Source organism: Syntrophomonas zehnderi OL-4 (assembly GCF_000983115.1).
GTDB lineage: Bacteria > Bacillota > Syntrophomonadia > Syntrophomonadales > Syntrophomonadaceae > Syntrophomonas_B > Syntrophomonas_B zehnderi.
Map to the genome: position 1 here is coordinate 1 of NZ_CGIH01000040.1, position 43,571 is coordinate 43,571.

The following is a 43,571-nucleotide window of genomic DNA, read 5'->3' on the forward strand; positions in this document are numbered from 1 at the left end:
GAGATCGGGCGGGCACAGGCAGTACAAGCCCAAGCCGCAGGGGTAGAATCTTCAGTATATATGAACCCCATTTTATTAAAACCCAAAGCAGACAGCCAAGCACAGGTGATCGTTTTAGGAGCACCGCTCGGCGATATGTCGGCTCGGGAATACCGGGATAATTACCTGCCCCAGGCGCTGCCTGTGGTGCGGGACTGTATCAATAAACTTAAGCATGAATACGAAGTACTGGTAATCGAAGGGGCCGGCAGCCCCGCCGAAATAAATCTTAAAGACCGCGATATCGTCAATATGAAAACCGCTGAATTAGCTGATGCACCGGTTTTGCTGGTCGCAGATATTGACCGAGGCGGGGTGTTTGCCTTTTTGATTGGTACCCTGGATTTGTTGGAACCCCATGAAAGACAGCGTATCAAGGGTTTTATAATCAACAAGTTCCGTGGTGATCTGAGTCTGCTTAAGCCGGGACTGGATTACCTGACAGAGCGTACCGGTATTCCGGTAGTAGGGGTCATACCTTATCTGCATGAACACGGCATAGACGAAGAAGATTCCGTATGTCTGGCCGAAATGCAGGCAGGTAAGGAGATTACTGCTCCCATAAAGATAGCGGTTATTAACCTGCCTCGTATAGCTAACTTTACTGATTTTACTGTGTTCTCTAACCTGCCCGATACCAGCCTGCGTTTCATAAACCCGGGAGAAAAGATTGCGGCAGCAGATGTAGTAATTATTCCCGGCAGCAAAAACACCATTCTGGATCTGCTCTATCTGCAGGAAGCAGGCTACGCAAAGGAAATAAGACTTTTGGCTGAACAGGGAAAGTATATTATCGGCATCTGTGGGGGGTATCAGATGCTGGGACAGGAGTTGATTGATCCTGAGCGCAGTGAGGCGGACGTTGGTTCGTTGCCGGGATTGGGACTGCTGCCGGTGATAACCGTTTATGACCAGAAGAAAACCACCCACCAGGTCGATGCCCGTCTCCTTAGCCAAAGGGGTTTCTGCTCAGGTTTAGCCGGTAGACACGTTCGGGGATACGAAATTCACCATGGAAGAACCGAATTATTGGACAAAGATGCCGGTTTGTGTATGATTTTACATCGCTCCGGGGCAGAAGTAGAAATAGTGGATGGAGCCATAAACGAGTCCGGGAATGTTTTCGGTACCCACCTGCATGGCTGGTTTGATAATATTGAGGTCTTAAAAACATTTATAAATGAGGTGCGCCGCAGTAAGGATTTGCCCGCTTTAGATGATCTAGACGTACCTGTAATACAAGACCGCTATGATCAACTGGCAGCCCAGGTGAGAGCTGCTTTAGATATGGAAAAGATATACGCGATCATGGGGTTGAATCCTCCGGGTCAAAGCAATTGCCGGCTTGGTTATGAGGTTGGTTGAATGGAAATCATCATTATTGGGGCGGTAATCCTGGATATTATGCTGGGTGATCCTCGTTTTATCCCTCATCCGGTGATTTTGATAGGTAAGGTGACCGGTTGGGGTGAATCCATAATTCTCAGCCGCTTCAGCAGTGCTAAGGCTTTAAAATGGGCCGGGGTCATTCTAACTGTGCTAATTGTAATGGGGAGCTACGGCCTGGTCAGTCTTATACTGTGGGCAGCTTATAAAATCAGCTTTTTATTGGGGGGGCTGGCAAGTGTTTTTCTAATGAGTCAATCGTTGGCCTTAAACAGCCTGTATAAGCATGCTCAGGCCGTGTTGCGCCCTTTGTCCGGGGGTGATCGGCGGGATGCCCGTCAGGCTCTGGGTATGATGGTGGGGCGCGATACTGATAATCTGGATGAGGAAGCAATTATTCGGGGTACAGTTGAAAGCATCGCCGAAAATACAGTGGATGGCCTGACCGCTCCCCTGCTGTATGGTTTTTTAGGTGGCCCGGCTCTGGCCTGGGCCTATAAAGCCGTTAATACCCTGGATTCAATGATAGGCTACCAGGATGAAAGATATGTTAATTTAGGCTGGGCCGCGGCCCGGCTGGATGATCTGGCTAATTATTTACCGGCCCGTATTACAGCCGGACTATATTTAAGCGTGGCTCCTTTTACCGCGGGTGGCTGGGTCGGGGTGTATAACGCACTGCGCCGGGATGCACGCCGTCATCAAAGCCCTAACAGCGGCTTTCCTGAAGCCGCAGTAGCTGGAGCTCTGGGTGTTCAATTGGGGGGATTAAACTATTATCAGGGGGTTCCCTCTTATGGAGCTTTGATGGGGGAAAAAAAACGTTGCCTGCGCTTTGACGACATCAGAGTCAGTTTAATATTAACTATGGCTGTATATGGGGAAACAGTTTTGCTGGGGCTGGCGGCAATGCAACTGCTAAAAGGTTTTTAAAATGAACCCACGCAGAGTTATAAGGTTTTATTAATAATAGACACAGATAGCACAGAAAAGAAACAGCACAGGATAGAAGGATTCACACAGATTTGCTTGTAGTTTTTATTTGGCAGGTGAGAGTCACTGGAATCCGTTGAGAGTTATCTTCGACTCTGAAGATGTGATTGCCCGTGTGGAATCTGCCTTTTATAAAAACCTTTCAGGGAGGTGATGGTTTGATACAAATCTATACCGGGGATGGCAAAGGCAAAACCACGGCTGCTTTTGGACTGGCTATGCGTGCTGCCGGGCATGGCTTTAAGGTCAGGGTGATTCAGTTTTTAAAAGGGAGTACCTATAGCGGAGAACTGGCAGCAGCAGACAGATTAGGTATAGAAGTATATCAGTTCGGGCGCACCTGTCCACATGCCGCAGTAATAAAAACCGGTTTTATGAACTGCCAAAGATGCGGACAATGCTGGGTAGGGCTGCACGAGATAAGTGATCTGGATAGGCATAAAACCCAAATGGCCTGGGATTTAGCCCGGGATACTGTCCGGGCTGGGCAATGTGACCTGTTGATCCTGGATGAGATTTTAAATGCGGTAAAAAAAGATTTGGTTTCATTAAGCGATTTGTCAACCTGGCTTAGCGGTATTCCTCCCCGGCCGGAAGTGGTTTTAACCGGCAGAAATGCACCGCCTGAATTAATCGAGATTGCCGATCTGGTATCCGAGGTAAAAAAAATCAAGCACCCTTATCAAGCAGATATAAAAGCCCGGCGGGGAATTGAATATTAATAGACGCGGATAACGCGGAAATTCACGCGGATTTACGCGGCAACCTTAATTATGAACGAAGTTCATATCAGTACCCGATAGGGTGCAACCTTAATTGCGACCGTAAGGGAGCATCAGTAGTGCCCGATAGGGTGCAACCTAAATTGCGACCGTAAGGGAGCATCAGTAGTGCCCGAAAGGGTGAAGCTTTAGCTTCCGCAGGGAAGCCCATTATAAGAGGTGTATTGGAACAAAACAACATAAGATTATCTGCCCTGGTAGCGGAAGCTTTAGCTTCCGGTGGGAAGCAGAGCTTCCCCATCCGTATCACGCTATATTTTCATAGGTGGCTGTACCTACGGGTACTACACATGTTACCTTACGGCAAATATTAAGGCCATGGTCTGTGGGCGGGGGTTAATTCAGAAATTATTGCAAGGAGGAAACCGTGCGTAAGTTATTATTGGCAATCAGTTTTTTAACCATAATCCCCGCTTATGGCAACCGTCTGGCTGATGAGAAGGAACTGGCCGGATCATTGGCTTTTTATCCTTTGGTGGGCTTTCTTATAGGCAGCCTGCTGGCAGGGCTGGCTGCTTTGCACTACCGGTTGGCTTTGGGATTAAGTGGTGATGCCCTGATAATTGTAGTGTGGATAATCACAACCGCCGGTCTGCATCTGGATGGCTTGATGGATACTGCCGATGGGCTGTTCTGTGGCCAGGATCGGGAAGGCAAATTGGAAGTTATGCGGGATAGCCGGGTAGGAGCCATGGGAGTCATTACCCTGATGGCCGTTTTGATTTTAAAACTGGCTTTTCTGAATTCATTAAGCTATGCGGATAAGATGTGGATACTGGCTATTTGTCCGGCATTTGGCCGGGGCATGATGGTGCTGGCGATTTACATTTTTCCCTATGCCCGTTCAGGGGGCGGTTTGGGCAGATCATTTGCTGAGCAGGCCCATTGGGTTCATATCCTGATAGCCTTGCTTACTCTGGCAGCAGTAACATTCGGGCTGGGGGGAAGCACCGGCCTGATACTGTTAGGTCTGGCCATTATACCGGTTGCCATTGTAGCTGGTTGGACAGCTCGCCAACTAGGAGGCCTGACCGGAGACAACTATGGAGCCATAGGCGAGCTGTCCGAAACCATCTGGCTGATAACCGCAGTAATATGGAAGGCTTTGGCTTAAAAAGGGCCGCTATTTAATCATATGGCAATGGGAGGTGGGGAAAATGATATACCCTGCGGATGATTTTAGGATAAATAATAATAGCCTTCCCCCGGCATCCCATGGGGGGAACCGCTGGGCTGCGCAAGAAAAATGGGGGATAGCGGCGGAAAGTTTCTTGGATTTTAGTGCCAGTATTAATCCACTGGGCCCTCCGCCTATGTCACTGCAGGCGATACAGGATAATCTGCCGGCCTTGGAGTATTACCCCGAGCCGGGCGGAGCAGAATTAAAAAAGGCTTTGGCAGAGTATCTTCAGATAGGGGAGCAGGGTATTGTTCTGGGCAATGGCTCCACAGAACTTATATATCTATGCACCAGGTTGTTCTGCCGCCGCCGGGTGGTGGTTCTGGCTCCCAGCTTTTCAGAATATGGCCAGGGGGTTGATAACCCTCGGTTGGTCAAGGTAGATATTGATCTTAAAAGTTTAAAGCTGCCTATAACGGAAATAGCAACGGTACTCAAGGAAGGCGATGTGCTTTTTATTGCCAATCCCAACAACCCTACCGGCAATCTATTTGCCCGTTGGGAATTGCTGCTGGTTCTGGAGCTGGTTAAGGATAGGCAGGCTACGTTGGTGGTGGATGAAGCATTTATAGATTTTGCTGAGGATAAATCAGCCTCCCTGCGTGATGTCTGCAGTCAGGTACCTAATCTGGTCGTGTTGGGCTCACTGACCAAGTTTTTTGCTCTGCCGGGTTTGAGAATCGGCTATGCCCTTAGCAACGATGCCCACAACCGAAAAATGGAGCGGCTGCTGCCGCCCTGGAGAATTAACAGCCTGGCTTTGGCAGCCGGCTCAGCCGCCTTAAAGGATCAAGACTATATCCAAAGCACCTTGAGGTTGATTGCTAGGGAGAGGGATTTTCTTGACTATAGTTTAAATCAAATCCCAGGTTTATCGGTATATCCGGCTCAGGCCAACTTTATTTTAATTGATGCCAAAGACCTGGGGATTACGGCCGATCAACTGCAAGATTTATTAGGGCCTCAGGGCATTTTAATCAGGGATTGCAGTAATTTTGACAATCTTTCTCCTTACCACCTGCGCGTAGCTGTACGCAGCCACCCGGAAAATGAGATCCTAGTGGCGGCCTTAAAGGAAGCGTTAATAAGGAAATAGTTTTAATAGACGCGGATAACGCGGATTTCCGCGGCAACCTTAATTATGAACGAAGTTCATATCAGTAGTGCCCGCAGGGTGCAACCTTAATTATGAACGAAGTTCATATCAGTAGTGCCCGCAGGGTGCAACCTTAATTATGAACGAAGTTCATATCAGTAGTATCCGATAGGGTGATGCTTTAGCTTCCGCTGGCAACCCCATTATCAGGTAGGCAATAAAAAGCGGTAATCTGCCCCGGTAGCGGAAGCTTTAGCTTCCGGTGGGAAGCAGAGCTTCCCCATCTGTATCATGCAACCATTTTCAGAGATGGTTGCACCCTACAGGTACTACCGATGCTCCTAACGGTCGCTAAGGTAGTGGCCTGCGGGTATGGGGGGGTAGTTAGAAGTTTTTCAAAATTAATGGAAAGAGCGATCGCTTCATCATGGGGCTAATTTCAGGGAGGATTTAAACTATGAAAGTAATCTTGTTAAGGCATGGGCAGACTGAATGGAATGCCCTGCAGAAATATCAAGGTCATACCGACATTCCCTTAAACCCAACCGGACGCGAACAGGCCGAAAAAATAGCTGGTTACCTAAGGGATAATGAAGAGGTTGAAGCCATATACTGCAGTGATTTATCCAGAGGCCGGGAAACTGCTGCAATAATAGCAGAAAAACTGCAGCTTACGGCCACATGTGACAGCCGCTGGCGGGAGCTTTGTTTTGGCGATTGGGAAGGTCTTACCTTTACCGAGGTTTATGAAAAGTATCCCCGGGAATTTGACGACTGGTTTAACAGTACCCGTACCATTAAAGTGCCCGGCGGGGAATCCTTCGCTGATGTATTAGGTAGGGCTTTGCCGGCTCTGGATGAAATCGCTGCCTTGCATACGGGAACGGTTGTGGTGATAAGTCATGGAGGATTGATTAAAGCTGTCCTGGATCATCTGCAGGGTAGCAACGGAATGTGGGAGACATCGTTACAGCCCGGTTCAATGACTATTTTAGAGCGGCGAGGAGGTGAGTATGTTCCGGTTAAAATAGGTTTTAATCTATAAATTGATAAGGGGGATTTATTATGACTGTTACAGGAATTATTGTGGGAATGCATATTATGGAGGGGTTCTTACCGGTGGGATGGGCCGCTTTCTGGCTGCTGGCGGCATTGCCCTTTGTGATAATCAGTATCCGGGCTATAGACAGGCTGGTTAAGGATAATTCCAAAGCCCTTTTACTGCTGGGGTTTGCGGGAGCATTTACGTTTGTCCTGTCAGCCCTTAAACTACCTTCAGTAACGGGCAGTTGCTCTCACCCAACCGGTATGGGATTAGGGGCGATTTTGCTAGGCCCGGCGGTTATGGTGGCAGTGGCCGTAATCGTCTTGCTTTTTCAAGCTCTGCTCCTGGCGCATGGTGGGATTACTACCCTAGGTGCCAATGTGTTCTCCATGGGGATAGTAGGCCCTTTTGTAAGCTATGGCATATATGTGCTCTGCCAAAAAACCAAAATGCATCAGGGGGTGGCCGTCTTTTTAGCTGCTACCCTGGGTAGTCTGGCAACGTATGTTTTGACTGCCCTGCAACTGGCATTGGCGCATCCGGGGGTTGATGGGGTTATGGTTTCTTTTGCTAAATTCTCAACCGTATTTGCCGTCACCCAGGTGCCAATTTCTATTGCCGAAGGAATTTTGACCATCTTGGTGATTAATCTGCTGCTGACATACAGCCGGGAGGAAATACACAGCTTACGGCTAGGCAAAAGTTTAGGAGGGGAGTAATCTTGAAAACTAGAAGAACAAATATAATATTGCTGGTGGTTTTTTTGGGTTTGATACTTTTTTCCCTGGGGATTAATAAAGGCGCGGAATTTGCCGGTGCCGATGAACAGGCGGAAGAAGTGATAGCCCAGATTAATCCTGATTATGAACCTTGGTTTAATCCCCTCTGGGAACCTCCCAGTGGCGAGATCGAAAGTTTGTTGTTTGCGGTGCAGGCTGCTTTAGGGTGTGGTTTTATCTGCTTTTATTTCGGATATAAATACGGTCAAAAGGGAAAAACGGCTGAGGTGTCTAGTGAACGGAATTGACCAACTGGCGCACTGCTCACCTTTAAAGTATATCCATCCGGGCGAAAAGCTGCTTATGACCATCAGCACTCTGCTGATGGTCATAAGCCTTAATTCTGTTATCCTGTCAGGGCTGGTATTGTTTTTCATGACGTATCTGCTCTTGGTCAAAGGCCGTGTCCGGGGGAGCTTTTATCTGGCTATAATGGGTATACCGTTGGGGTTTATATTGTTAGCGGGTTTGACCATAGCCATCAGTCTGGGAGCCGAACCTGCGGCTTATCTATACTATCTGGAATTCGGGACGATCCGGCTGGGGGTAACCCCGCTATCTTTAAGCCAATCCGGGATGGTTATGGTCAAATCCCTGGCTGCTATCAGTTGTCTATATTTCTTGGCCTTAACTACCCCCATGACTCAATTGATTTATATCTTTAGAAAAATGAAGCTGCCACCGGTATTTATTGATTTAATGACGGTTATCTACAGTTATATTTTCCTTTTATTTCAGACCGCCTCGGAAATATATGTGGCCCAACTGTCCCGGGGAGGGTATAGAGGTTTTAGGGGGACCATGAAATCATTAGCAATGCTTTGCAGCAATTTGCTTTTAAAAAGCCTTAAGGCCAGCGAGGATGCTTATAATTGCCTGGCATCCCGAGGCTTTGACGGCCATTTCGAGGTTATTGAAGAAACCTACCAGCTAAAAAAAATAAACCTGCTGGCGATTGCGCTTTGGAATGTCTTTTTACTTTTACTGGTTTATACCGGGAGGTATTTTACGTGTCTGCAAATATTATAGAGGCCTGTAACCTGTACTATAAATACGGTGACGGCACCCTGGCTTTGCAAGGAATCGATTTAGATATAAAAAAGCACAGTAAGACTGCTATTTTAGGGGCTAATGGGGCCGGCAAAACCACCCTGTTTCTCAATTGCAATGGCCTTTTAAAACCGAGCCAAGGGCAAATGCGCTACGCCGGATCAGATTATAATTATTCAGCCGGGTTTTTGAAGGAATTGAAAAGGAAGGTAGGTATCGTTTTCCAGAATCCCGATAACCAACTCTTTTCGGCCAGTGTCCGCCAGGATATATCTTTTGGCTTGATGAACCTGGGGTTTAATCGTAAAGAGGCGGAGTATAGAATCAACCGGGTAGGAGATGAATTGCGTATTACCGAGTTGTTTGCTAAAGCCACCCACTTTCTAAGTTTGGGCCAGAAGAAACTGGTGGCCTTGGCTGGGGTTTTAGTTATGGATCCGGAGATATTAATATGTGATGAACCTACGGCAGGTTTGGATCCAGCCAATTCCCAGCTTTTTATGCAGGCCTTGGACGAACAACATCAGCAGGGTACTACCTTAGTTATATCCACCCATGATGTAGACTTGGCTTATTCCTGGGCCGATACGATAATTGTTATGGGCAACGGTCGGGTTCTATCCGCAGGCAGCCCCCGGCAGGTACTTGACAATCAAGAACTGCTAAATGAAGCCCATCTGCAAAAGCCTTGGATTTTAGAAATCTGGCAGGAGCTGCAGCTTGCCCGCATAGTCTCCCCCTTGCTACCGGCTCCCCGCCACAAGGAGCAGCTTATGCAAATAATCAGGGATACGAAAGAGACCGCAGGTGATGAAACCACCGAAAAAGCACCTTTTAAGCCGCCTGGAACGCTGCCCTGAATACAATCTAGCTGGTTGACCAGTCGACCGATTAGTTAAAGCGGTTAAACATTTTCTATATTTCATGGCCTTCCTGAACTGTTTTTGCCGGATTAGTTGCTTCGGACGATTCTCTTGGGTCGGCTGGCTGTAAAAAATTTGCTTGACATTTGCGTTAGCAGTTATTAGGATTAATATAATTTAGTGAAACTGCATAAGCTGAGTTTAGAAGAGATGAGTTTAGTTTAGAGGAGAATGACGAGATGAGCAGGTGTGAAAATCATGCCAGCACATTTGATCGTGCTGGTTTTTATTTACCTTTTTTAGGCCAAGATAAGCCGGTTGATTATGAGTATTTCCGGCAATTGGCTTCCCGCTACGCCTATGTGCCTCTCTGTGCCCGTTTCAGTCTGGAAGAACTGAATAAAGACGACAAACGGCCCTTGGTTCCTCTGGCCATGGTGCATTTATTTCATATCTTAAAACCCGCCCCCCCAGCCTGTTTTCTGGAAAGCTTGACCGGTCATGATAACGGGCGATATTCCATTATCGCCGGTAAATCCTTGGACTTGATAAAAACTATTCCGTCTGATCCCCAAGGCAGCCAGGTGCTGCAAAATTTTATTAATTCCAGCCGGGTTATGCAGCTGGATCTGCCCTTTTTTAGCGGGGGACTGATCGGCTTTTGGTCTTACGAGTCCGGCCTTATGTATCACCATTTACCGGCCTCTAAAGATGTTTTAAGCGAACAGGTCTTTTTTATGCCGGGAGAGATATTGGTGTATGATCGGCAGTTACAAACGCTGACGGTAATTTTCTGGTTGGATTCTAAAAGGGCTTCCCTGTCCGAGTTTAAGAAGGCCTGTCGGAGACGGGATGAATTATTTCATTTGGCGGCTCGGTGCTGTATTGAGGAGGCAGCGCCTGCTTTTTTACGGTGGGATGATTCCTTGCCGGCAGAGTTCTTGCCTAATCTGGGTCGGGAAGAATTTTGCACAATGGTTGAGTCGGCCCAAAAGCATATTCAGCAGGGGGATGTTTTTCAAGTCGTTTTATCGCGCCGCTGGAGGAAAAAAAGTCCCGCGTCCCCCTGGCAGGTTTATCTGCAGTTGCGCCATATCAACCCTTCGCCCTATATGTTTTACTTGTTGCTGCCGGATCAGGTATTGCTAGGGGCGTCGCCGGAGATGCAAGTTAAGGTGGAAAAGGGCCGGGTGAAAAGCCGCCCTATAGCCGGAACCCGTAAAAAGACCGGCAACCCCAAAATTGATGAGGATATCTGTCAGGAATTACTGCAAGATGAAAAGGAAAGAGCCGAACACTTGATGCTGGTGGATCTAAGCCGCAATGATATTGGCCGGGTAAGTCGTCCGGGAACGGTAGAGGTTAGTGAATTTATGCAGTTAGAGGCCTATTCTCACGTGGTACATATTGTCTCCACTGTGGAAGGGGAGCTTGCTGCAGGTATAGATGCCCTGGAGGCCTTTGCCTCCTGTTTCCCGGCCGGAACCCTGTCTGGTGCCCCGAAGCGCAAGGCCATGGAAATCATTAATCGCCTGGAAAAAGACTCCCGCGGGCCGTATGGGGGTGCGGTAGGTTTTATAGATTTTAATGGCACCTTGGACTCTTGTATAACCATCCGCTCCATTTTGCATAAAAACGGCAGCTACTACCTGCAAAGCGGAGCCGGTATCGTTGCCGATTCCGTTCCGGAACGGGAAGATGAGGAGACTTACCATAAGGCCCGGGCCTTAATGGTGGCGATAAAGGAGGCGGAGAGAGCCTGTGCTACTGATGATTGATAATTATGATTCCTTTACGTACAACCTGGTGCAGTATTTTGCTGAACTGGGGGAAGAGGTCAGGGTTATAAAAAATGATGAGTTAAATATTCCTGCCCTGGTAAACCTGCATCCCCAGGCTTTGGTTATATCCCCAGGCCCCTCCAGTCCCAGTGAAGCCGGGATATCTATCGAAGCCGTACGCTATTATTATGATAAAATTCCTATTTTAGGGGTTTGTTTGGGGCATCAGGCGATTGCCTGCGCGTTTGGCGGGCAGGTAGTCGTAAATTACCGTATGATGCATGGTAAAACTTCTTCCATCTACCATGATCAAAGCGGGGTTTACACCGGCCTAAATGATCCTTTTAAGGCTACCCGCTATCATTCGCTGGTGGTAGAGGAAGCTTCCCTGCCGCCTTGCTTTAAGATTACGGCTCGCAGTGAAGAGGGGGAGATAATGGGCATCCGCCACTGCTGCTGGCCGGTTGAGGGAGTGCAATTCCATCCGGAGTCAATTTTGACCGAGGAAGGCAAAAAGTTATTAAACAATTTTCTAAAAAAGCAACACAATCCTTAGAAATAGACGCGGATAACGCAGATTTACGCGGATTTTCGCAGTTACTTTAGACACTGAAGATTATAAGCTGCGCTGATTTTTTTAGAGTATTTTCTCAAAAAAGGCTGCTTAAACAATGCAGCGGTGACAGTAAGAAGAGAAGAGCTGAGAGGAGAGAGATAAATGTTTGATTGCTATTTGCAAAAGGTAGTGGGGGGCGAATTTTTAAATGCCGAGGAAGCTCGCCATTGTGCGGCCATGCTCCTGCATGACAAGGTGGCAGATGCGAAAGCTGCAGCCTTGCTAAGTGCCATGCGCACCCGCAAGGAAAATGCGGATGAACTCATTGGCTTTATTCAGGCGCTGTACGAGGAGGCGATTATCCTGGACACCGGCATGGAGTTAATCGATACCTGTGGTACCGGCGGAGATGGTTTGAATACCTTTAATATTTCCACGGCGGCTGCCCTCGTTGCGGCCAGTTGCGGCATACCTGTAGCCAAACATGGCAATAGTGCGGTTACCGGCCGGGTAGGGAGTGCGGATGTACTGGAGGCTTTGGGGGTTAACATACGTATGCAGCCGACTCAGGCCCAAAGATTGTTGGAAAAGACAGGCATTAGCTTCTTCTTTGCCCCATTTTATCATCCGGTTCTAAAAGAAATTGGCCCGTTACGCCGCCAGTTAGGCGTAGCCACCATTTTTAATTTTCTTGGCCCGCTCTTAAACCCCTGTAAACCGGTCTACCAAGTGATCGGCATATATGATCCGTCTCTGCAGGATACTGTGGCCCATACCTTAATGAAGCTGGGGCGCAAGAGGGCTTGGGTCATTCATGCTGAAAACGGTATGGATGAAATCAGTCCGGTATGTGCGACCCGCATCGTAGATATAAAGGATAATACGCTGTATGACTATCAACTGCAACCGTCTGATCTGGGGGTTGGGCCTTTTGCCCTGACAGACATCCAGGGCGGGGATCTAAAACTTAATACCCGCATTGTGCGCGAGGTTTTAGATGGCCAGCTCGGCCCGCGGCGGGAAGCCGTCCTGCTAAATACGGCCGGCGCTCTAATGACAGCCGGTCGGGCCAAGGATATGCAGGAAGGTATGCAAATCGCAGCTGAAGCCATAGATTCAGGAAAGACCTGGGAAACGCTGCGCAATATGGTAAGTTTCAGCCAGGATGGGGTAATGGTATGTTAGGACGCATTATAGCCCAAAAAAGGCGCGAAGTAGAGGAATTAAGAGTTGGCCTGGATATAGACAAAGTAAGTGAATTAAAACGATCTAAGCATCCCCGGAACTTTAACCATACCCCCAACCGGGTAGCGGTGATTGCTGAGTTAAAAAAGGCTTCACCGATTAAAGGCCAGCTTTGTGCGGATTATAATCTGCCGGATATGGCACTGTCGTATGCTGAAAACGGTGCGGCAGTTATTTCGGTGCTAACCGATAAGGAGTTTTTTCAGGGCAGTCCCGACTTTTTGCCGGAGATAAGAACCCTGGTTCAACTGCCCCTGCTGCGCAAAGACTTTATTATCGATGAATTGCAGCTATATGAGAGTTTACTGCTGGGAGCCGATCTTGTTTTGTTGATTGCCGCTGTGCATAATTATCCGCGTCTTTTGGATTTGACGGTTAAATGTCGAGAATTAGGGATGGAACCCCTTTTAGAGGTGCATGACCGGGAGGAAGTAAAAAAAGCCTTGGACCTGCCGGTGGGCATGATTGGGGTAAACAATCGTAATCTTAAGGATTTTACCGTGGATATTAAAACCAGCCTGAAACTGGCTGAATATATACCGGATAATATTGGGCGGGTCAGTGAAAGCGGGATAAGAAGCGCCGCTGATATGCGGCTATTGGGGGAGCATGGTTACCAGGCGGCTTTAATCGGCGAAGCTCTGGTAACTTCGCCTAACCCGGGGATGAAACTAAGGGAGCTGGTTAATTATGACCAGGGTTAAAATCTGTGGGATCAAAAGCCATACTGAAGCCCTGCTGGCCTGCCGGGCAGGTGCTTGGGCCATAGGCGAGGTCTTTGCTCCTTCCTCCAGGAGGATTGAAGCGGACAGGGCTGCTGCCATTAATCGAGAATTGGGCGGATCGGTGGTTAAAGTAGGTATTTTCGTTGATGAAAAACTGGATACGATGGAGTACATTATCAAAACCTGCGGTTTGGATATGGTGCAATTGCATGGACAGGAGCCGCCTGAGTTAGTAGCTGAACTACCGGTGCCGGTAATCAAATGTTTTCCGGTAAAGGGTCCGGTTGATCCTGATGTGGTAAAGCGATGGCGACCTTGGGCTTATCTTTTTGATACAGTGGTAGAGGGACACAGCGGCGGCAGCGGGGTAAGCTTTAATTGGGATTACCTGGAGGCGGTGCTGGGCTGGGATAACCTAATCCTGGCCGGAGGGTTGCATGCCGGTAATGTAGCTGCGGCAGTAAAGAAAATTCGCCCGCTGGCAGTCGATGTTTCCAGCGGGGTTGAATTCGCAGAAGGGGGAAAAGACCCGCAGAAAGTTAGCCGCTTTATAAATGAGGTTAGGGAGGCAGATAAAGATGTTACCTGATGCAAGAGGTTATTTCGGGAATTATGGAGGCCGTTTTGTACCCGAAACCCTTATACCGGCACTTTTAGATATTGAGGAATGCTACCGGCAATTGCAGCATGATCCGGATTTTAAAAGCGAACTTAATCATTACTATAAGGATTATGTGGGGCGGGCAACGCCGCTCTATTTTGCGCGGCGTCTAACCCAGAGCCTGGGAGGAGCCAGAATATATCTTAAACGCGAAGATTTGAATCATACCGGCAGTCATAAAATTAATAATACCCTGGGGCAGGCTCTCTTGGCAAAGCAAATGGGCAAAACTCGGCTGATAGCCGAAACCGGGGCCGGACAGCACGGAGTGGCAACAGCAACAGCAGCCGCGGTAATGGGTATGGAATGTACCGTCTATATGGGCAGCAAGGACATAAAAAGACAACGTTTAAATGTCTTCCGGATGCAATTATTAGGGGCAGAGGTAAAGGCTGTGGATAAAGGCAGCCGGACATTAAAAGACGCTACCAATGAAGCCTTTCGAGATTTTATTCAAAGCTTTGCGTATTCGCATATGCTGATTGGTTCAGTAGTAGGACCTCATCCATATCCGCTGATAGTACGTGATTTTCAGTCGGTTATCGGGCAGGAGGTAAAACAGCAGTTTTTAGATCAGGAAGGTCAGCTACCCGATTATGTTTTGGCCTGTGTAGGCGGAGGCAGTAACGCCATGGGAATTTTTTACCCTTTCTTGGATAATGAGGTCAAACTGGTCGGGGTAGAAGCAGGAGGACGGGGGATCGCCCCGGGCGAACATTGTGCTACGTTGTCATTAGGAACCGATGGCGTGCTGCATGGAGCCTTGAGCCGTTTATTGCAGGATGAAAACGGTCAGATAAGTGATACCCATTCCGTTTCAGCAGGCCTTGATTATCCCGGGGTTGGTCCGGAGCATGCCTTTTTAAAACAGCAAAAAAAGGTGGAATACGTGAATGTTACTGATGAGGAAGCGGTACGGGCCTTCCAATGTCTAAGCGAAAGCGAAGGGATCATCCCGGCCTTGGAGAGTGCCCATGCAGTAGCTTATGCACTAAAGCTAGCCCCGACCCTGGATCCTTCCCAGAGTATAGTAATTAATCTATCCGGGCGGGGGGATAAGGATGTAGCTGAAATGATTGAATATCTGGGGAAAAATCCGTCCCCATCCAAAGGAGGTCAGGTTAATGACTAAACTGAGAAACAGTCTTAACGCCCGGCGCGCCAGACAAGAAACCTCCCTGATCAGCTTTATAATGGCAGGTTTGCCTAATCCGCAATTATGCCTGGATTGTATAAAGGCAATCGAGCAAGGTGGCGGCGATGCCCTGGAATTGGGGGTACCTTTTTCAGATCCCCTGGCCGATGGGGTGGTGATAGAAAGATTCCATCACCGGGGTATAAATGCCGGACTCAATCTCAAGCACAGTCTGGATTTTGCCGATAAAGTACGCCAGGCGGTAAATATCCCCCTGGTCTTATTTGCCTATTATAATCCTATTTTGCAAATGGGTATGGAAGTGTTAGCCCAAGCATGTCAAGCGGTTGGCATTGAGGCGCTTATCGTCCCGGATCTGCCTTTGGATGAGATAAAACAGGTACACACAGATTTGGAGTTTATCCCCATGGTGGCACCCAGCAGTCCGGATGAACGTTTGGATATGGCAGCGGCTATGAACCCCAGTTTTATCTATTGTGTTTCGGTAAGAGGGGTAACCGGTGTGCGCAGCTTGCCGGAAGATGAGGTTAAGGCTTATCTGCAAAAACTCAAACCGAAAACCGATGCCATATTAGCTCTTGGTTTTGGCATATCCAGTCCTGAGCAAATCAAAACGTTTAAAAATTCTGCGGACGCTGTGGTTGTAGGCAGTTATCTGGCTCAAATTATGGAGGAATACGAATCCCGGCCCCAACTTCTGCCCACCCAGATAGAAAAAGCGATTGCCGCGCTGAAAAAGCCATGTGCGAATTAAACTGAAGGGGAGGGATTAATATGGCAGCCTATACCCTGGCCGCTCGAGAGAAAACTGCCGGTGATACGATAATCTGTATACCCAGCCGGATGGGGCAGGTGAAAATAGGCACCGGTCACTGTACAGTTATAGCCGGTTCCTGCGCAGTGGAATCCCGGGAGCAATACCTGCCTTTGGCTGAGAAACTGAAGGCTATGGGCGTTCATATCCTGCGCGGGGGAGCCTTTAAACCCCGCAGTTCCCCCTACTCCTTTCAGGGTTTAGGGGAGGAGGGCTTGCGTATCCTGGCTGAAACCCGGGAATTAACGGGTATGCCGGTGGTTACCGAGATCATGGATCCGCGCGATCTGGATAAGGTATATAATTGTTCTGATTTGCTGCAGATCGGCAGCCGTAATATGCAGAATTTTTCTTTGTTAAAGGAAGTAGGCCAGATTGACAAACCGGTTATTTTAAAAAGGGGTTTGGCGGCTACTATTGAGGAATGGCTGCTGGCTGGTGAATATATCCTGGCGGCCGGTAATCAGCAGGTTATTTTATGCGAGCGGGGCATCCGCACTTTTGAGAGCATGACCCGTAATACAGTAGATATCGGAGCCGTAGCCCTGGTCAAACAGATATCGCATCTGCCGGTCATCGTTGATCCTAGTCATGCTACCGGGCTGCGATCCTTAGTAATACCCGTAGCCCGGGCAGCGATTGCCGCCGGTGCGGATGGCTTAATGGTGGAGGTGCATCTGCAGCCCGACCAGGCTTTGTCTGATGGTCCGCAATCATTAAGCCCGGAAATGATGGAATCGTTATTAAAAGATATTAGGGATCCAAGGGGCCGGGTCTCTTAGGGAAAAATCGAAAGTAATACGCGCCTGATATTAGCTTACTTAAAGTTAAGCCTCAATAAGTACGGCGCGTAATTTTTTTGCAATTTTCTCCGGTGATTTCAAGCCATTAGTATTTAATCTTCTATCTGTTATAATGGGTTGAGATGAAGTTAGGACAGGGAACATGGAATCAAAAAAGCATTGCAAACAGGGTAGAGGCTGCCAGAAATCAGGGGGGTGCCAATATGATAATAGATAAGATTGGTCATATAAAAGATAATCTTTATTGCCTGGGTTATGAGGAATGCCCCATATATCTTTGGGATGGAGCGAAACCCGCGATATTTGATGCAGGGGTAACCTGCGCTGGAAAAGTATACGCTGAATCTATCCGTTCTATCCTTAAGGAACGGCAACCAGCGGTGCTTTTTTTGACTCATGTCCATTGGGATCATTGTGGTGCGGCTGCCTACCTGAAAAAAGCCTTCCCGGAGATGCAAATTGCCGCCACCTCCATAGCTGAAAGTATTTTGCAGCGTCCCAACGCGTTGGCCCTGATCAGCAAGCTAAATGCAGATTCCCTGGATAGGATGAGTTTAATGCCGGGCTTTGATCGTGTCCAGATGAATACCGAACCTTTTGCTCCTTTTGAGATCGATATAAAATTGCAGGACGGTCAGGTCTTTGATTTAGGAGACGGGACTAAGCTTAAAGTGCTGGCTACACCTGGTCATACTAAAGATCACCATAGTTTTTACCTGCCCGCTGAAAAAATTCTTTTTGCCGGTGAAGCAGCCGGGGTCTACTACAGTCCCGAGGTGGTTACAACTGAGTTTGTCTATAATTACGATGCCTATTTGTCTTCCCTGCAGCGCTTGGCCGCCCTCCCCTCAGATATTTTTTGCCAGGGGCATTATTCTATCTTGGCTGGGCGGGAAGAAATCAAGGGCTTTTTAGAAAAATCAATCAACGCAACGATTGGTTTCAAGAAAAGAGTCCTGGAACTTCTTAAAGAGGAAAACGGCTCCATCGAGAAGGTAATCTCCAGGGCCAAAGCCGAATACTACGACCCTTTCCCGGCTCTCAAGCAGCCGGAAGATCCCTATCTCCTGAATCTAAAGGCCAAGGTAGCCCATCTGGCCGCCCAAGCATAAACAGCAGCCTCAAAATTAAGTCGTGTTTTTAGTAATTAAATAGATGCGGATTACGTGGATTTATGCGGGTTCACGCGGTTTTAACATACACAAGACCAAGCTAACCGGAAATTTTTAGGCAACGACCTCCGGTTGCTTTAATTAATAATACGCTAACTGCGGCATCATCGTTTATTTTTTAAAAAACCCGCTAATTAGGTGCCAAAAGGTGTCAAAAGAACCGTCCCCATGGCACCGTTGGCAGGTTTAATTGGGCTCGTTGTATTTCCAGTTGCCTTGGTGACGGATGCTGCCATTTTTATAGTAAGCTGTGCCTGTACCGTGTCTGAGCCCATTTTTATACTCGCCTTCATAGCGTAAGGTACCGTCTGGATAGTATTCTCTACCATAACCTTCCTGTTTGCCTTTCACCCAATCGCCCTCGTAGATACCGCCGTTTCTGAATATGGCCTTGCCTTTGCCGTTGGGTTTACCTTCGCTTATTTCCCCAATGTAGTCTACGTTGACAGTATAACGTAACTCCAGGTCATTGATTTCTGCCATCTAAAATCCACCCCCCACTATTTCTACATAAAAATTACCAACTTAATCATACCATTATTATATAGTAAAGTGGTATACATATTATGAAATGGTTAAAGTAAATTAAATGGTAATGTGTTTGCGGATATCATGGTTGTAGTGAATTTTACTCGATTTCTAAAACATCGGGCAGCCTAAAACCATGAATAATTAAGATTCTGTTGTGGAAAGGTGGAGTATTTTTGTCAAGTATACTAAGCAATTATTTTTTGCAACGACTTATTTCCAAAATTGTAGCGCTAGACTATCTCATACAACAAAAGATAATGGCTGCCAATACCCCCTGGTTAAGTCAGGTTATGGCGGTTATTACCAATCTAGGGTCGCCACTGGCCTATATAACTATTGCTGTTCTGGTTTTTATAGGGCTGGGCTGGCAGAAAAGATGGTGGGAGGCGCTTTTTTCTATCAGCAGCCTGTTTTCTGCCTGGGTTTTAATGGGGTTTTTGAAAAATATTATTGCCAGACCGCGCCCTTTGGGTGAAGCCCTTACTATTGCAACGGGTTTTAGCTTTCCTAGCGGACACGCCATGCTATCCCTGGCCTTCTATGGTTTTCTGGCCCTGGTGGTGTCAGGGGATTGCCCGCCTAAATACAGATCTCTTATCCGGGTCGGTTTTTCGGTTTTAATTCTGATTATCGGTTTCAGTCGGGTTTATCTGAATGTTCATTATACCAGTGATGTACTGGCCGGGTATATTTTGGGGGCTTTAATACTGGCAGTTAATTGGTGGGTGATGAAGAAAACTATGAAAGCGAGCGGCGAAAGCGTATGATAGTATATAACCGGAAACAATGAGGCTTGGTATCGGTTAAATTGCTGTTTAGAACAAATCTTCTTAAAGTTGCTAAGGATGTTTTGAGGTTGGGGCGGGAAAAGCCCATAGAAAAACGTGTCTTGATGGGGCTTTTTTTAACGAGTTCTATTTTGCTTGCGCCAATTTTTTTGGGCTTTTCTAACCTCTTTGCCTTCCTGGGAAAAGATGCGCTGGTTTTTATCCTGGCGGGCCTTGCCGCCTATGAATTCATTCTCAAGCCCCCGGGCAACCACCAGGGTATTCCCTTCGTCATACGTTAAGGCCACCGGCCAGTCTGATTCGCCATAAATGACTCGGTAGCCCGACTCCCTTAGCAGCTGTTCTTCTTTTAACATTTTGCGTATTTCTGACTTTAAGACCGCAAAATTATTCGCACTATGATGGCCTTTGCCATGATTTATGACCAGGACATCTACGCCATGTTTTATGCACCAATCTAAATTCAACTGGGTTTTTTGCCGGGCTTCCTGCAGGTTGAGTCCATGTAGATTCAAGTTTTCAACTTTCAATGGGGTAACGCTCCTTAGTAAATTTGCCTTATCATAACATATTATTAGCCCGGTTAACTAAATAAAACCAAAAAATCACTGCAAAAAACGATGCGGATAATATGGATGACACGCTTACCAATTAAAGAATAGGTTGTTGTACACTAAAGGGCGCTGATTATATATTTGTAACACTATCATAATCGTATGGAAAAAACGCAAAAAAAATATATGTTATATGAGGGAAGGAAAAATACCTTCCTAAGAGAATTAGTTCAGAAACATCAAACTCATATTAAACCAAGATTAGGGGGGCAGGGTAGTGTTTTTTATGCCTGATAAGGATATTCAAGCCATACCAGGTGCTGTTGAACAGATTACTTATTTAAGTGCTGTTTTAGATAAATCTGCCCTGGCATTTGTGTCTTTTAATGAGGCCGGCCAAGTTGTCGCTTGCAACTCCTGTTTCAGGAATATGTTGGGATACAGTTTTGACGATATGATTACCTTGAAATGGGATGAAGACATTTGTGTTTCCGGCGGAAGTCCCAACAATGCTATGTTTAAACAAGCATTAATTAACAGTAAACAGGCGCAGCGTTATGAGAAGGAATACCGCTGCAAGGACGGCAGTCTGATTACGGTGGAAGTGTTGCTGCAAGCCATCTTAACCGAGAACTTTATCTGGTATTATGCCATATTGTTAGACATCAGCGAACGTAAAAAAGCCGAGCGTGCTTTGGCCGGGTATTTCTATGAGCGCATGAGGCGGGAAGAGGAGCTGCTAAAAAGCAATCAGGCCTTAACCAGGATTGAAATTGAGCTGAGTGCTGCCAACCAGCAGTTGATGGCTACCGAAGAGGAATTGCGTAATCAGCTGGAAGAACTTGAAGACAACCGCAAACATCTGAATAATGCGCACCAGCAGCTTACCGCGATCCTGGATTTCCTGCCCGATGCGGCCTGCGTTATTAATCGCGAAGGCGAAATAAAACTATGGAACCGGGCTATGGAAGAGCTCACCCAGTTTAAATCCCTGGAAATGCTGGGTAAAAACAATTTTGGGTATACGCTGCCTTTTTATGGTCAAAGCCAACCTGCACTGATCGATATAGTAATGATCCCGCCCGCGGAAAGGCAGCAAAAGTATCCGGGGGTTTCGGATGAAAACGGAATCCTTTCCCTGGAGGGGTTTTTCCCCTTAATCGCTGGCGGGGCATACCTGCAATGCAAGGCGGCGGCGCTCTTTGACAAAGACGGGCGGGTAACCGGCGCTATTGAAACTATCCGCGATATCAGCAAACAAAAACAAATAGAAAGGGAATTAATCAGCAGCGAAGCCCGGTATCGCAATATTCTCGAAAACATTGAAGAAGGCTATTTTGAAGTGGACATTAAAGGCAATTATACTTTTTTTAATCCCTATCTGCAAAAATATCTGGGGTACAGCCGGGATGAATTAGCCGGCATGAATTATAGGAATCTGATGGATAAAGAAAATGCCCGGAAGGTATGGGATACCTTTAACAAGGTTTATTGCAACCGTCAAACAGTACGGGAATTTGGCTGGTATGTATTAGATAAAAATCGGCAGCGGCTGTATGTTGAAACAACCGTTTCGCCCATTTTGGAAAATGATCAGGTGGTTGGATTTCGCGGGATTGTGCGTGATCTGACCCAGCGCCAGAAGGCTCATGAAGCTTTACAGGCCAGTGAAGCCAGGTACCGGGGGATTGTTGAGGATCAAACCGAGCTAATCTGTAGATTTCAGCCGGATGGCAGCCTGACTTTCGTAAATGAAGCCTATTGCCGTTATTTTAAGCAGTCGCGGGAGGAACTAATCACCAGTCCTTTTTTGGCCAATATTCTGGAAGAGGATCGCAATATCCTGGATGCGGCAATTGCCGGTCTAAGTGCGGAAAATCCGGTTTCTACAACGGAAATAAGGGTAGCAGTGGCAGGAAAAACGTGTTGGAATTCCTGGACCCATCGGGTGATCTATGATGATAGGGGCAAACTGGTGGATATACAATCGGTTGGAAGGGATATTACCGAAATGAAAGAAGCCCTTTTCAGGCTGCAATATCTGAGTATGCATGATTCATTAACCGATTTATATAATCGCTTCTACTTTGAGGAGGAGATGCGTCGCCTGGAAAGTGTGCGCTATAACCCTGTAGCTATGATAATCTTTGATGTGGATGGTTTGAAATTAGTCAACGATACCTTGGGTCACGACAAGGGGGATCAGCTATTAATCAACACAGCCAATATTATACGCAAATCCTTCCGTAAGGAGGATGTGGTTGCCCGGGTTGGGGGCGATGAATTTGCCGTTTTATTGCCCAGAACACCCCAAAATCAGGTAGAAGAAGCCCTGAAAAGAACAAATGAGCGTATAAAAAAATACAACTCAAGTCATCCCGAGTTGCCTTTAAGCCTGTCAGCCGGTTATGCCTTGCGTAAAGATGATTCGTTAACCATGAATGATATTTTCAAGGAAGCTGATAACAAGATGTATCGCCAGAAGCTACACAGTCAGCAAAGTAATCGTAGTGTGCTGGTTCAAACCCTGATGAAAGCTCTGGAAGCCCGCGATTATATAACCGAGGGGCATGGTGATAGACTCCAGTTACTGGTCGGTAAAATGGCTGAACTCCTTGATTTGCCTGATTCGACTGTAAAAGATTTATGTCTTTTGGCTCAGTTTCATGATATAGGTAAGGTAGGCGTGCCTGATGCGATCCTGTTTAAAAAAGGGCCTTTAAATACGCGGGAATATGCGGAGATGCAGAGACACTCTGAAATAGGACACCGTATTGCCTTGGCCGCACCGGATCTGGTTTTGATTGCTGATTGGATTCTTAAACACCATGAGTGGTGGGACGGAACAGGTTATCCGCTCGGTTTGAAAGGGGAAGATATTCCTCTTGAATGTCGCGCGCTGGCTATTGCCGATGCTTATGATGCCATGACCAATGACCGCCCCTACCGGCAAGCCATGCCTTCCGAGGCTGCCCTGGAGGAAATCCAGAAGGCTGCCGGAACGCAATTTGACCCGTTTTTGGTCAGGGTGTTTTTGCAGGTCGTAACTGGAGATTCTGATTTCCAAATCTTTAATCAAGAGGTCTCCTCATCATGATTTGAGGGCCGGGGGATCAGCATTAACTGTTCAATTTTTTTGTTGTCCATTTTAGTGATCTTAATCTGGTATTTACCCAAGGTGAATGACTCCCCGGTTTCCGGGAAGCGGCCTAACTGACCCAATACATAACCAGCCAGGGTATTAAAATCATTTGGGATATCATTAACCGGCAGCCCCAGCTCTTCGATGGCGGCATCAATATCCAGGCTGCCGCTTACCAGAAGCGTTCCGTCTGCCAGAAGCTTAATCTCTGGTTCTTCCTGATCAAATTCGTCTTGAATATCACCAACCAGTTCTTCCAGGATATTATCCATGGTTACGATACCGGCGGTACCGCCATATTCGTCAACGACTACCGCCATATGCTGGTGGCTTTTTTGAAATTCCTGCAAAAGCTTATCTAGGAGCATTCCCTCGGGGACAAACAGGATATCACGTTTTAATTCCGTAATACTGTCGATATTATCGTCAGCGTATAAAAGATCCTTAATGTGAATCAAGCCCAATACCCGATCAGGGCTGCCGCTGCAGATCGGAAATCTGGTATGCTTCGCTTGACGGGCAATTTTCAGATTATCTTCCAGGCTGTCATTGACATCTAAAAAGACCACCTGGGGGCGCGGAACCATGATCTCTTCGGCCACCTTTTTTTCGAATTTAAAAACATTTTGCAACAGCTCCTGCTCGCTTTTTTTAATCTGGCCTCCCTTATAGCTGGCAGATATCAACATGCGCAATTCTTCTTCGGAATGACTGCCGGTATGGGCGGGATCAGGCTCCAGTCCAAATAGCAACAATACTTTGTTGGCGGTTCCATTTAAAACAACTACCCCGGGGTAGAATAAATAATAAAAAAACTGCATGGGAGCCGCCAAACTAAGAGCCAAGGATTCAGATTTCTGGATTGCCAGGGATTTGGGAGCCAGTTCGCCAAAAACAACGTGCAGAAAAGTTATAATAAGGAAAGCAATCACGAATGATATGGAGTGAACCAATGCGGGAGCAGATAAACCCCAGCTTAAGAACAGAGGGCTTAAAAGACTGGCTATAGCCGGTTCTCCCATCCATCCTAATCCTAAACTGGCCAAGGTGATGCCCAATTGGGATACCGACAGATAAGCGTCAATATGGGTAATGCACTGCTCGGTCCGCAGTGCGCGGCGATCTCCCTGAGCGGCTAATTGCGATATTCGGGTAGGACGAACTTTGACAAAGGCAAACTCAGCGGCTACAAACAGGGCGTTTAACGCCACCAGCAGCAGGGCGCCCAGGATTTTTAAAATACTGACAAGACTACCGGCTATTGCTTGTTCCATAAGCGTCCGATCCCTCCAGATTGGTTTTGCGTTTGCCTTTACTATATTACACTATATTAATTATGGACGAAAAGCATTTTACTAATCCATTTCGCTGTCAAAGGTTTTTTGCGGCAGAAAAACAGGGCAGAACCGGCCTTAAGTTTTAGTGATCGTAACCATATGTCGGCCAGATAAACCTGGGGCTGCGTTGCGCCGAAACTGTCAAGTTGTTATAATCCTAGTTATAAAAGGGAGGGATATTCTTGAATCTCGATGAAATAACGGTCTTGTATACGGCAGAAGAAATCCAGGAAAAGGTATGTGAGATGGGGCGGGCGATCAGCTTTGATTACGAAGGGGAAAGCCTGCTGGTAGTAGGCATTTTAAAAGGAGCATTTATTTTTATGGCCGATCTGGTCAGACAGATCAAGCTGCCTTTGCAACTTGATTTTATAGATGTATCCAGTTATGGGAATTCAACCGTTTCCTCGGGTGAAGTGCGGATTATGAAGGATCTGGAATATTCGATTAAAGGCAAAAACGTATTGATTGTTGAGGATATAGTGGACAGTGGTCTGACCTTATATTATATTACCGAAATATTAAAAAAAAGATCTCCCCAAAGCGTTCGCATAGCCTGCCTCCTGGATAAGCCATCCCGCCGTAAAAGTCCTGCCTACCCGGATTATGTAGGTTTTACTATTCCGGATGAGTTTATAGTAGGTTATGGTCTGGACTATGACGAAAAATATCGTGAATATCCGGATATTTGTATATTAAAACCGTCAGTATATGAGAAATAGAGGTGTAAAGATGGAAAAAGAACTGGTTCTGGTACTTGATTTTGGAGGTCAATATAACCAATTAATTGCCCGGCGAATAAGAGAACTATCGGTTTATTGTGAAATGGTTCCATATGATATTTCCTTGGACGACTTAAAAGCCAAAATGCCCAGTGCCATCATTATGACCGGAGGCCCAGCCAGTGTACATGGAGAAGGCGCACCTCACTGTGATCCGCGGATTTTTACCCTGGGTATTCCGATTTTGGGGATCTGTTATGGTATGCATTTGCTGGCTCAGGAATTAGGCGGACAGGTTAAACCTTCTCAGGTACGGGAGTATGGACGCACTAATATGGAACTGGTTGATGATGATATACTATTTAATGATATTATCGGACCGACTCAGGTATGGATGAGCCATAGTGATTCTGTAGTCACTATTCCGGAAGGTTTTCGGGTAATTGCCAGAACCGGGAATTGTCCGGTGGCTGCGTTTAGCCATTCCCAACAAAAAATATACGGTGTGCAGTTTCACCCGGAAGTGAAGCACAGCCTTAAAGGGATGCAGGTCTTACATAATTTTCTGTTTACTATCTGCGGGTTAAAGGGCGATTGGGACTTAAATGATTTTATAGCTGAATCAATAGACGAAGTGCGCCGCCAGGTGGGTGACCGCAAGGTACTCTGCGGATTAAGCGGAGGAGTGGATTCATCGGTGGCAGCAGCCCTGGTTCACAAAGCCGTAGGGGATCAATTGGTATGCGTATATGTGGATAACGGACTGATGCGTAAAGGAGAATCAGAGCAAGTCTTAAAAACCTTTAAGGATAACATGCACATGAACCTGGTTTTCGCTGATGCCGGCGCCCGTTTTTTAAGCAAACTGGCTGGGGTGACTGACCCGGAGAGAAAACGTAAGATTATCGGAGCAGAATTTATTCGCGTGTTTGAAGAAGAGGCTCGCAAACTCGGGGAAATAGATTTTTTGGTACAGGGCACCATTTATCCGGATATCGTGGAAAGCGGCACCAAAACCGCCCATACTATAAAAAGTCATCACAATGTAGGAGGACTGCCAGAAGACATGCAATTTGAATTGGTTGAACCCCTAAAACTTCTTTTTAAGGATGAGGTCAGGGAAATCGGTGAAAAACTTGGTCTGGCCGAAGAAATAGTCTGGAGGCAGCCATTCCCGGGACCGGGCTTAGGGGTCAGGGTTCTCGAAGAAGTAACCGCTGAAAAAGTGCACATTTTGCAGGAAGCCGATTACATAGTGCGGGAAGAGATCAAGAAAGCCGGGCTGGATCGCGAGGTCTGGCAGTATTTTGCAGTCTTGCCTCCCATGCGCAGTGTAGGGGTAATGGGCGATGGGCGTACCTATGCCTATCCCATTATTATCCGCGCCGTATCCAGTGACGATGCCATGACGGCTGAATGGGCACAACTACCCTATGAAGTACTGGATATCATGGCCCGTCGTATCGTTAATGAAGTCCAGGGGGTCAACCGGGTGGCCTATGATATTACTTCCAAGCCTCCAGGAACGATCGAGTGGGAGTAATGAACCGGAAATAATTTGGGAGGATTTTAATGCAGAACCGGATTAGAAATTTTAGTATTATCGCTCATATAGACCATGGCAAATCCACACTGGCCGACCGCTTGCTCCAGGAAACCGGAGCCTTGGCCGAGCGTGAGATGCGCGAACAATTTCTGGATAAGATGGATCTGGAAAGGGAAAAAGGAATAACCATAAAGCTGCAGCCGGTGCGACTGGAATACATTGCCCGGGATGGAGAAACGTATATCTTAAACCTGATTGATACCCCCGGGCATGTGGACTTTTCCTATGAAGTTTCCCGCAGCCTGGCGGCCTGTGAAGGGGCGTTGCTGGTTGTGGATGCTTCCCAGGGTATAGAAGCCCAAACTTTGGCCAATGTCTATATGGCCATGGATTTGAATCTGGAGATTATCGGCGTGATCAATAAAATCGATCTGCCCGGCGCAGAACCGGAAATAGTCAAGCAGGAAATGGAAAATGTACTGGGCATTGACCGGGATGAGATTATTCCCATATCCGCCAAGCTGGGTATCGGTGTGGAAGATGTCTTGGAAGCCATTGTGGCACGTATTCCCCCGCCACGTGGAGATGAAAACGCGGAGTTAAAGGCCTTGATCTTTGATTCTTATTTTGATGCCTATAAAGGAGCAATCTCCTACATTCGGGTAGATTCAGGCAAGCTAAAAAAAGGAGACATCATCCGCATGATGTCGACCGGCAAAGAATTCGAGTTAACTGAAATCGGCGTACTAAACCCTTTTATGAATCAGGTGGAAAGCCTTAAGGCAGGTGAAGTCGGTTATTTGGCAGCCGCCATGAAAAATGTGGCCGATACCAAAGTGGGCGACACTATTACCAACGCCGGTCGTCCGGCCCCCCGCGCCCTGGAGGGATACAAGGAGGTCAAACCGGTAGTATTCTGCGGACTCTATCCCCTGGAAAACAGCGAGTTTGAGAAACTGCGAGATGCCTTGGAAAAACTGAAACTAAATGACGCCTCCCTGCTCTATGAGCCGGAATCATCAGATGCCTTGGGATTTGGCTTTCGTTGCGGCTTCCTGGGGCTTCTACATATGGAAATTGTGCGCGAGCGGCTGGAAAGAGAATACGATCTTACCCTGCTGGCGACAGCTCCCAGCGTAATCTATCGTATTCTGCTGACGGATGGCAGTGAGGTTTTTGTCCAGAATCCCTCTCACTGGCCGGATGCCCAGCGGATTGAAATGGTTATGGAACCATTCGTCAAAGCTTCCATCATGGTGCCTAATGATTATATTGGCGCGGTCATGGAACTGTGTCAGGAGAAGCGGGGCAGCTTTGTAAATATGGAATATTTGACCCCGCAGCGGGTAATGATTAGTTACAATCTCCCGCTGGCCGAAATATTGTTTGACTTTTTTGACGGCCTGAAATCAAGAACCAAGGGATATGCTTCCCTGGATTATGAAATAAAAGGATATGAGGCCTCGGATTTAATTAAACTGGATATTTTATTAAACGGTGAACCGGTAGATGCTTTAAGTTCTATAGTGCATAAAGAAAAGTCCTACCAGCGTGGCCGGGCACTAGTGGAAAAACTGCGCAAGATTATTCCCCGGCAGATGTATGAAGTAGCCATTCAGGCATCCATTGGCAACCGGGTAATAGCGCGGGAATCTGTAAAGGCGATGCGCAAAGACGTACTGGCTAAATGCTACGGCGGTGACATTACCCGGAAAAAGAAACTGCTCGAAAAGCAAAAAGAAGGTAAGAAACGCATGAAACAGATCGGGCGGATTGAAATTCCCCGGGATGCTTTCATGTCGGTTATGGATATTGAAAGTGACAAATAACCAAGGTCCGGCCGGGATATATATACACATTCCTTTTTGCCGAAGCAAATGCAGCTACTGCGATTTCTACTCCTTGCCTCAGCCGGAGCAGACTATGCTGGAAAGGTATATCCACTGCCTGCTAAAGGAGATTAAGCTCAGGAGTACCCAATGGAAGGATTATCAATTCAGCACTATCTACTTGGGCGGGGGAACCCCCAGTTTACTTGAACCATTCCAAATAGAGCAGATATTAAAAGCGATTTTCCATAATTATGTTCTGACTACAGATACCGAGATTTCCATGGAAGCAAATCCGGCAACGGTGAACCTGGAATCTTTGCGGGGATTTCGGGAAGCAGGGATAAATCGGATATCCCTGGGAGTTCAGAGTTTTCAGGACAACGAGTTGAAAATACTGGGCCGAATTCACAGGGTTAGTGAAATAAAAGATACCTTAGGTGCACTCGCCAAGTCCGGAATAAAAAATATAAATCTGGATTTGATCTATGGAATACCGGGACAGACTTGGAAAGATTGGCTGTTTAATTTGAGAATGGCAGTAAAATACCATCCTCAACATATTTCCGCCTACCTGCTACAGCTTGATCCCTCTGTTCCTCTGGCCCGCAGAATAATATCCGGAGAAATACCGGCAGAGAACGAAGATCTGCAATATGCTATGTACTACAGCACGATAGATTATCTGAGCGGCCAAGGCTATCAGCATTACGAAATATCAAATTTCGCCTTAACCGGATATGAATGTCATCATAACCTTATATATTGGCAAGCCCATGAATATCTGGGACTCGGTGTTGGGGCAGTCAGCTACCAGAATGGTCAAAGAATTATAAATAAAGCTAACCTTCATGATTATTTGACCCGTTTAGAAAGTGATGGGATCTGTGACACGAAGATACTGGAAACCATGAACGAGCGGGAAAAAATGCTGGATGCGCTAATTTTGGGACTGCGTATGACCACCGGTATTAAGCCATCTGAATTGGAGGTGCGATTTGGTATAGATTTTATTCAGGAATACTATGCTATTATAAAGAAGCTGGAGCAGGACGGTCTTTTAATCATAGAGCCGGATAGAATACGCATAAGCCGCAGAGGGTATTTCCTGTCCAATCAAGTTTTCAGTCGTTTTATTTAAAAAACCCAAACGGCAGTATTGTTTCTCCATCCGGGCTTCCATTCTGTAGCCTTGACAAAGATTCGGGCAGATGCTATGTTTTTATAAACACCAATTAGCACTCAATCGATGTGAGTGCTAACAGAGCAGGTGATAGTAATGGTATTAGATGAAAGAAAAAGGTATATTCTTGAATCCATTATCAAGGACTATGTGGAAACTGCTGAGCCGGTTGGCTCACGCTCCATCGTCCGCAAACATGGCTTGAATATCAGTGCGGCGACTGTCAGAAATGAAATGGCGGATTTGGAGGATATGGGATATCTGGAGCAGCCGCATACGTCTGCGGGCAGAATTCCCTCGGAAATGGGTTTTCGTTATTATGTAGACTGTATGATGGAAAAGGAGTCCCTTACCGATGAAGAGGTAGAAATACTTGGGAAAAAACTGCAGGAAAGCATTCGGGAATGGAATGATGTAGCTCAGGGAATAGGCGATTTTCTTTCCCAGGTAAGCAATTATGCGTCCTTTATAATCATTCCTTCCATAAAATACAGCCATTTTAAGTATCTCCACCTGGTACCGATACAGGAGGGGCAGGCCCTTGTTTTGGTGGTCACAGATGTCGGTCTTATAATGCATCGCAGAATAGACATTCCCAGAGGCATTAGTCCCGAAGATTTGCAGGCGATCAGTGAGGTTTTTAACCGGGTATGTAAAGGCAAAAAAATTATGGAGCTTAGACGCAGTGAATTGCAAATCTTAAGAGACGATTTAAAAAAACGCCAGCAGGTGATCGACCGAGCCTTGGAAGCCGTGGATAATCTGCTGGATAATACGGCCGATGAAAAAGTGCTGATAAGCGGCGCTTTAAATATATTAAAAGAACCTGAGTTCAAAGATCTGGATAAGTTAAAACGCATCCTGACCCTACTGGAAGAAGATGGTTTGTTTAAGGGGATCATCCCTGATAACATCAGTCAGGACGTGGACATACTTATCGGTAAGGAAAACCAGTCGGAAGATATCCAGGAAATGAGTTTGGTTTTTACAGGGTATAGGACAGCCGGGGAAATGGGCAAAATGGGTTTAATCGGACCTATACGCATGGAATATTGGAAAGCTGCCGGAACACTTGATTCGGTACGCACCATTATTGAAGACTTGCTTCATAATCGTTTCTGATAATTTGGTTTCAAAGGAGTTGCCATGGCTGAAAATACCCTGATTAACAGTGAAATCGACAATAAATTTCAAACCCTATTAAGTAATGCCAATGCTGCCCGGGTTATATCCCAGACTATTGAAGGCACGTTAGGCCCTAAAGGCCTTGATATTATGATGCTGGATAAGTTTGGTGATGTAGTTATCAGCAATGATGGAGTTACTATTTTAAATTTAATGGAAGTTACTCATCCGGTAGCCCGAATGATTATTAATGCGGCCAAATCGCAGCAGTCTGAAGTGGGGGATGGAACGACTACGGCTACGATTATTGCCGGAGCTTTGGTTTCAGAAGGTGCAGCCCAGGTTTTAAAGGGCGTACCGGTGACTCAAGTGATTCAGGGAATGGAAATAGGTATCAGACACTGCCTGGAACTCATTGAGTCCCGGAGCCGGGCTGTTCAATCCTTGGACGAATCATGTCTTTTTGATGCTGCCTGTATAGCCGGTCGGGGACAGCGGGAGCTAGCCGGCCTGGTTATTGAAGGGGCTCATATTATTGGGCGGGATGGATTGATGTTGCCTGACTATAAGTTCAGCGATGCAGTTTTGGCCTGCGAAGCGGTTGACAGCCGAGTATTCACCGGCATCATAGTGAACCGGGAAGCCCTAAACCTGGAGATGCCCTTGGTGATAAACAATGCCAGTATTTTGGTTGTCGATGACGCCCTAGCCCCGGGGGAGATAGATGCTGAAGCCAAAAGTACCGAAAGTGGTTTTCAATACTACTTAAAGAACAAAGAACAGTATCAAAATGATCTGTTTAAAATCTGCGGCATGGGAATAAACCTGGTTCTAACTGACCGCAGTATAGATGATATAGGCGAACAGATCCTGACCGATGCTGGTATAATTGCTTTGCAGCGTGTTTCCCGCCGGGAAATGGATCTGGTTTGCAAGCATACCGGAGCCCGTAAGATAAAACGCCATGGTCTGAGCAAAGATAAACAGCAGCTCAGTACTTACCTGGGCAAAGCCGCGCGGGTGGAAATAGACCAGCAGGCCAGACATACTATTATCTACAACGGCGGAGCTGAAAAAATGGCTACTATATTAATCGGAGCTGCCACAGAAGAAGTTGTTGATGAGAGGGAACGAATTGCCAAAGATGCAGCTGCAGCCGTGCAGGCAGCTCTGCAAAGTGGTGTGGTTCCTGGAGCCGGCGCATTGGAAGTATGGCTGGCCGGACAATTGGAAGAGATGGTTCGCCAAATGCAGGGCATGAGTTCTTATGGAGTCCTGTGTGTTAAGGAAGCCTTGTTAAAACCGTTTACTTGTATTGTCAGCAATGCCGGCTTTAATCCCCTGGAAAAATTAAGGGATGTCATTGCGCAACAGATGCAGTGTCATACCGACAGTCTTGGTATGGATTGTGACAGCGGCGAAATCGTTGATGTATTTAGTGCCGGTATCGTAGATCCCACCCGAGTAAAACTGCATGCCCTTAAGACTGCCGGAGAGGTAGCCACGGCTATCTTAAAAATCAATACGATTATTAAAATGCGGGATGGAAATACTCCCGATATAATAAATCTGGAATAGGGGTGAACTAAAAAATGAAACAAGATTTTGATGAAGGACAGACAGCTAACACTGAGGCTGAGGATATTGCAGCAGAAACAAACACCCAGCCCCCCAAAAGTGAAATTGAGATACTGCAGGAAGAGTTGGCAAAGAAAAGCGCAGAATCCCAAAAGTACTATGATCAGTATCTAAGGAGTCTGGCTGAAGTAGAGAACATGCGCAAACGCGCCCAGCGTGACAAAGAAGAATATATGAAATACGCGCACGTATCTATTATTAAAAAACTGCTGCCGGTCATAGATGACTTTAACCGCGGCATAGCTGCGGCTCAAAAAACCAATGACTTTGAGGCCCTGAGCAAAGGGGTGGAGATTACCGCCCGTAATCTGACGGAGATATTGAAACAGGAAGGTGTAGTTGAAATTGAATGTTTAGGCAAACCTTTTGATCCCGAGTATCATGAACCGTTGATGGTAGTGCCCAGTGAAGAGCATCCCCAGAATACGGTTATTGAGGAGTTAAGCAAAGGTTATATCTTGCATGACCGGCTTATAAGACCCAGTCTGGTTAAGGTCAGTAGTTAATTTGGCTATCCAGTTAAATTAAATAATAAAAAACATATTCAAAAATTATGGAGGTGTCCTTTAAATGGGAAGAGTTGTTGGTATCGATCTGGGGACTACAAATTCAGTAATCGCTGTCATGGATGGCAGTGAAGCTACCATTATAACCAGTGCAGAAGGCGAACGAATTGTCCCCTCAGTAGTCGGTTTTTCCAAAACTGGTGAGAGATTAGTGGGAAGGGTGGCCAAAAGACAGGCGATTACTAATCCAGACAGAACCGTCTTATCGATTAAAAGAAGAATGGGAACTGATTTTAAAGTTAATATAGATGACAAACAGTATTCACCTCAGGAAATATCGGCTATGATTTTGCAAAAAATGAAATCCGACGCCGAGGCTTATCTGGGAGAAAAGGTTACCCAGGCAGTTATTACCGTGCCGGCTTATTTTACCGATTCCCAACGTCAGGCTACTAAAGATGCTGGTAAGATTGCCGGGTTGGAAGTTCTAAGAATCATAAATGAGCCAACTGCCGCCGCCCTTGCTTATGGGTTAGATAAAGAGGAAAATCAAACCATAATGGTCTTTGACCTGGGCGGAGGGACATTTGATGTGTCAATACTGGATATCGGTGATGGAACCTTTGAAGTAAAGGCAACCAGCGGCAATAACCGTCTGGGCGGGGATGACTTTGATGATCGGATTATAAACTGGCTGGTTCAGGAATTTAATAACGCCAATAACATTGATTTGAAAAATGATAAAATGGCTATGCATCGTCTGAAGGAAGCCGCCGAAAAGGCCAAGCATGAACTATCCAGTATGATGAATACCGAGATAAATATTCCTTATATTACCGCCACCCAGGATGGCCCATTGCACTTGGAGAGAAGCTTGAGCCGGGCAAAATTTAATGAGATGACGGCCGATCTGGTGGAAAAAACCATGGGCCCGCTGAAGCAGGCCATGAAAGATGCCGGCGTAAAACCGGCAGAAATAGACAAGGTGATCCTGGTAGGTGGTTCTACCAGAATTCCAGCGGTTCAGGATGCAGTTAAGAATTTTACTGGCAAAGAACCATTTAAAGGCATAAATCCCGATGAAGTAGTAGGATTAGGCGCTGCTATTCAGGGAGGGGTATTGACCGGCGAAGTGACCGATGTGGTGCTTTTGGACGTTACCCCTCTGTCTTTAGGAATTGAAACCCTGGGTGGTGTATTTACCCGGATAATTGACCGTAATACGACCATCCCCACTTCCAAAAGCCAGGTCTTTACTACAGCGGCTGACCACCAGCCTTCGGTTGACATTCATGTCCTGCAGGGCGAGAGGAAGATGTCCGAGAATAATGTGACCCTGGGCAGGTTCCAGTTAACCGGTATTCCTCCGGCCCCCCGGGGAGTTCCGCAGATTGAAGTGAAGTTTGATATCGATGTCAACGGTATTGTAGCGGTAACTGCCAAAGATCTTGCCACCAACAAGGAGCAGAGGATTACTATAACCTCATCCAGTGGATTAAGTGATGCAGAGATCGATCAAATGGTGAAGGATGCCGAGATGTATGCCGAGGAAGACGAAAAACGTCTGCATGAAATAGAAGTCCGCAATACAGCTGACAGCATGATCTATCAGGCCGATAAGACCTTAAAGGACTTTGAGGGTCAGATTGGAAGCGAGGATAGTGATGCTATCACAAACGCCAAAGAAGAACTCGCAGAGGCTCTAAAAGGCAGCGATATAGCAGATATTGAGTCCAAAACAGAGGCTTTGACCAATGCTATTTACGCTGTAAGTGCTAAAATGTATGAAAACATCAACCCCCAGGGCGGAGAAGATGACGGTGTTTTTGACGCTGACTACAATATTCCCGATGAAGATTAGTGAATGACTCGGTATTAACAGACGCAGATTGCACAGATGGCATTATGATTGACGCTGCTAAAAGGATTTCATCATAACCAGGTTTCAAGTTATTGCCAGTATTTGAAGTCTGAGCGCATATCATAAAGAACTGTGCAATTAGCGTCTTTCGGTCTTTAAGGAAGGTGGGAAAAAATGGCCGCAAAACGAGATTATTATGATGTGCTGGGAGTAGCCCGCAATGCCTCTGCGGATGAAATAAAGAAAGCATATCGTCAATTGGCCAAAAAATATCATCCTGATGTTAATAAAGACGATGAAAACGCGGCAGAAAAATTCAAAGAAGTCGCTGAAGCCTATGAAATATTAAGTGATGACCAAAAAAGAGCAACCTATGATCGGTTTGGACATGATGCCTTTGATCCTACTAAAGGAGGCGCCGGTTTCGGAGGTTTTGGAGAAGGTATGGGCGGTTTTGGCGATATCTTTGATCTCCTTTTTGGCAATGTAGGCGGAGGACAACGTCGGCGCACAGGGCCGCAACGCGGAGCTGACCGCGAAATAAGGCTTGACATTAATTTTGAAGATGCTGTTTTCGGTGTAGAGAAGGATTTTGAAATGCAAAGGGTGGAAAAATGCAATCAGTGCAATGGCAGCGGAGCTGAGCCAGGTTCTAGTTCCAAAACGTGTCCGCAATGTCATGGTGCCGGGCAGATGCGCAGTTCCCAGAGTACACCCTTTGGCCGCTTCGAGACGGTGAAGACCTGCACCCGCTGTCAGGGCGAAGGCAAAATTATCGAAAAGCCTTGCAATACCTGTAAAGGCAGCGGCAAGACCAGGAAAAAACGTACTATAAACGTGCGTATCCCGGCCGGGATTGATACCGGATCACGCTTGAGAATGCAGGGCGAGGGCGAAGCCGGCAGTAATGGCGGCCCTCCCGGAGATTTATATATAACGGTCGTGGTACGTCCCCATGAGAGATTTAGCCGGGATGGCTATACTTTAATCTGCAACCTGGATATCGATTTTACCCAGGCGGCTCTGGGTGCAGAAATAGAATTGCCTCTTTTAGGCGGTGCTACCCACCAGATGGTGATTCCAGCCGGTACCCAACCAGGTGATGTTATAACCGTTAGAGGCAAAGGCATCCCCCATCTGCATAGCCAGCGCAGTGGAGACCTGAAGGTAGTCGTTCAGGTAAAGATACCCACAAAATTAAACAAACGTCAAAAGGAATTATTAGAGAGTTTCCATGAAGAGCATGACGACAAGGATGGGAAAAAAGGAATCATAGATCGATTAAAGGATGCCATGGGCTAAGAGGAGATACGTTAATGAAATGGAAAGAATACAGCATACTGACAGAGGGCATATGTGTAGAGGCGGTCTCGGGAATTTTCCATAAAATGGGCTCAGGCGGCGTTGTTATAGAAGATCCCCAGGCAGCCCGCCGTTATGAAAATCTGGAAAAATTCAATCCCGACTCGGTATCCCCGGATTTTATGGAACATGATTTTGTGGTTGTAAAGGCCTATTTTCCAGAAGACAAGAAGATTCAGGATGAATTAGAGCAATTCCTTAAAAAGGTAGAGGATAATTTTAAAGTCAAATGCAAGATTTTTATCGGCGAAGTTAGGGACGAAGATTGGGAAGAATCATGGAAAAAGTATTATCATACCTTTAAAGTAGGCCATCGTTTGGTTATAAAGCCTTCCTGGGAGGAATACAGTGCCCAGGATAGCGAAGTAGTAATTGACATTGATCCGGGCATGGCTTTTGGAACCGGCATCCACGCTTCAACCCGTTTTTGCCTGAAATTCGTGGATGAATACATTAAAGGCGGTGAGACAATAGTTGATGCCGGCTGTGGTTCAGGTATTCTTTCCATTGCGGCAGCCAAATTAGGGGCCCGTCACATACTGGCTATGGATATCGATGAAGTAGCGGTAAGGATAGCTAAAGAAAATGTACATCTAAATGGCTTGGATGGTATTATTGAAGTGGCTGCCGGGGATATTATCGAAGAATTAGCCGGGCGGGAGATAGACCATATGCTGGCCAACATTACCGCGGAAGTCGTTAATCATCTTATTCCAGAAGCGGCCAAAGTACTGCCGCCAGGCGGATATATGTTCTGTTCCGGGATTGTTGACAGCCGCTGGCCGGGTGTACAAAAGCAATTGACCGACTATGGTTTTGCGATTGACAAGGTGTTAACCGATGTTGATTGGGTGGGTGTGGCGGCCCGCAAGTTATAATGGGCTATTTAAATTAATGGGAGCTGCTGAATTGTATCGTTTTTTTGTTGAGCCAGAAAACATTTCGGGTTTACAAGTATATATTAATGCTGAACAGACCCATCATATTGAAAAAGTATTACGCCTAAAAATCGGCAATATAATTAGAGTTTTCGATGGGCAGAATCACGAATATGAAATCCGCCTGATCGGCAAGGAAAACGAATCCCTAAAGGGAGAGATTATACAGGAAATCAAACGCCATGCCGAAGCGCCGCTTTTTTTATCCCTGGTACAAGGTATATCCAAGGGTGACAAAATGGAGAATATTATTCAGAAAGCAGTGGAAATAGGAGTAGGGGAAATATACCCTTTGATTAGCCAATATACAGTAGTCAAGATGGAGCAGGAGCGTATCGGCAAAAAAAAGCAACGCTGGCAGAGCATAGCCCGGGAAGCCTGCAAACAATGCTGCCGTAACCGGATACCGGCCATACATAACCCGATAACGTTTTCGCAGATGCTGGATCTGACTCAGGGTTACCCGGCCATACTTCTTTATGAAGGTGAAGACCAAAGGGGGTTAAAGTCAGTTTTAAGAGAAAAGGCTCCAACCTTTTTATCTGCGTCCCGAACCTTTCTAATAATCGGCCCTGAAGGAGGGTTCTCTCCAGAGGAAGCTGCCCAGGCCAAAGCCAATAATATTATTACCGCAGGTTTGGGTCCGCGCATTCTACGTACCGAAACAGCAGGAATCGTTGCGGCTTCCATTGTCCTCTATGAACTCGCTGATTTAGGTTAAGCCCAATCGTCAATTGTCCCTTTAGAAAACTAAAAAGTAGGTAAACAGTATGAAAAAGCTGGCATTTCATACCCTGGGCTGTAAAGTCAATCAGGTGGAAACTGAGCAAATTAAAGAGGAATTCAGCGACAGAGGTTATCAGATCGTTGATTTTGATGAACCGGCCGATATTTATATCATTAATACCTGTACGGTAACCCATGTCAGTGACCGCAAATCCCGAGCTATGATAAGAAGAGCGATACGCAGAAACCCGGCAGCGGTAATTGTGGCGACAGGTTGCGTGGCTCAGGTTGATGCCGGGCAACTGGCATCGATTGAGGGTATAGATCTGGTGGTTGGCAATAATGACAAAGAAAACCTGGTTGCTATTGTGGAGGACTTTCTTGCCCGGGAACATACCGGGGTAGAGGTAAAGGTGGAATCTATTGGCCAGGAGGACAAACCCAGGGCGATTTTGTATCAGCATATGCATGAACGCGCGCGGGCTTTTGTGAAGATTCAGGATGGCTGTCAGAGTTTTTGTACCTATTGCATTGTGCCTTATGCGCGCGGGCCGGTACGCAGCAAGCAACCTGAAGACGTATTGCGGGAAATAACCCATTTGGTTGATTTAGGCTATCGGGAAATAGTACTGACCGGGATTCATACGGGTTTTTATGGAGTTGACCTTAACGATTGGAACCTGCACCGGCTGCTGACAGCGATTCTGGAGCAGGTCAGAGGCCAATACCGTATTCGTTTAAGCTCCCTGGAACCACTGGAGCTAGAAGATAGACTGCTTGAGCTGATTGCTGATGACCGGCGCATATGCCGCCACCTGCATATACCTCTGCAAAGCGGCAGTAATAATATTCTCAAAAAAATGGGACGTCGCTATGATAGTAGCTATTATCTGGATCTGATTCAAAGGGCCGCTTCTAAAATACCCGGAGTTGCCCTGGCGGCAGATGTAATGGTTGGATTTCCCAGTGAAACCCAGGATGATTTTGCGGCTACTTACGATTTGATTGAGCAATCGCCACTTGCCGATCTGCATGTTTTTAAATATTCGCGGAGGGCTGGAACCCGAGCGGCTGAAATGAAGGAGCAGGTCGATGAACATGAAAAACAACGAAGAAGTGAACTATTAATCGAATTAGCCAGGAAAAAACAGTTAGAGTTTGTTAAACAGTGCAGGGGACAATCCTTTGATTTGCTTGTGGAACAGAAAATAGGTATAGATAAGTATACCGGTATCACCGATAATTATATTGAGATAGTTTTACCATCCACACAGGACATACGTGGTCAGTTGTGTGAAATAATACTTACCGATACGAACCAGCATGGTAATTTTGGGCAATTATGCATAGAACACAACTAAAATCTGCATACTTATTATGAGGATTTTGCCTAATTAAATAATTTTTTTGACGCTGCTATATGCGATTGATTTTAACCGTCAGGGTCTTAAGGCAAATTAATTATGCAAAGTACTCATTATATACCGAGTGTGTTTACTGATTATTTCTAGTTACGAAAGGGGTTAGCCCATGGGATTTAAAGAAATTGGCAGGAAGTTGCAGCTGGCCAGGGAAGAAGCCGGACTTAGTCAGGAACAGCTGGCTAATATGCTGGGATGTGCGCAGTCAACCTTATCCAACTATGAAAAAGGCAAGCGCAGACTGTACCTGACTCAACTGGAAAACATTGCTGAGATTTTGGACAAACCTATCGATTATTTTATGGAAAGCAGCACTAATAATGAAACTACATCTACAGTAAGCTCAATAAACGATGCACTAGACGATGAACCAGAATTGTTGCAAATTATTAATACACTCTATACGCTGCCCAAAGAACGCAGGCGGTCAGTTATGGATTACATAATCTGGCAAAAGACGCGTAGCAGCTAGGAGGGTTTTAAAATGTTTAGAAGTACTATCTCTGAGCAAGATAGAGATTTGGTCATGATGGTTCGGGAACTAGTACAGACCCAAATAGCTCCTCAAGCTATTATGTATGATGCCCAAAATGAAGATAGTTTTGATTGGTCAGCTGTGGATATACTGGCCGACCATAATCTGTTGGCCCTTAGTATACCTGAGGAATACGGCGGCAGAGGACTTAGTCACCTGACCACGACCATGATTATCGAAGAAATTGCAGCCGGCTGCGCAGGAGTTGCCACAGTAGTGGCTGCCAATCTGCATGCCGCCAGCCCTCTTTTAATTTCTGGAACCGAGGAACAGCGGCGGCAGTTCTTGCCTTTGTTGACTGCCCAAAAAGCTCGCCTGGGCGGACTGGCTATGATGGAAAACCAACCCAATCTGGATATTTTAGCTCGCAGCGAAAGCCTTGAAATATTGGGATCCTCGATATATGCACTGGAAGATGACAATGATGATATCCTGATTTTAAATGGTTTTAAAGATTACGTTATGAATGGACAGGTAGCCAGTTTCATAACATTTATGTTTACACTTCCGCCCCAGGGTGGTAAAAATGGGATTCAGGTCGCTGTTTTGCCTGCCGATACTCCAGGTATAAGATTAGGTAGAGTGCGTCATAAATTGGGGCTGAAATATTGCAGTACCTGTGAGCTTATTTTTGAAGACGTTAAGCTTAATCCTGAATATTTAATAGGTAAACCCCGTAGCGGTTTTCTGATATTTATGCAGAATTTGGATCGGTGTTTGCCCTATGTCGGAGCTATTGCTCTGGGTGTGGCCAGATCCGCGTATGATACGGCCCTGGCCGTATCAAAAAAGAAATTTGTTTTGGGTCGGCCCAGTTTTGAAGAAAGCGCCATTAGTTTTGCTTTGGTTGATATGGCTGCCAAACTGAATGCTGCCCGCCTAAGCGTACATCTGGCTAGTTGGCTGATTGACCAAGAACTGGACAGCTCCCAAGCGTCATCTAAATCAAAAATTATTTCCAGTCGGGTGGCTCAGGAAATAACCACCGCAGCTATGGAAATTACAGGTGGTAGAGCGTATATCCGAGGCTATCCCAGCGAAAAGTATCTGCGGGATGCGAAAATGCTTTCTATGATTGATGGCAGCGAACAATTCCACAAAGCCTTGATTGCTTCTCAGTTTTAAAGATGAATGAGTGAATGTAGAAAGGAGCGAGCAATGCCTGCTTTTATCTTGAGTCAGGAAGAAAACCAGCTTATAAAAGAAGTTCGTGAATTAGCCAACGGCAAAATAAAAGAACGCGGTACATATCTGGATAAAATTGGGGATGACAAAATAGACTGGCAGATTCCGGAAGTACTGGCTAAGCATAATCTCCTGGCCCCCAATATTCCGGCCGAGTATGGCGGTCGGGGACTGAGCATGCTGGCTACTGCCCATGTGATTGAAGAACTGGCGTTTGGTTGTGCTGGAGCAGCAGCAATCGTTGTTATGAACATATACTCCTTGACTCCGGTATTGGTAACCGGCAGTGAAGCTATGAAAAATGAAATTCTGCCCAAGTTTTGCAGTGACCGCCCCCATCTGGGCTGCACGGCGATTAGTGAAACCACTCCGGAACATGACCTGGAACCCTCCCAGCGCTTACGGGCAGATGAGACCCGTATAACAACTACAGCAGCCTTGGAAGGGGATTGGATCACGATAAACGGCACCAAGGATTTCATTATGAATGGAGCCGCAGCCGATTTCGTGGTGGTTTTGGCTCGCTCCAAAGAATCCAAACGAAAATCACGAATACAGATGTACCTGGTTCCGAGAAAGACCCCCGGGCTTGAAGTTGTGCGCGTACTTAACAAAGTGGGGATGAGATCCTGTCATACCGTACAATTGAGGTTTAACGATGTCGTTATACCCGCTGACAATAGAATCGGCATAGCAGGCGGGGGATATTTCCTCTTGACCCAGACCTTTGACCGTAATCTGCCGCTTATTGGTGCCGCAGGAATAGGTATTGCCAGAGCCGCTTACGAGCTGGCCATGGAAGTAGCCCGTACCAACCGAATGTTAAACCGGGATGCCCTTCTAAAGAAGTATGTCAGTTCCGCCCTGGTCGAAATGTCAACCGAGATCGATGCTGCCCGTCTGGCAGTGGAAAGGGCTGCTTATTATATCGATACTGATGATAATTTTGCCCGGGCAGCCTACATGGCCAAGTTATATGCCACCAGAACAGCCCAGCGGGTTGCCTTCCAAACAGTAGATATTATCGGGCGTATGGGATTTGCAGTAAGCTATAACGCGGAAAAATACCTGCGGGACGCCCAGATGCTATCAATGATAGCAGGCAGCGAATATCTGCACAAAACAGTACTGGCAGGGCAACTGTAAACTAGAATTATCCTACCCATAATACATGGGGCACCACTTTTGTTAAACATCAGAGAAAAGGGATTTTTAAAAAAACTATTTATTTGATAAAATAGAGGAAAATATATTTAAAAACTGTTATGAAGAAGATGTAAGGAGGTGAAAGCTGTGGCCAAACCGGATTGCTTGTTTTGTAAAATCGTCCAAAAAGAATTACCGGCTGAGGTTGTTTATGAAGACGATCAGATCCTTGCCATCAAAGATATTGACCCAGCAGCTCCTGTGCATTTGCTTCTTATACCCAAAATGCATATCGCTTCATTAAATGAAATCCATAATGAGCACCTTGAATTAATGGGAAGATTACAGATGATTGCCTCACAGCTAGCCAAAGAACTAGGCATAGCCGAAAAAGGTTACCGACTGGTAAATAATTGCGGCAGCTGGGGAGGGCAAGCGATTTTCCATCTGCATTACCATCTGTTAGGTGGAAAAGAGATGGGCTGGCCTCCTGAATAATCTTGACTAGACGCTGTTAGAATTGTACAATATGATGGTGCTTGTATAGCCTGGTCAGATGAGGGGAGGGATATAATGAGCGAAGTAAAAGTAGGTAAGAATGAATCTCTCGATAGTGCGCTAAAAAGATTCAAACGCTCCTGCCAAAAATCAGGAGTTTTGCAGGATATTAGGAAACATGAACACTATGAAAAACCTAGCGTTAGAAAAAAGAAAAAATCAGAGGCGGCCCGTAAAAAGAAAAAGTTTTAGTCGGCTCCCTTAATTTAAACGCGACTATGCGTAAGCCCCTACAGGTGAAAATCTGTTAAAAGGCTGACCATACACAAAATCAGAAGCCTGGTAGCTTAATGCATACCAGGCTTTTACTATCCTACAGGAAATAATATGTCGTTAAAACTTAAAGGAGGGATATCCATGACCTTTATGAATAGGGGAATGCAAAACAAAAAACAACGTACTGCAGTAGTAATTATTGTAGGCATAGTACTGGTTAGCTTCGTGGCCAGCATAGTAGCCGTTTCAATTCTTTAATGAGTTGTCAAGGGTGTCAAGGGGGGTCAAGGGGACGGTTCGAGATCACTGAAAAAGCAACCCTTTTAAGCCGCCCTGGCGGCTACCCACAGCCCATCAGGTAGGTTAATCTGTACCCGACAGAATAAAAACCTCAAAATAAACGAAGATAACCCTTTTGAAGCGGATATCAGTTTGGCTATCCGCTTTAAGTTTACCGCCAGGGCTGTTAGTTTGGCCTGAATGCGGATGCTTCGTAGACCATAGCCTTTGGCTCGGTCTAGTCCGTGGAATCGTTTTAGTTCTGCATTCTTGGGTTCGATTTTAGCTCGCTTGCGGAATTCTTGAATGAATTCCGG

Annotated in this window: 42 protein-coding genes; 38 read left to right on the forward strand and 4 right to left on the reverse strand. The window is 46.3% G+C overall.

The window, feature by feature from the left end:
• The 19 genes from AAV90_RS11480 to AAV90_RS11570 form a co-directional block, all read left to right on the forward strand.
• A partial coding sequence (locus AAV90_RS11480) for a cobyric acid synthase (RefSeq protein WP_046499235.1) occupies positions 1–1,404 on the forward strand: 1,404 nt, incomplete at its 5' end.
• Positions 1,405–2,358, forward strand: a complete 954-nt coding sequence (gene cbiB / locus AAV90_RS11485; RefSeq protein ID WP_046499237.1) for an adenosylcobinamide-phosphate synthase CbiB — start codon at positions 1,405–1,407, stop codon at positions 2,356–2,358. It begins immediately after the preceding gene.
• A 218-nt stretch (positions 2,359–2,576) separates the two neighbouring features.
• A complete protein-coding gene (locus AAV90_RS11490; RefSeq protein WP_242847555.1) occupies positions 2,577–3,140 on the forward strand; it encodes a cob(I)yrinic acid a,c-diamide adenosyltransferase in 564 nt (187 codons plus the stop codon).
• Between the two features lie 427 nt (positions 3,141–3,567).
• Positions 3,568–4,314, forward strand: coding sequence for an adenosylcobinamide-GDP ribazoletransferase (cobS, locus tag AAV90_RS11495; protein ID WP_046499239.1), 747 nt, complete (start codon positions 3,568–3,570; stop codon positions 4,312–4,314).
• 43 nt (positions 4,315–4,357) lie between these two features.
• Positions 4,358–5,476, forward strand: coding sequence for a threonine-phosphate decarboxylase CobD (gene cobD, locus AAV90_RS11500; protein ID WP_046499242.1), 1,119 nt, complete (start codon positions 4,358–4,360; stop codon positions 5,474–5,476).
• A 457-nt stretch (positions 5,477–5,933) separates the two neighbouring features.
• Positions 5,934–6,521 carry an alpha-ribazole phosphatase gene (cobC, locus tag AAV90_RS11505; RefSeq protein ID WP_046499243.1) on the forward strand — a complete coding sequence of 196 codons (588 nt, stop codon included), beginning with the start codon at positions 5,934–5,936 and terminating at the stop codon, positions 6,519–6,521.
• A gap of 20 nt (positions 6,522–6,541) precedes the next feature.
• Positions 6,542–7,240 carry an energy-coupling factor ABC transporter permease gene (locus AAV90_RS11510; protein ID WP_242847556.1) on the forward strand — a complete coding sequence of 233 codons (699 nt, stop codon included), beginning with the start codon at positions 6,542–6,544 and terminating at the stop codon, positions 7,238–7,240.
• 2 nt (positions 7,241–7,242) lie between these two features.
• Complete coding sequence (locus tag AAV90_RS11515) at positions 7,243–7,548, forward strand: energy-coupling factor ABC transporter substrate-binding protein (protein WP_198142849.1); 306 nt, start codon at positions 7,243–7,245, stop codon at positions 7,546–7,548.
• The gene (cbiQ, locus tag AAV90_RS11520) at positions 7,535–8,329 is read left to right on the forward strand and encodes a cobalt ECF transporter T component CbiQ (RefSeq protein WP_046499247.1); all 795 of its coding nucleotides are present in this window, start codon (positions 7,535–7,537) and stop codon (positions 8,327–8,329) included. Before AAV90_RS11515 ends, cbiQ begins: the two co-directional genes overlap by 14 nt.
• Positions 8,311–9,210, forward strand: coding sequence for an energy-coupling factor ABC transporter ATP-binding protein (locus AAV90_RS11525; protein ID WP_046499249.1), 900 nt, complete (start codon positions 8,311–8,313; stop codon positions 9,208–9,210). The genes cbiQ and AAV90_RS11525 overlap by 19 nt, the downstream gene beginning before the upstream one ends.
• 242 nt (positions 9,211–9,452) lie before the next feature.
• Positions 9,453–10,991 (forward strand): anthranilate synthase component I family protein, encoded by a 1,539-nt coding sequence (locus AAV90_RS11530; protein ID WP_052729754.1) that lies wholly within the window; start codon positions 9,453–9,455, stop codon positions 10,989–10,991.
• Positions 10,984–11,550 (forward strand): anthranilate synthase component II, encoded by a 567-nt coding sequence (locus tag AAV90_RS11535; protein ID WP_479725409.1) that lies wholly within the window; start codon positions 10,984–10,986, stop codon positions 11,548–11,550. Before AAV90_RS11530 ends, AAV90_RS11535 begins: the two co-directional genes overlap by 8 nt.
• A 162-nt stretch (positions 11,551–11,712) precedes the next feature.
• Positions 11,713–12,735, forward strand: a complete 1,023-nt coding sequence (trpD, locus tag AAV90_RS11540) for an anthranilate phosphoribosyltransferase (RefSeq protein WP_046499254.1) — start codon at positions 11,713–11,715, stop codon at positions 12,733–12,735.
• Complete coding sequence (trpC, locus tag AAV90_RS11545; RefSeq protein ID WP_046499256.1) at positions 12,729–13,499, forward strand: indole-3-glycerol phosphate synthase TrpC; 771 nt, start codon at positions 12,729–12,731, stop codon at positions 13,497–13,499. The genes trpD and trpC overlap by 7 nt, the downstream gene beginning before the upstream one ends.
• Positions 13,486–14,109: a phosphoribosylanthranilate isomerase gene (locus AAV90_RS11550; protein ID WP_046499258.1), complete on the forward strand. Its 624-nt coding sequence runs from the start codon at positions 13,486–13,488 to the stop codon at positions 14,107–14,109. The genes trpC and AAV90_RS11550 overlap by 14 nt, the downstream gene beginning before the upstream one ends.
• Positions 14,099–15,313, forward strand: a complete 1,215-nt coding sequence (trpB, locus tag AAV90_RS11555) for a tryptophan synthase subunit beta (RefSeq protein ID WP_046499260.1) — start codon at positions 14,099–14,101, stop codon at positions 15,311–15,313. The genes AAV90_RS11550 and trpB overlap by 11 nt, the downstream gene beginning before the upstream one ends.
• Positions 15,306–16,091 (forward strand): tryptophan synthase subunit alpha, encoded by a 786-nt coding sequence (gene trpA, locus AAV90_RS11560; RefSeq protein WP_046499261.1) that lies wholly within the window; start codon positions 15,306–15,308, stop codon positions 16,089–16,091. Before trpB ends, trpA begins: the two co-directional genes overlap by 8 nt.
• Before the next feature lie 20 nt (positions 16,092–16,111).
• Positions 16,112–16,933, forward strand: coding sequence for a 3-deoxy-7-phosphoheptulonate synthase (gene aroF, locus AAV90_RS11565; protein WP_046499263.1), 822 nt, complete (start codon positions 16,112–16,114; stop codon positions 16,931–16,933).
• A gap of 224 nt (positions 16,934–17,157) precedes the next feature.
• Positions 17,158–18,066, forward strand: coding sequence for an MBL fold metallo-hydrolase (locus tag AAV90_RS11570; protein ID WP_046499265.1), 909 nt, complete (start codon positions 17,158–17,160; stop codon positions 18,064–18,066).
• A 246-nt stretch (positions 18,067–18,312) separates the two neighbouring features.
• On the opposite strand, the gene AAV90_RS11575 is transcribed toward AAV90_RS11570, so the two are convergent.
• On the reverse strand, positions 18,313–18,609 hold the full coding sequence (locus AAV90_RS11575; RefSeq protein ID WP_046499269.1) for an MORN repeat-containing protein: 297 nt from the start codon (positions 18,607–18,609) through the stop codon (positions 18,313–18,315).
• Between the two features lie 221 nt (positions 18,610–18,830).
• Here AAV90_RS11575 and AAV90_RS11580 point away from each other — a divergent pair, with 221 nt between their 5' ends.
• Positions 18,831–19,424: a phosphatase PAP2 family protein gene (locus AAV90_RS11580; protein ID WP_052729755.1), complete on the forward strand. Its 594-nt coding sequence runs from the start codon at positions 18,831–18,833 to the stop codon at positions 19,422–19,424.
• A gap of 137 nt (positions 19,425–19,561) precedes the next feature.
• Here the strand turns inward: AAV90_RS11580 and AAV90_RS11585 are convergent, their stop codons facing one another.
• On the reverse strand, positions 19,562–19,975 hold the full coding sequence (locus AAV90_RS11585) for a Smr/MutS family protein (protein ID WP_046499271.1): 414 nt from the start codon (positions 19,973–19,975) through the stop codon (positions 19,562–19,564).
• Positions 19,976–20,285: 310 nt separating this feature from the next.
• On the opposite strand from AAV90_RS11585, the gene AAV90_RS14195 reads away from it, so the two are divergent.
• Complete coding sequence (locus tag AAV90_RS14195) at positions 20,286–23,096, forward strand: sensor domain-containing diguanylate cyclase/phosphohydrolase (protein ID WP_207642066.1); 2,811 nt, start codon at positions 20,286–20,288, stop codon at positions 23,094–23,096.
• Here the strand turns inward: AAV90_RS14195 and AAV90_RS11595 are convergent.
• The gene (locus AAV90_RS11595; protein WP_052729757.1) at positions 23,075–24,415 is read right to left on the reverse strand and encodes a hemolysin family protein; all 1,341 of its coding nucleotides are present in this window, start codon (positions 24,413–24,415) and stop codon (positions 23,075–23,077) included. The two genes, AAV90_RS14195 and AAV90_RS11595, sit on opposite strands and share 22 nt — an antisense overlap.
• Before the next feature lie 245 nt (positions 24,416–24,660).
• Here AAV90_RS11595 and hpt point away from each other — a divergent pair, with 245 nt between their 5' ends.
• From hpt to rpsU, 17 genes are all read left to right on the forward strand, one after another.
• A complete protein-coding gene (gene hpt, locus AAV90_RS11600; protein ID WP_046499273.1) occupies positions 24,661–25,200 on the forward strand; it encodes a hypoxanthine phosphoribosyltransferase in 540 nt (179 codons plus the stop codon).
• 10 nt (positions 25,201–25,210) lie between these two features.
• On the forward strand, positions 25,211–26,743 hold the full coding sequence (gene guaA, locus AAV90_RS11605; protein ID WP_046499279.1) for a glutamine-hydrolyzing GMP synthase: 1,533 nt from the start codon (positions 25,211–25,213) through the stop codon (positions 26,741–26,743).
• A gap of 29 nt (positions 26,744–26,772) precedes the next feature.
• Positions 26,773–28,575 (forward strand): translation elongation factor 4, encoded by a 1,803-nt coding sequence (gene lepA / locus AAV90_RS11610; protein ID WP_046499282.1) that lies wholly within the window; start codon positions 26,773–26,775, stop codon positions 28,573–28,575.
• The gene (gene hemW / locus AAV90_RS11615; RefSeq protein WP_198142850.1) at positions 28,565–29,716 is read left to right on the forward strand and encodes a radical SAM family heme chaperone HemW; all 1,152 of its coding nucleotides are present in this window, start codon (positions 28,565–28,567) and stop codon (positions 29,714–29,716) included. The genes lepA and hemW overlap by 11 nt, the downstream gene beginning before the upstream one ends.
• Positions 29,717–29,854: 138 nt before the next feature.
• Positions 29,855–30,880: a heat-inducible transcriptional repressor HrcA gene (gene hrcA / locus AAV90_RS11620; protein ID WP_046499288.1), complete on the forward strand. Its 1,026-nt coding sequence runs from the start codon at positions 29,855–29,857 to the stop codon at positions 30,878–30,880.
• A 24-nt stretch (positions 30,881–30,904) separates the two neighbouring features.
• Entirely contained in the window at positions 30,905–32,461 is a 1,557-nt protein-coding gene (locus AAV90_RS11625; RefSeq protein ID WP_046499291.1) for a TCP-1/cpn60 chaperonin family protein, read from the forward strand.
• Between the two features lie 14 nt (positions 32,462–32,475).
• The gene (gene grpE / locus AAV90_RS11630; protein WP_046499294.1) at positions 32,476–33,027 is read left to right on the forward strand and encodes a nucleotide exchange factor GrpE; all 552 of its coding nucleotides are present in this window, start codon (positions 32,476–32,478) and stop codon (positions 33,025–33,027) included.
• Positions 33,028–33,091: 64 nt separating this feature from the next.
• Complete coding sequence (gene dnaK / locus AAV90_RS11635) at positions 33,092–34,888, forward strand: molecular chaperone DnaK (RefSeq protein ID WP_046499297.1); 1,797 nt, start codon at positions 33,092–33,094, stop codon at positions 34,886–34,888.
• A 174-nt stretch (positions 34,889–35,062) separates the two neighbouring features.
• On the forward strand, positions 35,063–36,190 hold the full coding sequence (dnaJ, locus tag AAV90_RS11640; RefSeq protein ID WP_046499298.1) for a molecular chaperone DnaJ: 1,128 nt from the start codon (positions 35,063–35,065) through the stop codon (positions 36,188–36,190).
• Between the two features lie 14 nt (positions 36,191–36,204).
• Positions 36,205–37,128, forward strand: coding sequence for a 50S ribosomal protein L11 methyltransferase (gene prmA, locus AAV90_RS11645; protein ID WP_046499304.1), 924 nt, complete (start codon positions 36,205–36,207; stop codon positions 37,126–37,128).
• Between the two features lie 31 nt (positions 37,129–37,159).
• Positions 37,160–37,909, forward strand: coding sequence for a 16S rRNA (uracil(1498)-N(3))-methyltransferase (locus tag AAV90_RS11650; protein WP_046499329.1), 750 nt, complete (start codon positions 37,160–37,162; stop codon positions 37,907–37,909).
• 49 nt (positions 37,910–37,958) lie between these two features.
• Positions 37,959–39,275, forward strand: a complete 1,317-nt coding sequence (gene mtaB / locus AAV90_RS11655; RefSeq protein WP_046499306.1) for a tRNA (N(6)-L-threonylcarbamoyladenosine(37)-C(2))-methylthiotransferase MtaB — start codon at positions 37,959–37,961, stop codon at positions 39,273–39,275.
• A gap of 169 nt (positions 39,276–39,444) precedes the next feature.
• On the forward strand, positions 39,445–39,807 hold the full coding sequence (locus AAV90_RS14200) for a helix-turn-helix domain-containing protein (RefSeq protein WP_052729759.1): 363 nt from the start codon (positions 39,445–39,447) through the stop codon (positions 39,805–39,807).
• Positions 39,808–39,819: 12 nt separating this feature from the next.
• Positions 39,820–40,995 carry an acyl-CoA dehydrogenase family protein gene (locus AAV90_RS11665; protein WP_046499307.1) on the forward strand — a complete coding sequence of 392 codons (1,176 nt, stop codon included), beginning with the start codon at positions 39,820–39,822 and terminating at the stop codon, positions 40,993–40,995.
• 33 nt (positions 40,996–41,028) lie between these two features.
• On the forward strand, positions 41,029–42,201 hold the full coding sequence (locus AAV90_RS11670; RefSeq protein ID WP_046499311.1) for an acyl-CoA dehydrogenase family protein: 1,173 nt from the start codon (positions 41,029–41,031) through the stop codon (positions 42,199–42,201).
• 147 nt (positions 42,202–42,348) lie between these two features.
• Positions 42,349–42,699 (forward strand): histidine triad nucleotide-binding protein, encoded by a 351-nt coding sequence (locus AAV90_RS11675; RefSeq protein WP_046499314.1) that lies wholly within the window; start codon positions 42,349–42,351, stop codon positions 42,697–42,699.
• A 75-nt stretch (positions 42,700–42,774) separates the two neighbouring features.
• Positions 42,775–42,951, forward strand: a complete 177-nt coding sequence (rpsU, locus tag AAV90_RS11680) for a 30S ribosomal protein S21 (RefSeq protein WP_046499315.1) — start codon at positions 42,775–42,777, stop codon at positions 42,949–42,951.
• Positions 42,952–43,298: 347 nt separating this feature from the next.
• Here the strand turns inward: rpsU and AAV90_RS11685 are convergent.
• Positions 43,299–43,571, reverse strand: a 273-nt coding sequence (locus AAV90_RS11685) for a transposase (RefSeq protein WP_046499317.1), incomplete at its 5' end; no start/stop codon positions are given.

What these genes read in the sequence shown, in the direction of transcription:
- cbiB (WP_046499237.1), top strand. Translation starts at nt 1,405, where the DNA reads ATGGAAATCATCATTATTGGGGCGGTAATCCTGGATATTATGCTGGGT.
- cobD (WP_046499242.1), top strand. Translation starts at nt 4,358, where the DNA reads ATGATATACCCTGCGGATGATTTTAGGATAAATAATAATAGCCTTCCC.
- cobC (WP_046499243.1), top strand. Translation starts at nt 5,934, where the DNA reads ATGAAAGTAATCTTGTTAAGGCATGGGCAGACTGAATGGAATGCCCTG.
- AAV90_RS11510 (WP_242847556.1), top strand. Translation starts at nt 6,542, where the DNA reads ATGACTGTTACAGGAATTATTGTGGGAATGCATATTATGGAGGGGTTC.
- AAV90_RS11530 (WP_052729754.1), top strand. Translation starts at nt 9,453, where the DNA reads ATGAGCAGGTGTGAAAATCATGCCAGCACATTTGATCGTGCTGGTTTT.
- AAV90_RS11535 (WP_479725409.1), top strand. Translation starts at nt 10,984, where the DNA reads ATGATTGATAATTATGATTCCTTTACGTACAACCTGGTGCAGTATTTT.
- trpD (WP_046499254.1), top strand. Translation starts at nt 11,713, where the DNA reads ATGTTTGATTGCTATTTGCAAAAGGTAGTGGGGGGCGAATTTTTAAAT.
- trpC (WP_046499256.1), top strand. Translation starts at nt 12,729, where the DNA reads ATGTTAGGACGCATTATAGCCCAAAAAAGGCGCGAAGTAGAGGAATTA.
- AAV90_RS11550 (WP_046499258.1), top strand. Translation starts at nt 13,486, where the DNA reads ATGACCAGGGTTAAAATCTGTGGGATCAAAAGCCATACTGAAGCCCTG.
- trpB (WP_046499260.1), top strand. Translation starts at nt 14,099, where the DNA reads ATGTTACCTGATGCAAGAGGTTATTTCGGGAATTATGGAGGCCGTTTT.
- trpA (WP_046499261.1), top strand. Translation starts at nt 15,306, where the DNA reads ATGACTAAACTGAGAAACAGTCTTAACGCCCGGCGCGCCAGACAAGAA.
- aroF (WP_046499263.1), top strand. Translation starts at nt 16,112, where the DNA reads ATGGCAGCCTATACCCTGGCCGCTCGAGAGAAAACTGCCGGTGATACG.
- AAV90_RS11570 (WP_046499265.1), top strand. Translation starts at nt 17,158, where the DNA reads ATGATAATAGATAAGATTGGTCATATAAAAGATAATCTTTATTGCCTG.
- AAV90_RS11575 (WP_046499269.1), bottom strand. Translation starts at nt 18,609, where the DNA reads ATGGCAGAAATCAATGACCTGGAGTTACGTTATACTGTCAACGTAGAC.
- AAV90_RS14195 (WP_207642066.1), top strand. Translation starts at nt 20,286, where the DNA reads ATGCCTGATAAGGATATTCAAGCCATACCAGGTGCTGTTGAACAGATT.
- AAV90_RS11595 (WP_052729757.1), bottom strand. Translation starts at nt 24,415, where the DNA reads ATGGAACAAGCAATAGCCGGTAGTCTTGTCAGTATTTTAAAAATCCTG.
- guaA (WP_046499279.1), top strand. Translation starts at nt 25,211, where the DNA reads ATGGAAAAAGAACTGGTTCTGGTACTTGATTTTGGAGGTCAATATAAC.
- lepA (WP_046499282.1), top strand. Translation starts at nt 26,773, where the DNA reads ATGCAGAACCGGATTAGAAATTTTAGTATTATCGCTCATATAGACCAT.
- hrcA (WP_046499288.1), top strand. Translation starts at nt 29,855, where the DNA reads ATGGTATTAGATGAAAGAAAAAGGTATATTCTTGAATCCATTATCAAG.
- AAV90_RS11625 (WP_046499291.1), top strand. Translation starts at nt 30,905, where the DNA reads ATGGCTGAAAATACCCTGATTAACAGTGAAATCGACAATAAATTTCAA.
- grpE (WP_046499294.1), top strand. Translation starts at nt 32,476, where the DNA reads ATGAAACAAGATTTTGATGAAGGACAGACAGCTAACACTGAGGCTGAG.
- dnaK (WP_046499297.1), top strand. Translation starts at nt 33,092, where the DNA reads ATGGGAAGAGTTGTTGGTATCGATCTGGGGACTACAAATTCAGTAATC.
- dnaJ (WP_046499298.1), top strand. Translation starts at nt 35,063, where the DNA reads ATGGCCGCAAAACGAGATTATTATGATGTGCTGGGAGTAGCCCGCAAT.
- prmA (WP_046499304.1), top strand. Translation starts at nt 36,205, where the DNA reads ATGAAATGGAAAGAATACAGCATACTGACAGAGGGCATATGTGTAGAG.
- mtaB (WP_046499306.1), top strand. Translation starts at nt 37,959, where the DNA reads ATGAAAAAGCTGGCATTTCATACCCTGGGCTGTAAAGTCAATCAGGTG.
- AAV90_RS14200 (WP_052729759.1), top strand. Translation starts at nt 39,445, where the DNA reads ATGGGATTTAAAGAAATTGGCAGGAAGTTGCAGCTGGCCAGGGAAGAA.
- AAV90_RS11665 (WP_046499307.1), top strand. Translation starts at nt 39,820, where the DNA reads ATGTTTAGAAGTACTATCTCTGAGCAAGATAGAGATTTGGTCATGATG.
- AAV90_RS11670 (WP_046499311.1), top strand. Translation starts at nt 41,029, where the DNA reads ATGCCTGCTTTTATCTTGAGTCAGGAAGAAAACCAGCTTATAAAAGAA.
- rpsU (WP_046499315.1), top strand. Translation starts at nt 42,775, where the DNA reads ATGAGCGAAGTAAAAGTAGGTAAGAATGAATCTCTCGATAGTGCGCTA.